The organism is Streptococcus parasanguinis, from assembly GCF_015556095.1.
Classification (GTDB): domain Bacteria; phylum Bacillota; class Bacilli; order Lactobacillales; family Streptococcaceae; genus Streptococcus; species Streptococcus parasanguinis_Q.
In genome coordinates, this window is sequence record NZ_JADNLT010000006.1 from 75754 (window position 1) to 132744 (window position 56991).

A 56991-nucleotide genomic window follows, 5' to 3' on the forward strand; every position below is an offset into this window, starting at 1 on the left:
TTCTCACTCCCATAGAAAAAGCCACCGGTTTTGGTGGCTCTTATAGGGAGATTATTATGAAAAAGTTTAGGATTTTCTATCAAACAAAGTTAGGAGGTCTTTATTTGATGGTTTTATTATAAGGCGGTTTGCTTAAAGAAATCTTAAGAAAAGGTTGTGTTTAAAAAATAGGTCTTAAGTCTGACAAAATGCATTAATCATCATTCCAAACAGTAAAATTACTTATTCCATTCTAAGGAACGTAGTTCTCACTGCCGTTCGAACTGCATCCATGTACCTAAGCTCGTCTAAGCCCCTATTGGACTTGACTCACTAAGAATAGGTTAGTAATAATTGTATAACGCAGTGGTTGATTGGTATCTTTGTTCGCTCTTATAGCTCCAAAGATAACCTAATCAACTGTGCGGGGGTGAGACAACGAACAATTTTAAATAATTGTTCTGTCTCACTCCCATAGAAAAAGCCACCGGTTTTGGTGGCTCTTATAGGGAGATTATTATGAAAAAGTTTAGGATTTTCTATCAAACAAAGTTAGGAGGTCTTCATTTGATGGTTTTATTATAAGGTTGATTTCTTAAAGAAAACTTAAGAAAAGACGCTGTTTATAAGAATCGGTCTTAGGTCTGATATTTTTTTACAACAGAAACTATTTAGAATTTTTTCTAAATAGAGTTGACAAACCCATCCGAAAGTACTAGAATCTATTTAGAAAGATTTCTAAATAGATTAGAGGAGATAGAGAATGAATTTTGCGCAAACATTTAAAGCTTTATCGAATCCGATAAGAAGAAGTATCTTAGAACTGCTAAAGGCGGGGAAATTATCTGCTGGAGATATCGCTGGTCACTTTGATGTGGCAGGAGCGACCATTTCCCATCATTTAAGCCTCCTCAAGCAGGCAGATTTAATTCGAGAGGAAAAAGAGAAGAATTTTATCTACTATGAACTCAATACTTCTGTCTTGGAGGATTTAATGGTCTGGCTCGTTGATTTGAAAGGAGACTCTACTGATGAAAACGAATAAAAAACTATTGCTATTAACTTCTATGGTGATCCTTTTCCCCATGCTTTGGGGGCTGATGATTTGGTCGCAATTACCTAACCAAATCCCGATTCACTTCAATTTTGCTGGCCAGCCCAATAACTTCCAATCGAAACCCCTGGTTGTGTTTGGTCTTCCTATTTTCGATCTCATGGTGCATCTGTTTATGATCTTTATGATCGGTCGCGATTCTAAGAATAGCGCTATGAATGAAAAAATGATCAGAGCGATTTACTGGTTGACCCCAATCGTTTCCTTAAGTATCTCCTATCTCATCTATAGCAAGGCGCTTGGATCTACTACCAATCCATCTGTTTTTGTTTCGGTGTTGCTGGGTCTTATCTTTGTGATCATGGGCAATTACATGCCTAAGTTGAAAGTGAATCACACGGTTGGAATCCGTCTGCCTTGGACTTTACAGAGTGAAGATAACTGGCACAAAACCCATCGCTTGGCAGGGAAATTGTGGGTCCTCGGAGGGTTGATCCTTCTACTTGAAGCAGGCCTTCAATTCGCGCTATCTTATGTATTGGTGCTGGTCATCCTCGCCATTGTGTTTATCCCTATGATGTACTCTTATCAATTAAGTCGGAAAAATCGTTAGTATAAAAAACAACCAGAGAAGAAGCAGTCGTGAACTGTTTCTTTTCCGGTTGTTTTTGTTTGTTCATCGTTTCAAATTCAAAACATTCAGGAAAATACTTATTTTTCGGAAAGTCAAAGGTCTATCCTTTGTATGAGGAAGGTTTTATGTCTTTGGATAAGTAGACTGGATGACTAGGGGTTCCATTTTTATTTCTCTTTAAGCAATGTAAGTTAGGTATCAATGAAATAACTTCTTTATCACGACTAAAAAGGATTTTTCCTTTGGCTTCAATTCCTAATTAATCAATGAACTTAATACTAGGTCTCGAAAAGAATTATGCTTCCTCTTTCTGTCTGAGTTCAAAGAGGTCTTCTATTTTCAGATTAAAAACTTGAGCAATTTTAAGAGCCATTTCTAGCGAAGGATTGTAACGGTTATTTTCTAGGTGCAGAATTGTCTCGCGTCGCATGCCGATGAGGTCGGCTAACTCCTGCTGGGTCATGCCTGTGGACTCACGAACAGATTTGAGATTAGTAATAATCTTGCTTTCTTTGGCCATGCTTATCCTCTCCGTTCCAAGATAAGATAGACAACCGCAAAGATGAAAATCAAGGCAGATATGCTAATAAAGATCTGGCCCATGTGAAGAGTGAGAGACCCTATATACCCAATGATAACTGCTAGAATCATCAGTGCGCCTAGTATAAAAACAAACATCAAGCTAGCTGCCTTGGCTAAATTAGCATAAAAGCGTTCGTCCGGAGTTTCCTTGACATTTTTCAAACAGAAAAAACCAAATACAATCACTTCAATAACGAGACCAATTCCCAAAATCCATTCTTTAATACCAGAACTTTCGCTTGGGGTCGCAACCCAAATCCCTACTGTATAAAAAATGCTTGCTGCAAAAAAAAGTATCGTGTAAAGCTTAGCAGACAAGTCAAAAATAGTCTTCCCCTTACCTTTCTGAATCTTATGAGGCCGTGGTTTCATATGTAGCCAGCTCCATATAGCTATAATTTGACCTGACACTGAAATACCAGTAATAACTAACTTTGATCCCCAACTAAGATTAGAACCAAATAAAACAATAAAATCAATAAAGAGAGCTACGGCAATCATGGCAATGAGGCCACGCATTTTTTGACTTTTTTTCATGATAGACTCCTTTTTTATGTTATAAATATATAACACTTAAAATTTATGTTATAAATATATCACATTTAAATTTGGAAAGCAAGAATTTATGTGTCAAGGTGGCAATTATTTTAAAAATTTTTTAATTAAAGACCTCGCTAGTCAAACAACTAAAGAATTCTTTGAAGCAATGTATCGGATTTGGTTTGGATAGTTTTGAATAATATTTGATGATAAAGAATTTTTGGAAAATCTAAATACTATATGAATCTTTACTTTTTTCTTAGACAGTTATAAAGTCGATCAGAATGAACCTTGTAAATGTATAAGTTAATTCTTACAGACCTAAACTATTCCCCTGTTTAAAAAATACTGATTCAAATTTTATGAAATTAATCAGTAGATTCCGTTCTGAAAAGCCTTGATATGACGCTATTTTTAGTCCAACTGAAACCCATACTTTCCAAACCAGGTCTTAAGAAAGCTCGTAAAGCATCACAATTATCAAAACGTTAATCAACACGCTTATATCAACGTTTACAGACATTTAAGAAATTTCTCTTGGATGTCTTTTTTTGTCTAGCTAAATTTTACAAATTGGGCAATTTAGGTTACTCAATAATATAAAAAAGATAAAAATTTAAAGTTCGAATTTTAATTTTAAAAAAAGTAATTATTATTGAATATCTGTTCAAACATTTTTTCTTTTCTAAGGTTAATATAAGTATATATACTTTAAAAAAAGGAAGTCAAACATCTTGCTCATAGATTTTTGCGTTTTTAAAAAATACATTTTGTCATATAATAATGTGGAAAATTGACGGATTCCTTAAATAATCATATAATCTGAATATGTAAACCCTTACATACTATTCTACTTATACTTGATAAAATGCAAGTTCTTGAGGATCTATAAATATATAGACACTCTTCTATTTATAAAGTGAAATAAAGAATCACGGAGAAAGTTTATGGATATTAAAGAGACATTCAACCAGCTAGACAATACAAAATTTAATGATTTCAATAATCGCCTTGAAGGTTTTGAGAAACTTTTTAAAGACAAATATTATTTTACCCATCCCGAAGATTTTAGCTCAATCTTTAGCATTTTGGTAAAGTATGGAAAAAGTACAAGTAAATATATTTTATCGAAAGGAGAGATATATGAGTGAAATAGTTATTAATGCTCAGAATTTATCTAAAAATTTTTATAGTTTTGATTCAAGACTCCCATTTATCAAGAGATTTTTGAAACGTAATCAAATAACGATTCGAGCTGTTCAAGATATTAGTTTTACGATTAAGAGAGGGAGTATAGTTGGCTTTATTGGGAGTAATGGAGCTGGTAAATCCACAACGATTAAAATGTTGACTGGGACTCTTTATCCTAGTTCCGGAAAATTAGAAGTGAATGGAGAAATTCCATTTAAAAGAAGTATAAATTTTAGAAAAAAAATTTCAATAGTAGTAGGAAATAAATTACAGTTATTTCAAGATGTTTCGGCTATGGATTATTTTCAATTGATTGGTACTTTATATGAGGTAGAACCGGCGATTTTACAAGAACGAATTCAGGAATTAAGCAATTTGTTGAATGTAAAAGATCAGCTTTACCAGCAGGTCCGGACCCTCTCTCTTGGACAAAAAATGAAAATGGAGTTTATCGCGGCATCTTTAACAAGTCCGGAAATATTATTTTTAGACGAGCCTACTATAGGGTTAGATATACAGTCTAAAAAAGATATCAGAACATTTTTAAAGAAAATGAATGAAGAATGTCATACTACTATTATTTTAACGAGTCATGATATGGATGATATTTCGTCTGTTTGTGACGAATTAATCGTCATTGACAAAGGAAAAATTATTTTGCAGGAGTCAATGGATGTTATTTTATCTAAATTTTCTGATTTTAAATATTTAAAGATAAAAATGACATTAGATTTGGTACCAGAGTTATGCTCTGTTAAAGGAGTAGTAGTCATTTCTCAAACAAAATCGGAATGTATACTAAAAATACCTAGAGATTTTGTCTTTGAGACATTAGAATCAATCAATAAGCTTGTAGATATAGAAGATTTTGAAATATCAAATCTTTCTTTAGAAGAAATTATTTTACAAAACTATTTTACAAAAAAGGAGCACAATTGAAAAAAGAAATGTCTATTATTCTGATATCATTTCGATCTATTTTGAACTATAAATCAAGTGTACTATTGTTAATGTTACAGGCAAGTATACAAATTATGATATCAGTATTTTTATGGACGTATATATATCAGAGTAACCAGATAAATATAGCAGGATATGATTTTACCTCAATGGTTCAATACTATTTGGGGACTATAATTTTTTCATATTTTGTTTTTTATCCAGTTGATTGGGAAATCAATGACGATGTTCATTCAGGAAATTTTTTTAGCATATTAATAAAACCTGTTACTTTTTATAAGTATTATTTTTGTAAAATGCTTGGAGATAGGCTTGCTCATTTATTATTTATCATCATTCCTGTCATTTTATTCTCCAGTGTTTATTACAAGAATGAGTTATTAACCATTGAAATTCTTATTTTAGGAAGTATTGCAATTATTCTATCTATGGTTCTATGGTTTTTAATATCATGTTGTGTAGGTATGCTTTCTTTTTGGTTAGAAAATATATTTTTTGTCCTTACTGTTAAAGAAATAGTAATTCAGTTTTTATCAGGAATATTATTGCCTTTAAGTTTTTTTTCAAATAATTTTCGTCTGTTTTTAGATGTATTACCTTTTAAATACTTAGTATATGAACCGCTTCAGATGTTTAGTAATGATACATATAAATTAATAGATTATTTGAGAATTATTTGTATTCAATTGATTTGGTGCATCATTTTTTATATTATATCAAGATTCATATTGAGAAAAGGAGTGGAGCACTTCTCAAATGTGGGAGGATAAAATGTTTAGAATAAAAGTAATTTTTAGGCTACTTCATTTTGGTTTTAAATCTGATATGAATTTTCATTTTGACTTCTTTTGTGGTCTATTTTCGTCGATACTGTGGATTGGTTTACCTATTGTATTTTTTAGATTGATTTTCTTAAACATAGACTCTTTTAATGGTTGGGACTATTATCAAATTTTATTTTTGGTAGGTTCCTACACTATTGTAGATGGAGTTATGATGGGATTGTTAATTAGAAGTATGGGAATTTTAGAATCAGATATTTTGAGTGGTAACTTGGATCAAATTTTATTGAGGCCGTTTGATACACAGTTGTTCTATATTTTTAGATCATTTAATTTAGTTCAATTCGTGAATACTTTTTTTGGTCTTGCGATCATTTTTATAAGTTATGGAAATTTAAATGTACATTTAAATTCATTAAAAATATTATTTTATATCCTTTCTTTAATGTGTGGTTGTATTATATATTATTCAATTTGGTTTCTAATAACGATTAGTTCATTTTGGTTCCCAACTAAATTTTCAAAAGTAGATGTATTTTTGAATTATATTGGAATTTCTAAGTATCCATATAATATTTTTACAGGTATTAACAGATTGATCACTATGTTATTTGTTCCCAATTTATTAATTGCCAATCCTGCAGTATTAATATTTTTAGGGAAAGATACATTGAACCTATTTTTCTATCAAATAGTTTTTACAGTTTTTTTGATTATTATCAGTCGTACAATTTTTAGAAAAGGATTGAAAAAATATGAAAGTGCAGGAAGATAAACAATGTTGTTCAGTTATATGTTTGACTAAAGGAAGTGATTCGCTGTACTTTGTTTTGTGGTCATTGAAACATCAGATAATTATAAACTATAATTTAAAGAATAGTATTATTAACTTATAGGTGCTAAGAAAAAATTTAAAGAAATTCCCTCATTCAATCAAACTTATTCATATTTTTTAAAATAAGAAAATAGTTGGATTTTGATGATGGTTGATATAAAGCTAAACTGAAAGTACCTGAAATCCAACTGTGTCAAACCAGGTCATACGATCTGTGAGAAAAAGAACACATAACAAAAAGAGGAGCTTCACAATAAAGTTCCTCTTCTTTTATATATCCGAATCATTATTCTTATTTCAAAAAAGGTAGTGAAAAAGGTAGTGATTCGGTTGATTTATATTGCAATGTAGTGAAATTTAGAATTTCAAGAATCGCTTAAAATCAAGGTTTCTAACATCTATTGACGTGTAGTGAACCCCTATTTCACCTCTGTAAAGGTTAAATAATCAATCTGTAATCCTTGTCAAATCAAGGAGTGCAGGCTTTTGAAGTAAAAAGGTAGTGATAAAGGTAGTGATTGTATTAATCCGTGAGTTCTTGTAATTTATCCAGAAAAATATCAACTGCTTCGAATTTTTTCTTTGGTGCTAGTTCAGCATATGTATCCATAGTTGTGGTAATAGACTTATGTCCCATCCTATGTTGTAGCTCTTTCCAGTTAGTTCCGGCATTGAGCATCATAGAGGCATGTGTATGTCGGAATAGGTGAAACCCATAATTTGGTAGTCCCAATTCGATCAGTCGTTTTTTTAGAGTTGCACGCTCATTTCTATCACACATATAATTTCCATAAATCGTAGGAAATATCAATTTGGATCTTGGTAAATGATGTTCTTTAAAATAGAGATTCATTTCTTGATGAAATTCCCTTAGTCCTTCTAAAGTTGATATCGGAACAGCAACTCTACGATTACCGGCATCAGTTTTAGGAGAATTCTTACAAATAATCCCTCCTTTTTGGTTCAATTTTTTATTAGCACTTTTCCACATTAAAGTTTTATTGACAATGATTTCATTAGTTTCAAAATCAAGATCAGTAATTTCTAAAGCTAATAGTTCATTGATTCGTAGTGCTGAAGCCAGTAATGTATTACAAATGATTTTAAACCGCCGATTTGCTCTCGTGTTTGGTAGTGTGTCAAGGTAAGCTAGCCAAAGTTTTAAATCCTCATCATGAAGGACCATGATACGTTCTTTAATGGCTTTGGGTTTTGGTGGTATCTTGATTGTCTTTGCAGGATTGGTTTTCAAACCGCAATTTGTTATTCCAAAATCAAAAATATCACTCATTTTATGTGCCATTGCACCAAAATCTTTTGCACTGCCTTTCGGGGCACGTTTTTTTCCAGATTCAATTGCTTGTTTGGCTTTTTTTACTAATCGATTTAGCCATAATTGAATATCTGATGCTTCGATCTGCTCAGGTTTATAATTGCCAAATTGTGGAATGATGTAAGTATCTAAGTACCCTCGAACACGGTTTATTGTGTTTTGCGAAGATACCCAAGTTTTAAAATGGCTAAACCAAAATTCAGCTAAACTTTCAAAATTACCAATTTGGATAGTTTCTTTAATAGTTGACCCAGATTTTTCAAATTGAATTTTGGATTCAACAATTTTTCTATCTAAAGCTTTTAATGTTTTAGCAGTGATTGTTCTTGTAATTCGCTTACCAGTCTTAATATCTGTTCCGATATAAACACCTTTGATTGAATAGCTTATTTCACCGTTCTGCTTGGTAGTTTTTATAACTTTTTTATTGTTGTGTTGAATGGTTTCTTTATTCATATTGCCTCTTAATTCGGATATTTAAAAGACTAAAATAAGACCCTCACCTTCTTTTAAGATGATTTTATTTTAGCATATTCCTGAGTTGTTTGTTGCATTCCTGCTTTACTATTAAGTTGATAGAAATTTAATGATGTCTTGCCGTTTATAGTAGACTGTTCTCGTTCCTTCAATAGGTGGTTCCAGACGAGCTAGTCCTTTTCTTTCCCAACTCTTCAGCGTGTTAGGTGATATATTCAATTCTTTTAGAACTTCTTTTTGAGTTATAATTTCCAAGTGATTGGAGTTGCTTTTTTTGTCAAGAAGGTTCACCAATACTTGAAGAAGATTTTCAATTTTATCTAGTTTTACTTGTTGTAGTGCATCCATATAATTATCCTTTCTAATGTCCAATAACATAGGTAAATTGTTTGGCAGTTTCTGCATCAAATGTGCGGTAACTAATTATTCCTAACCCTTTTACATTACATTCTGAGACGAGAATTGAACCATCTGATTTGACCTGTTCCACAAATGAAATGTGTCCGTATATTGGATCAGCTCCAGCTTGTCCAGGGCTAAATGATAGAGCAGAGTGCTCTGTTGGTGTGTGGGTTGTTGTAAAGCCTGGTTTATTCATCCATTGTCCACCATTTCCCATAAATGGATCAAAGTTGACTCCGACTTGTTTTCCACGGTTGAAGACATACCAGGTACATTGTCCCCATGGATAAGTGCTTGTGATATAGCCAGTAGTGTCAATAGCTGTTGTTAGACTGTAGCCAACAGGGATATCGTTTGAAGTTACTCCTCCACCATCTCTAGTTTTTCCTGTAGTTTGTTCAGGAGCTTTTGGAGTTCCTCCATGTTCATCAATGAAGGCATCCAGTTTTTGCATGGTTTCTGCACGTCTTTTTCCGGATCCTGTAGTATCTGTGAAATAAACACCACCATCGGTAGAAGGATTTAGAGTACCATTCGCAAACTTTTTAGCCTTGTCATCTTGAATTTTGAAGGTTTGGTTTTTATTTCCAATGATGGTTTGTTGGGTTAGTCCGACAACCGCAACCTCGTCATTAAAGTTATTGGCATATTCTGGATTGGAATCATAAGCCCCAAAACCAAACATATTGGCTCCGGGATTAGTGGCTACCCCAGCAGTTCCAAGGGAACTTTCATTCAGTGCGATCGCAACGATTCCACGGACATCAAGATTAGATTTAGCTTCCCATTCGAGGAGCTTTTTTCCATTAATTCGGTTCTTATCATAGGAGATTCCTAACGTATCTAAAAAGCCGTCTAATTGCTCTGCTGTAATACCGAAGCGATGAACCAGTAGGTTGTGAGTATAGGGATCTCCATCTGACCAGTGATCCGCATAAGTCACTCCATTTTGGGATTGAGGTGAGCCATTCGTTCCACCACCTCCGACAGCCCCCATAAGGATAATGATGATGAGGACCGGTAGAAAGAGAGGAATGAGACCGGCTAATAGAAACCATTTTAGTTTTTTCATCGAATCTCCTTTCTAGTTAATGTCTTATATAAGCAGTGAACAGAACAGTCCCAAAACGCCATTTTGCATCTAAAACGACTGAATAGGACTTAGCCTGTAAGATGATTTTGTCTCTTTCTTGTTCTGATACTGGAAACAAAAGAAGGAAATCGACTGAGCGTTTTCCTTCTTGGTAGGCTTGATAAAGAGTTTCTTCAAGAACTCTTGGAAAAGCAGTTCTTGAGCGTATCTTGGTATTCATATCATTCTCCTCTAAGTTGTCTTAAGCGTTCTGTTAATCGGTCTCTTCGTTCAATATTGGTTCTCAATTTATCATCTCGTGTCATGGTTTTCCTATAAGCACGAGTGAAGGCATTCGATCCTTGAGCTTTGTACATGGCTTGAGGATCTTTATATTCCTCTAATTTGTGCTCAATACTATTAATGCGGAGCTGTTTAAATGGAGAAATCCACTCTTCTTTAAGAGTTTGAAATTCCTCGTTTGAACTTGGTGTTGGCTCTACTGTGATTGCAGATTCCATTGAAGGAGTTGGTGGTATTTTTTCTTCAACTGGTTTAATCCCTTCTAGCGTTTGCTTTGTTTTCGGAATGCTTGGTTCTGGAGCATCTGGACTTATCGGAGTCTCAAGTGTTTCTGCTGGGAGCACTTCATCAGGTTGGTGCTCTGATCCCTTATTGGTAAAGAAAGATCCGACATTTTGGAAGTGACTTTTGGCATTCATCACCATTCCGGCTCCGAAACCAGCACCTGCTAAGGCAAAATTCCCAAGATGTTGAGCAGATGAAAGACTTCTCGATGGTACTTGTGAAGCTACCTCTCTGGTCTTTGTGACCCCTTTTTCAACTTTGTTTCCAATATCATTCGCAACCATTCGAGCTTTGGATCCAAGAATGAATTGGATCAGTTCAGCTTTGTATTTCCATAGAAAGAAATATACGAGTCCCTTTGAGACGACTGAAATGAGTAGTTTAAAAACAAGGCCAAAGATAATCAAGGATGGGAGTGTTTTAAGAATGCCATCAAAGCCTGTAATGATAATGTTTTCGATCATTTTCTCAATATAGAAAACTAATAGAGTTAATAGACTTGTGATAGCTGGGAAAAGTAACCCACCAAACATGACTTTTAGAACTCCAAAAATCAAATCTTGCATTCTTGGCACAAAAGACATTAATAGCACAATTGGAAAGAGCAGGATCATCATCAGAACGAGTGTCTGAGCAATGACGTTTAACATTTGAATCAAAATAACTGGTATTGCTAATACAAAAGCTTCACAGATTTTGAAGATGACATAAAACATACGAGTAAAGATGAAATCTGGCATAGCTGAAACCCAACGGTTCTTTTCACCATCATCATTGGCTCCATTTCCAAGTTCATCTAGATATTTATTGCGATCTTTAGACTTAACTGCTTTAAAGTTTCCATTCTTATCGCCTGTTCCTAGTACCTTACTATCGTCAAAAGTTTCTTGTTTCCCATCTTGGCTGTTCTTATATTTCCCATTTTCTTGACCTGTATTGACAAAGACATAAGCTTTATAAGAGGTTTCTGCAATATAGCTATCTGCCATGGAATCACCGATTTTGATCGTCTTATTTTTTCCATATTCTACTTTAATATGAGTGATATTTTTAGTGACCTCTTTAGAGACATTATTGATTGTATCAAGCAGATAAAGACCACCAGAGGTCCCTGCAACTGTTCCAAAGTAACCAAAGCCAAGGATGAGAACTAGAAAAACATGAAGGAGTGTTCTTGAAAAGGATCCTTTGGAAAAGAAATATTGGTAAAAAAGGTAGAAAGCTAAGATCAGAAGCAACATTGAAACAAGTGAGTTCTTGGCAACTCCACTTCCATTTGAACCGATAAATCCTTTCCAGATATTCATTGCTCCATTAAATACATAGTTCTTATAGCTAGAGTAGAGATCAATTTTTTCAAGAATTCGAATCAGCAAAGAAAAGAAGCCTACCACTGCGTTTAGAATGAAAAAGAAGAAGTTGACGAAAAGCTCATTAATCAGTACCCAAGCCCCGTTAAAGGAAGCGAACCCAGTCGGCTCCATGTAGGACTTAAGAGAAAATATATCGACTCCCCTTAGTTTGTCAAAAGCTTCTTGCATGGATTCACCTCCTAACTAGCGTATTTATTTTCAAGGCTTGATGATACCGTAGCTTTCATTGGTTTTAGAAGCATATCAATATCTTCAAAGATGTTGTGTACGGAAATCATATTGAGATTGCCATACACGTCATAGTACAGGCATTGGCCAGAGATCATATTATCAATCCATTCGAGATTGCTTTCAGTGACTTCTAGATTGACATGTTTTAGGATATCTTCTCTTTCTGACTTTTCATAGAAAGCAAAGATAGTCCCAAATCCCGTTGTATCATCGTCATTTTCTGCATCATGTACAGATTGAGTAATCAGTGCCAAGGTATTATTTTTGGAGCGTCCAATCCGACGCATATTTTTGATAACGGCTTTTCCTTCTGCGGACTTCATAAGAATCCATGCTTCATCAAAGAACTCAATGGTATCTTCATTTTCATTTCGTTCTCCAAAGTGGGTACAGAAGGCACCAAGCGCAAACATGAGGGCAATAGAATTGCGTTCATGATCTGAAATTTTTGTGGAATCGTCTTTTGGTAGTTTGAGGTTATTGACCTCTAGGATAGTCACTCGTGACTCGTAGTTAAGTCCTTGAGTGGTTCCATCTGAAAAGGCTAACTCCAAGATAGAGTTTGTGACAATTGAGGTCAGGTAACGACCAACCGAAGCAATTTCAGAGGAAGTGGATTCTCTCAGCACTTTCAATACGTGTTTAAAGCCGACTTTCTCACCAGCGACCCGTTTTTCCACAATCGCATTAATAGCTTCTGTGATCGCTGTTTTCTGGTCCATTGTGACATCATCTACTGCTTGTAGTAGAAACTCAAGCATGTTTTTTGCGACCTCTACAGCTTGTTCTTTATCTAGAACGACAATAGGATCTAAGACACCGTGGTTTGATGGAAGCGAGCTATCCAGTGTCACAAAGTTAAAGTTCTCAATCTGTCTCTTTCGTTCAGGATAGAGACGTGCGAATTCAGGTGAGTTGATCACTTCTTGGTAGTGATTTCTAAGTTCACGTTTAGGGTCGATATAAAGGGTTTTAACATTTTGTAAGGCCACACTTAAAAAGATGATCTGTGCAAGGAAAGATTTTCCTTGCCCTGTTGCACCCGTGATGATGATATGCGGGTTCTTGGTAATCTTTCCAGCGATATCTTCTTTATTTCCCACTGTCGCATTGTAGAGGACAATGTTCTTTGAGGAATCAATAGCTTTAGCGATATTGTCCCAACGGCCTGTCCAGTTATCTACTCGACCGATATACCAACCAATACGGTTTCCAGAAGAGGTATTGGTGAAGGGCATGAGTTCTGAGAATCCGCGAGCTGTGACCATATGCGTCCAGGTGCGAGTTTTCTTTTGAAGATTTTCTCCATAGAGTAGAGCTTGAAAGAGATAAGGTCCGTCTTGAGAAGCTTCACTGATTTCAACGCCCATATCATCAAAATAGTTTAAAACCACTTGTCGTCTTTGTCGGAGTTGGTTCACACTAGAAGCAGAGACGATAAGATAGGCTCCGTATTCGATGATATCTTCCTTGTTTCCGACTTTCTTCATTAAGTCCTTTAGGGAGATAGAACCCATGATGATCTCGTCTTGTTGGACAGTATCGGTATTTTCTGCCTCTTCCATAATGTTTCTGTAACGTGTATTCGATCGTCCCATTCGACCTTTGATCTTACCGGTATCAATGAATTCTGCCTTGATTCGTAGTTCAACGGGGAAGTTCAAACGTTGGATAAATTCGCCAAGATGAAAACCGTTGAATTGAACAGGAAATTTACCAACCGGAAGAATCGTCACAAAAGAAGATCCATAAGGGCTTTCTAGCTTGAGAAAGCCACCTTTTAGGACTTTGATCAAGGTATCTGTGATATTGAATTGAGCACGATTGGCGAGCACCTCCTTCTTGTAATGAGGAATATAGCGGAGATATTGCATCCGCTGGTAATAAAAGAGTTCTTCATTAGATAAACGTTTTGCCCGAAGGACAGAGAAGGCTTGAAAAATAGTGAATTCATCACTTTTATAGTCTTCATACCATGTGGGACTTAATTCATATTCATAGCCAAGGCCCTTAGCTATTTTTTCGGTGAACTCATTAAAGCTCTCATAAGCCAAGTCTTTGACGGTAGCTCCATGATTTTGTTTGCGTAAGGTCACTCCCACGACCCAGTCAAACTGATAAGGAATCTCCATTTCATCTGTTAGGCGATCTACCGTGTAAAGAAGTAGTTCTTCTCCTAGTTCACGACTGTCATCTGCTAGAGCGTCTGAGAAGTCCCGCATTTTCTCTTCTAAGAGATAGTCTTTAGGGATCAGAGATATTTCAAAGAACTTGTTTTTCTGGAGCTTCTTCATCATTTGAGCAACAGCGATTTTATGTTTGCCTTTTTTTTCATCATCTGTAATCGTGATGGGAGTGTTTGGAATACGATAATAAGCAATGACTGTTTGATCTTTTTTGAGAGCTAGATTTTCATGTGTTTCCCTAATAGGATAGGTTAAAGTAATACTCATAGGTCCTCCTTTTCTATAGATTTGTTTTTTCAAAGACAATTTCTTCTACAGGTTCTATTCGATCTTCATGGTAGATAGGTTTTTTGTTTAGCTTAAAATACCAGAAGTAAATCAGGTAATCTCCAATAAAGACGTGCATCTTTTTACCGTGAGGCTCGTATTCAGTATAGAATTTAGCCAATTTGTAAGGGAGATACCAATAGAGTAAGAGAGAAATTGAGTGAGTGATTTTTGCGAGTGGCACAAAGATAAATCCTCCAAAGAGTAACATGGCCACAAAGACGATGATAAAGACAATGAAAAAGGACAACTGCATCGGTGTCGCAAAGTACCATAGTCGAGTGCCCTTTTTTGTCTTGATTTCTTGGATCCAATAAGGAGCATTTAGGCCCTTACTGTAATCATAAAGTCTTTCTTCATTCATACTTAAAGTCCTGATTCAATACCGAAGAGTCGTAGGAACCAGCCGACTGCTTTTAGGATATCTTGTCCTTTCGCAATTGAAACAATAACGGCATAGAAACCAACGACAGAGAAGAGTTGAAGCCAAGAGCTGTTCCGCCAAGCCTTGATCGCTAAGAGCACGGCAATAGCTGTCAGGATCCAAATTCCATCACCCTGAAGGAAGGTTCGTAGATTGTTTGTATTCATAGAGTTCTCCTATTCTTTATCATTTGCATAATTCAGTGGAATGGTGTGTTCTAGTTTTGAGACATAGTAGGTCTTTTCTTTTTCTGAGAGAGTAAAGGTGAAGTTTTCCGAGTGAGTGGTACCTCCAACTTCAAAGGTAGCTTGGACATAAGCGATTAAATCATCACCGTCCTGTTTGAGATAAGTGTAGTCGATCGTTTTGAAAGTGCTATTTGCGATGATATCCACATTTTTAGCGATCAGATTAAGATTATCTTGGTTTGTGGTGTAGTTTGTAAAGAAGATCTTGAGGAATTTTTCTACCTTCTTACGCTCGCTATCTGAAAAATGATCATTGGCAGTTAGTTGGAGCTTATCATCTTCGCTAAAGTGGCCAGCTTGTGAAGATTCAATAGCAGAGAACCAAGGAAGGCCGGAGATATAGTATTTCCCATCTTTTTCATCAAATGGAATATTGAAACCTGTCACAATTTCTTTTTCTTCTGTGTTATTATCCCGATGGATGCTTTCCTTGTATTTAATCTTATAGGTCGCAACTTTCCCTTCTACAGTCACTAACTGAGAATAGAGAAGTGTGCTGGAATTTCGAACTTGCCCTTGAGATTTTACATCAGGGATGTAGTTGTAAAATTTATTTAAGTATTCTACTTGCGCCTTTTGTTTTTCACCTTCATTAGAAAGTGTGAAATAAGCATAGACATAGTCATTCAAGTAATACTGGAGTTTATAGTCATATTTTCTACTCGACTCCGTAGGCTGTGTCTGTTGCTTTTGAGTGGCCTCTACTTGTGCTTGTAGTGTACCTACCTTATTTGAGAGTGTGATAGCACGGATAGATCCCAAGAAACCAACAAAAAGGAGGAAAGAAATTCCTCCTATGACGGCGATATTGACTGTCTTTTTATTGGTGACTTTTAGCTTTGGTGGGCCTCCTTTTTTCTCCACCTTTTTAAAGTGTGAGAGATATTCTTTTGCTTGAAGCAAGTAGCGTTTAGCTTTATCCATAGGTCCTCCTTTAGAGACCAGCAAGCTCAATGAGCTTGGATCCTTTTGCATAGAGGCGCTTATTGGCTTTTTCGATTTCGCCATTAATGTAATAGTAGCCTCGCAACTCAGTTTGGAGTTGTTCGATCAGGTCAGGTTTTAGATCCTTGGCTTCTTCTTTTTTAAGGAGACTATTTAATTCTCCAGCCTTGGTCCAAGCCTCTCTGTGATCTTTCTTTTTAAGTAATTCTCCCAGTTCATTCGTGACTTGAGAGACTTTCTTTTCAAAAATAGTTTTAGTGGCCATTTCAATTTCCTTTCTAAATGTTTCTTGATTGTCTTTGATGGTCTTTTGGATATAAGTAATGAGTGAGGGACGCATTTTTTTATTTACGCTCAACACTTGACCATCTAGCATGAAACAGGCATGTTCATAGTTATAGAACCCTCTACTATCTGGAAGATCTTCTGTACATCTGCCTGCACATTCATAGTAGAAGTCCTTGCCTTTTCGTAAGAGAATGTACAAATGCCAGAATTCTTGTTCTGGAAGAAGCAGAAAGTCTGCTTGATAAATCTTCTTCAGCATCTCAAGAAGCCTCAAGTAGGTCATCGTAGCCTAGAGCTTGGTAGATAAAATCTGAATCAAACCAGAGCCAGTCATTGATTTGTACTTCGGTTGGCGTGTCACCAGAGAAGATATCCTCACAAATGACGGTTAGAGTATCTACTCCACCACGTTCACGGACAGTGTTCAAGGTGGTTAGTCCACCAGACCAAGCTTTAAAGTTTTCTAGTGAATTGATTTGAACTTTGTATTCCATATAGTTTTTCCTTTCTAGTGTTCATAGTGTTTATTGGCTTTGAGAAGTCGTAACATGGCTTTTCCTCGATCAGTGATCTCTCCGCTATTCTGAATCATTTTCATGTATTCTGTTTGGAGGATCTTGTCTGCTTCAGTGACTAGTGCAAGGGAGTTCGCAACTTGATAGGTCAGCCAGCGAATCGTTCGCTCAATACTGTATGGTTGTGGGTTAGTTGAAAGTTTTAAGGGTTCGACTCCTCCAAAGAAACGTTGCCATTTTTCATCGGGTTTATAGGCTCCAAATCGAGTGAGACCATCATAGACTTGGATTTCTTTGTTTATGATGCCTCGTGCGATTTCTCCGAGATCTACACCGTTGATATATTCCTCCACAATACCTTGAGCTTTCTGATCTGAAAATCGCAATTCATAGCGATTCCAGATACCAAAAATCTCCAAGGATTCGTCTAAGGAGATGTTTTCCATTCGAGCTATTTCATAGCGCTTTTCATAAAAGTTGAAGTAGAGTTGACTTTGACGGCTCCCAAAGTAAATGGACAAGCCGTGATTCGCTTCCATGTCTTCATTATCTGTGAAAGATCCACCACCCGTGATATTCCATTTCTTGATCGTATCTAGAACAATCTCTTTGGAATAGAGTTTATCAATCAATTTAGGAATTTGAATTTGTTCGTCCTCGTGACCATAACCCTTATAAAGTTCATCCAGAGCAATATCGAGACGCTTCACCCGAACATCTTCATAGGAATAAAGAATATTTTGAAGAAATATCTGCCAAGTGATTCCCTTGTCTTCTAGAAGCAATTCCAACTCACGGCATCCTTGACCGGATAGTTGAAGACAAGTTTGGTAGTCATTGGTCACAGACTTATCAAAGAAATCAAAAATCCAGATGTTTCCTCGTTGCCATAAGTGGGTATAATTCATGAGACGGGTTTCTTGGTCTGTAAATTCGCTAAGGTGGCAGTGAAGAAAGTTTTCACAAAAAGCATCTAAATCTTTTAATCGAGGAAAGGTCAATCGGAGATAGTCGATCTGAGCCCGAAGACTGTTTTTATCGCAGTCTTGATAGTAACCGAGTCTTTCTTTTAGTTCTCTAAACTTATCAATCGTCAGTCCTCTTTCGCCTGTTTCATAAGAGCGGTAGGTTCTTGTAGGTAGATCAACAGCTTGTGCAAATGCTTTTTGACTCAGTCCTGTTTGTTTTCTGAAATTCTTAATATGAAAAGGACTAATTTTGTCCATTCATCGCAACACCTCTTTCTAACAAAGTGACACACTTTTTTGATGAAAGTGACACACTTCATAAAATTTGAAAACCCAACTCCCATAAGGAATGAGGAGGGGTGGACTTGGCGTTTTTGCCAAATGTAACCCCCCTATTAGAAAACGGGGGTTGAAGTTTCATCATGGCCTAGAAACTTCGGGCTACGGTCTGCGCCTGACCTGCGGTCAGGCTTGCCCTTGCCCTTGTCCTAGCCCATGATGAACAATCGTCGCTTCAACTGCTTTTGGATAAGACCTGCGTCCTCCCTCTTCAAATTGAGCGAGGATTTCAAGAAGAAGTTTTTCTTGAAAAGGATCCACTAGAATAGCGGATACAGTCCGTTCAAAGATGATCCCTTGTTCTGTTAATAGATAGATAATCTTGCGTAAGGTTGGCATTTTAAGATTTTGTTCGTCTGCGAATTCTTTGAGTGGTCTCTTGTTTGATTCGTTTTCTATAGCCTCCTCTTCCTCTATAGGATCAATTGTTTCAACTGGTGGTTTATATTCTTCAAATACTGAGAATTCTTCTCCTTCAAACTCCATAATCGGAATGTTAGAGTAGGCATCGTAGAAGGAAAAGCCTTGATCAAGCGGTACATAAGGAGAAAAAAATTCCCCAGCCAGCTCACCATTATTTGCGATATAGCCCCGTCCTTTGACCTTGACTCCATTGATTTCATCCAGCTTTTTGAACTCTTTGGTTTTATTAGCATCTCCAAACATCATGTCATATCCTGTTGATTCTAAATGACCGACGGAGAGACGCTTCATAAAGTTATCCCGAAGAGCTGTTTTGATAAATTCACCATCAGGCCGTTGCATAGCAAAGATGATGAAGACACCAGCTTGACGACCTTCTAGAACTAATTGTGAGAGATATTCCATCAGTTCTGACTGTTGGCTATAATCTCGATCGATCTTTGCCATAAGCGCTGCCCACTCATCCACTAGAATGAATTTGGGTTTCATGTCATAGTGAGTAAAGTTCTTCCCAGCTTGGAATTTTGGCGAAGTAGACATTAGTTCATAGCGTTTTTCCATGAACTCTACATTCTCTTTAAAACAGTTGATGATACCTTCCTTACTAGTGTAAACCCGACCATGAAAGACTGTAATTTTCTTTAATCCAGCAAGGTCCGAATTCTTTGGATCACAGATATCAACAAAGCCAATTTTAGCTAGTGCATAGATTATGGTCATGAGAACAACTGTTTTTCCTCCACCTGTTCCACCGCCAATGAGAAGATGAGGTTCTTCAATATAATCCCAAGATACATCTTTCATGAGCTGGAGTTTGGATCCCTTGACTTTTACTTCATCGATGGTGATTCGGCTATCAATTCGGTTAATAGCAATTTCATATTTGATAAAGCGGTTATCAAAGGTTTTATTACGAAAGTCCCCGTTAAACATGACTTCAAGCGTAGCTCCAAGGTTGAGGAAGCGATCTTGAAATTTATTACCTTCTAGAATGAAACTCACTTCAATCTTGTAGCGAGACTGTTTGATATACACTTGAGGCAAGGTGATTTTTTCAATGATCTTGTTTTCACGTCTAACCTTTTTAACCAAATAGAGGTTATTCTCGAGTAAGAAACGAGAGAGTATTCGAAGACTATTGAGCTTTTGAAAGAAGAGTACCTTCCTGTAGCAAACCCGATTGATAAACCAAGAGAAGATTAAAGAAAAGAGAAGCCCAGCTCCTAGAAAATATCCTTGAGGTAAGGGATGGACTTTTAATTCTTCTAGATGTAAGTAGCTGTAGTAACTAATAGCCAACAAAAAAGGAAACCACCAGATAAACCATGTGATTCCCTTTAGTTTACGATGAAAAACTCGAACTCTTTTTCCCCGATAGGTAAAGAGTTTCATCCTGCATCACCTCCTAGTTTTCTTTCTTATTTTCTACGGGTTTGTTTTCTTTAGTCGGTGCGACTCCAGTTTTTTTCTTGATTTTAGAAGCAAAGAGCTTATAGATATCATTACGATTGACGTGAGTATGTGTGATAACAATATCTTCTAGTTCAACCTCTTCTCGGTATTTAATGCCTAGGTCTTCAATTTCAGACTCAGACATATCTGCGATAGTGAAAAAGAGGGTTTCGTGCTGGACAGAAGAATGAATTCCTACAACAATTCCACGGATCTCACCTGTATTGACTTGGACAAATGATCCATCAGGATTTCGTTGTGAGCGATCCACTTCAAAGATGATATCAGGGCCTTCAATGCCTCGGAAAGTCAGTTTTCCAAGGACTGCCGGGACATCTAGCCCGTCTGTAATGACACGATAAGTCTTGTCAGCAATTTGTAGTTTTTCTCCGTAGTTTAATCCAATTTTAGCCATGTGATTTTCTCCTTTACTTTCTTATTTTTTAATGACCAATTTTTCCGCAAAGACATTGAGATAAGGTGCAACAGTATTGCCATTTAAAGCAGTGTCTGGGAAAAAGATTGGGTTAACCACTTCTACTAGAGAATCTTCTGGAAAGACCGTTGTAGAAGCTGGTGTGATGACATGAAAAGCGCCGTGCTCTGCGCTGTTTAAAATGTGACGTTGGTATTTGCCTTCTTTTCTAAAAATAGATTTAGGAGCATCTCCTAAACGTTCATAGTAAGCAGGGCCAATAAATTCTGGTTTCATTTTAAGTGTTTCTGAGATCATAAGATTTTCCTTTCTGAGTGTAAAATAAAAAGAGTTAAGCTAGTTGCTTCACTCTTGAGTAATAGTGTGTAAAAATTTTGCGTTTATACATGCGACTATAGAATTGAATATCCCCATGAGCATAGCCATTTCTACGAGCATCTTGAGCCAGATGATCTAGATCCAGTTGAGCTTGAGCATAGAGTTTAGCCTGTAGTTTATCTGATTCACTAAACATACCATAGGTGAATTCATAGTTATCATAGAGTCGTTTACATTGTAGTGCGAAAAAAGTTTGTCATATTTTTCTCCTTTATTGTAATAAGTAAAAAAGCTACTAAGTGAAAAAAGGAAAGAACTTAGTAGCTTGAGAGTAGGTCTATCTTAGTAGATAGACAGCAGTAAAGAAAAGTTATTTGGTTGGAAAGATCCCTCTTTCCACGGTGGCAACGTTTAGCAAGGTGCTTTGCATCAATTACCATCGCTTTCCCAGCCAATCTCATTGGGGAGTCATTATCATACCCTTAAGATTCTCTTACGCCCTTTGGCGAAGCTAGTTCACTTTACTATTCGGAAAAGTGCGAAAGTCCGAAATGCGTGGAAGCCCACAAGAATGGAATCTTGTTTTCTATCTTCACTTCAACCATAAAACGGACTTGACTTTTCTTATCAAAACATTTACAATAAAGGTACGAAGTTTATGTGTTGTTCTGATGATCAGTCCTCTGGTTGTCAGACGCACTTTTTATTTAATTGTCAATGATCATAATGCCGATAGTTAGGCGTTATTATTTTTAAAACCAATATAACTTCCGGCTATATTTTATATTATATAACCATTGGTTATATTTGTCAAGAGATTATTTGAAATTAATACAAAAAAATTTTAGAGGTTTAAAATGGAATTTTCGGAACGATTAAAAAACCTTAGAAAACAAGCACATCTTACACAAGTCGATGTAGCTGAAAAACTAGGAATTTCGCAACCAGCTTATGCTTCATGGGAACGTGGAGCTAAAAAACCAACACAAGATAATTTAGTCAAGATTGCACAAGTTTTAAATGTATCAATTGATTATTTAGTTGGTAATTCGGATGAACATCTAAAAGAAGACGAGTTAGATAATGTAGAACTTCTTTTCCGTATGAATTCAAATGGTCTAACCGAAGAAGAAAAGGCTATTTTCAAGAAAGAGTTGATCGAGTTTATGGAAAAGAGAAAAAAAGCATTTGAAAAAAATAAGTAAACAAAAAATTAGCTTTTTTGTTCGATAACTTCATTGATTAAAAGGAGTGTTTTATAAATGGATGTAAAAAAAGAATTTTTGAAAATAATGTCAGAACAAAAAGAAATTGCCTTAGCGACATCTGTAAACAATATTCCAAATGTAAGAATAGTAAATTTTGTTTTTGATTCAACCAATAATATACTCTACTTCTCATCTTTCAAAGGTAATGATAAGATTAAGGAAATGGAATCAAACTCTCATATTGCATTTACTACAATTCCACACTCTGGAAATGAACACGTAAAAGCTAAGGGCTTAGTTCAAAAAAGTACCAAAACTATTTTTGAAGTAGCGGACCAGTTTATTGCTAAAGTACCAGGTTACAAAAATACTATTGAATTTGCAGGGGAATCTTTAGTTTTATTTGAAATACGATTTGATACTGCGATCGTTACCAAAGATCTAGAAACAATACAAACTATAGAACTTTAAATTAAAGTTCCAAAAATGGGGATTAAAGTATGGAGAGTTTTGAAATTGAAATACCAAAAATGGAGCATTTTGAAGTTGATGTCAGAAAAAAGGAATTATACAACTATGATTTCCAATCATATTCATTAACTCCACTGCAAAAAGAAGCCTCTTTAGTAGTTGCTAATAAGATTAGAAATAATTTATTTGCTCATATTCCCGAAGCTAAATTATTAAAAAAGCTTGTTGAAAAGAATGATAATGACAATGTAGAATACGTTGCAAAATTATCTGAAGTTGCAAAAGAAAAGTTAAAATCGGGAGAATGGAGTTATGGTATACGAAAAAAGACAGGCGAGACCTATGCAGTATTAAAAGATACTGAATCTGGAAAAATTAAAAGTAGTGTAACCTTAGAGAAAAGGACTGTCAAAGAGTTAGGGAATCTACCTGAGCTTTCTGCAATACAAGGGCAACTAGCATCTATTTCAGAACAAATTGAAAGCTTAAATGAACTAGTTATCCGCGTGGAACAAGGGCAATACAATGATAGATTTTCAGGCTTTTTCAGTGCTCGCCAACTAATTGTAGAGGCCTTAGCAACCAGAAATGAGCAAATAAAAAAAGAATTACTACTTTCAGCGATTAAAGAAAATAATAATACCATTGCAAAACTAATGATGTCAATTTACACAGATGGTTTAGACTTTATCAACATTAAAACCAATTCAAAAGATGCAAAAAGAATAAATACTCTGCTTCAACAATCAATTAGTTACCTGTCATCTGCAATGCAATTAAATGTTGTTGCGTATACAGTATTAGAGGAACATGAGTCTGTTATAGCTGTATTAAGCAATTACAAAGCTTTTACTGAGCAAACTTTACTTGAGCCTAAATATGATGGAAAAAGTTTAGCTTGGAAAATTGATAATTTTACAAAAGGAAATAGCAGCTCTTTTATAAATTTGACACAGAGTATTTCAGAAAATATCAATGCATTGGTTAACCATTCAGAAACATTATTAGTAGAGGAAGATACGAATGAAAGAAGAGAAAATTAAAACATGTAAATACTTTAGATGTAATAAAGAAGTATACTCTCCAAAAGCAAAATTCTGTGGAGAGCACGAAAGATTTTATAGAGAACACAGGAATAAAATTGGAGGGGCGTTGCTGACTTTTGGAGGAATAGCACTTTCAGCTTTGGTAAAAAAAAGAAATAATTAGACTATGTTTATATATTTAACGTAATATAAAAAAAGTGGACACACATCCACTTTTTTTATATAATAAACTCAACTAAATTGGTTTAGTTTTGTATTTTATACTTAAAGGAGGTATCATTCTTTGGATGAATTGTATACAAGAATAAGTAAGTCTACAAAACATGTGTTATACCAGTATATGAAAGATCATGACATTTCATTACTAAATTATAATTTCAACTACTTCTTTCAATATTGTATTCAAAAATATCAAATTCAAGTAATTAGTCACCACTTCTCAAATCACAAGATTGAAGGATTAACTGTTATTGATGAATTAGGTATTAGTTTTTCTTATGAAAAGGATAATCCCATTGTGAAGCAAAATTTCACTCTGTGTCACGAGCTAGGACATTTTATACTAGAGCATGAAGGTAATTATTTTGCAGAATCTATTGATAATCAGGAGAACCTACTAGAGCGAGAAGCGAATATTTTCTCTGCTGTAGTATTAATGCCTGACATTGTTTTGTTGTCAAAGATTTATTATAGTTGCGACACCTTTCAAAAGATTCAAAATAGTCTGGATGTTTCAAAACAGGCATTGTTTTATCGCCTTTTAGATCTTCTTAGAGAATATTATCCTGGAAAAGAAAGTACCATTAAGCAGGCTATCGATGCTTATATTGATGGACAAAATGCCACACTACTCCTTTTGTTTCACGGTGTCAAAGATCAGATTATAAAGGAATTCAACAACTATCAGACTTCTCTAATCAATAAGATTGAGCAATCAGTAATCAAAAAAGGCTTCGTGACTAGTCAAGAATATCCAGAACTTCTAGATCAAGAGAATTGGAAAACAATAAAGACTTACTGTAATAATTTAAGAGTATGGCTCATTTATGACAAAGGAAAATCTATAGCTTATGTTTGGGATAAAAATAAGCTAACGGACAAAGAGGCAAAACAAAAAGCTGAATTGAAATTACTATTAATGTGAGGGAAACGATGTACCAACCAGAAAAACTAAAGGCTCGCAGAAAAGAGCTAAAAATGACTCAAAAAGATATTGCAGATCAATTGGGTATTACCTACCAAGCCTATTCTGCATGGGAACGCGGAATAAAACAACCATCTAGAGAAAAAATAAAGCTTTTGGAGCAGATTCTAAATGTTCCAAAAGGTTATTTTACAGAGGTCGAAATCGTCCGACTATATAATACTTTATCGGATGAAGGTAAGAATAATGCACTTAGTTATGTCAGAGGCCTAGTTCAAAAAGAAAAATGTAAGAACATTGTTTCAATGTCAGAAAAACTATACGAATACCATGTTTACGAACAAATGTCTGCTGGTATCGGTTCATCGGTGTATAACGATCAAAACTATGATACTGTCTATTTTGATGAAGAACTAGCCCACGATTTCGCCTCATGGATTTCTGGTGACTCAATGGAACCCAAATATCAAAATGGTTCTGTGGCTCTCATCCGTGAAACAGGGTTTGATTATGATGGTGCAGTATATGCAGTAGTCTGTAATAATCAGACATACATTAAAAGAGTTTACCAGGAAGAACAGGGTTTACGGTTAGTTTCTATCAATCCAAAATATCGAGATATTTTTCTTTCGTATGATGAAGATCCTAGAATTGTAGGGATTATTGTAGGGAATTTCTTACCTGTTGAACAGTGATATTGTTAATGTAAAATAATAATAGTGTATTATTTTTTCTAGACAGGGTATAAGTGGAAGATAAGATGAATAAAATGGAGAAAACTCTAATGGTTCTTCTCCATTTTTTGGCTAATTGGTAATGTTGAAAATTGGAAGTGAAATGATACTTTCAAAGAATTCATTTTGGATACTAGCAAACGAAATAGAACCCTGATGCAAATCAACAATTTGTTTTGAAATTTTTAGCCCAATTCCAGTCGTTCTAATTTTAGAAATATCAATGTTTTTAAAAGATAATTCATTAAGTTCAGCAATTTTTTCTGGTGAAGCTCCCTGTCCATTATCTTTGATTTCGACAATTACATTTGTATCTTTTTTATATAAGTGGATTCTTATTGTGCAACCCTTTTCGTTATGTAAAACAGAGTTGTAGATGATATTATGGATAACTCTTGTGATTAAAAATTGCTCAATCATGATAGATTGATTAACAAGTGAATAATCGTAATCAAATTCAAATTCAAATTCATTCCAGATTTCTTGATTTAAAATATGGATGAGAATGTCTTTGAAGAAGGGGATAATTTTTGTTTCAGTCTGATTTAATTGAAGATGACCGGATGAAAGGCGAGCTACTATATTTAAGTCATTTAAAACATTTTGGATGTAATAGGATTCCGTCAATATTGGACGAATATGTTTTTTAGACTGTGTATCTAGTTCAGAATCATTTAACAAGGACGCGTTAGAAATGATGACAGAAAGAGGTGTTTTGATATCGTGTGCAATACCTGAAATCCATTGCTCTTTAAAGACTTCATTCTCTTTGAGTAGAGTATCGGTTTGATTAATTGCAGTTGTAAGATATTCTAGTTCTGATATAGAATTTATTGGATTTTTTAAACCATATGGGAGATTCTGAATAGCAGTTACAAGAGGCACAATTTTACGATTGATATGCGTCACGCCATAGTAGTAAAGAAAAGCGAAATAAAGGCAGTTGAAAAGCAATACTCCAAATGCTATTAGTGGAAACAGGCGAATACTATCTATATCTAAGTAATTAAAACTATAACGAGCAATTTTATCTTTTGGAAAACCAACAACAATGATGTATCCACCTTTTATCTGACTAAAAACAGGATAATCTGAAAGATAATAGCGAGAAAACTGTAAAATGTCCCCGTAGTCAAATTGTGAAGGAACTTCTGTAGGTTTATACTGTTCGTACACTTGTTTTCCAGTCTGCTTATCCAATACCATGAGCCATAACTTTTGTTCTTTTAGACTAGAAATATCATTTTCAGGTATGTGGACGTTATTATTTGTGATGGTAATGTGTTCAGAAATTATTTTCACAGTCTCAGTAGCAGTTTGCTTTTTACTAATGTAGAAAACAAAACTGGCAATTAGAATAATATTGGTAATAAAGATAATGATGGAAGAAAAGATAAATTTCTTTAGTGAATACCTTAAAATTTTGGTTTGATTCATAATCATGATAACAATTTATATCCTAGCCCTTTAGCTGTCTTTAAATATTGAGGTTTTGAAGGATTTTCTTCTATTTTTTCTCGAATTTTCCGAATATGTACAGTCAAAGAGTTTTCATAACCAAAGCTATCCACTCCCCAAATCGTATCACAGAGAGATTCGGTTGAAACGATGTAATTTTTATTATCGTAAAGTTTTTTCAAAATCTGAATTTCAATTGGCGTAATAGAAATTTCTGCTCCATTTTTTTGTACTGTTGCATTCCGAAAACTCACCAAAGTCTGTCCAATCTGTATTGTTTCCTGTTCTGATTTATAACTTCTACGGAGCAGAGCCATAATACGATAGATAAGATTTTTTGGAATGAAGGGTTTCATGATATAATCATCACCACCAGCATTGAAACCAGCTATCTCATCTTCAGGATTATTTTTGGCAGTCAGAAAGAGGATAGGAGTATCGCCTTTTTTTCGGATATGTTTTGCTAATGTGTAGCCATCCCCATCGGGTAGCATAATGTCCAAAAGGAAAAGGTCGAACTGCTCTATTTCAATCATGTCCAAACTAGATTCTATATCATAGGCTGATGTTAGATTGGAAAATCCGTAGGCAGTGAGAATATCTCTTATGGAAGAGTTTAAAATTTTATCGTCATCAATAATAAGGATGTGCTTATTCAGGAGTTGTTGTTCGAAACTCATAATCTTACCTCGCTTATTTAAATTATACCATTTAAAAGAGTGAAAAAAAGAAAAATACTTTAATCTTAATGTAAAATTAAGGTTAGCTTAGTTTAAAATTAATCTAGCATGTCTATAATAAAGACATAACCTAGATAGAGATACTTCTCAAATTAATTTTAATCAGTGAGGTATTTCCAAATGGTTAAACAACAAATGAATCTCGTTGAGATTGAAGCAATGAATTCTCTTCAAGAATTGACTCTTGAAGAACTTGATAACGTTCTTGGTGCTGGTGATGGAGTAATCCAAATCCATTTTATTCAGACAAAACAATGGTAATAGTGACTCACCAATTAGATATTGTGAATTATGTTGATTCTATCATTTTTGTTGATAAGAGTAGTAGAGATGTTATCAAAGATACTCATGATAATTTGATTCATGGAAATCAAAATTATAGAAAATTTTTTAGTTTAATGGAGGAAGTTCATAATGATTAGTAATGTTTTACAGATAAAAAACTTACAAAAGGAATTTAAGGACACTCAGGTAGTTAACCTTAGTTCCTTATCAGTTCAACAAGGTGAGATTTATGGTTTTCTAGGTCCAAATGGAGCTGGGAAAACAACCACCATGAAGATGATTTTGTCTTTGATTTCTCGTACAGCTGGGGATATTGAAGTGTTCGGTCAATCCATAGGTACGGACAAGCAGTATCTTAATCAGATTGGCTCTATGATTGAAGAACCGTCTTATTATCCTAATTTGACAGGCTATGAAAATCTCTTGGTTTTCCAAAAAATCCTTGGATTTGATAAGAAAAATATTCAGGAAACCTTGAAAATTGTTGGGTTAGATCAACCTAAAAACAAGAAAAAATTGGTTAAAGATTATTCTCTGGGTATGAAACAGCGTTTGGCTTTAGCCTTTGCCTTAGTCAAGAAACCGCGTTTGTTGATACTGGATGAACCAACTAACGGGCTAGACCCAGCAGGGATTCATGAAATTCGGGAACTGATTATCAAGTTGGCAAAAGAACAGGGCATTACTGTCTTCATCTCTACCCATATCCTTTCTGAAGTAGAGCATATCGCTGACCGTGTAGGGATTATCAATCATGGTCAACTCGTTTACGAGGGAGAAATTCGTAAAATTCAGTCCAATAAATGGCTGGAAGTGCGTGGGGATTTTAGAGGTCGACGTGAAGCCATTAGCCAAGTGTTATTTGGTTATCCGTGCAAGATGTTAGAAATACATGAGGATAAACTCAAGCTGACTAACCTTGCCGACCAGCAGATTTCTAGTTTGTTACGAGATTTAATAGTCGAGGAAGTTCCAATTTATGAAGTGAAGCAAGAACAAGAAACCTTGGAATCTATCTTCCTCAACTTAACCAAGGAGTGAGTCTTATGTTGAATAATTTGTCTATTGAATTGCTCAAGGCAAAACGAACCAAATCCTTCTTCATTATCATACTAGTTATGGGAGTCGGATTTGCTTGGGCAATTGCAGCCGCTACACGTTACCTAAGTAATCCAGACATGCACCAGATTAACCTAATTTTCTATATGATAAAAGAAGTAAATGGCTTGATTCTCCCTATCGTGATTGCTCTCTTTGTATCCCGGATTGTCAAGAACGAGAAGGAGGGCAACACTTTCAAACTGCTTTTGGCAAATGGTGAAAATGTACGGCATATCTTTCTGAGTAAGCTTGGCCTGACTATGTTCGTTTTGACCTTTCTCGCTATTTTGGAGGGAGTAGTAGTCCAGTTGATTGCAAACTTTTCTGGTCTAGAAATGCCTGTTAGCCTAATCCTCTGGCAAATCGTCATTTTCTTGCTAGCATCTTTTGTCTTAACCTGTCTGTTTTTGACTTTGCAGTTTTTACTGAAAAAGCAGGCATTGATAATGGCATTAGGGATTTTCGGAGGATTTCTTGGAGTTGGATTTGGTCATGCAACAGCTTTTCTACAGCTGATTTTCCCATTTGGTGGTATAGCATATCTGTCTTTGGTGGATTACCAGAAAGTCGCCAGTCAAGTGAGTTATGTTTTGGCGACAAACCTAGGATTTAAACTCTTTACATATTTGCCAATAGCCCTAATCTATCTCTTCTTATCTCTCTATCTAGTTGAAAAGAAAGGAGGCAAGCTATGATGTCTTATCTATCAGTAGAATGGCGGAAAACCCAAAAATTTTCCATGTTGATGATTGGTATTTTCTTCTTAGCTTTTTGTAGCCTGATTGGTCTTGGTATTTACTTAGGTGCAGCTTATTCTATGGTTGCAGAAAGTGAAAAAGTGCCTGTTTTATGGGGACAATTGACCTTCTATTATAGCCAGCTTTTCTTTCCGATTTTGGTCAGCATTTATGTAGCCATGATGTTAGGAAAAGAGTTTGATAGGAAAAATATTGAATTTCTCAGAGCTAATAATGTCAGTCTTGGGAAATTATTGTTGGCAAAAGAAATAGTAATTATCTTGTTTATTGCTGTTTTACAGTTGTTCTTGTTTGGTATTTTTTATGTCAGTGCTCACCTAATTCATTTAGAAATTTCTAATTTGTTCACCTACCTCAAGTGGGATTTATTGGGGATTTTTGGAACAATTAGTATGATGGCAGTACAGTTTTTTGTGACAGCTAAAACTCGTGTTTTCAGTAAATCTGTGGGAATTGGTGCTATTGGTACCTTCGTAGGATTTATGATGATTTTTGTATCAGATAAATTATCTTTAATCTATCCCTACTCCCAAGCTATGGTGGCAATGCGGTCACGGAATTTGATAGACTTTAATTTAGTGGAAATTTTGCTGTTTATCATTGTAAATATTCTTCTGTGGGGTATTTTTCATACATTGAGTAATAAAGAATTGCATAAGTAATGCGAAGACTCTCCGGAGTCTTTTTTATTTGAAAAAAACACCTATTCAGGAAAATAGGTGTGAATAATGTTATTTATATCCATATTGTTTTAGAGCGTTTTTATATGCTTCGCTACCTTTAAGATAGTAGTCGTGCTTAACTCCGCTAATATCAACAGAAAAGACCCCATCTTTAAATGAATAATCTTCTGATCGACTCGTAATATTTTGTCCAGTTAATTCGATCGTATTCTTTTGTTTGTTAATGGTAAAGCTGTCGGCTTCTCCATGCTCAATGGAAGCATTTTCTCCTTTAATAGTAAACGCCAACTCGTTTCTTTCACTTGAGATCCAATAATACTCACCATCTAAAGATTGGTAGTTGTTTTTTGAGCAAGCAATTAACGTAATTATTGATAATGACAACAATAATATGCTAACAATTTTTCTCATGTTTCTCGCCTCCTTTTATAATATTACTATACCAAAATAATATTACAAAACTGTATTAATGTCTGTTATAATGGAAATTTCAAATAATGTCCATTATAACAGACATTAGTAAATTATAGAAAAAGATCTATATTTGGCTATAGTTTTACTAAATCTCTACGACTATAGATTAAAAATGTATACACTTCTATTTTACAAGTTCAACTTAAGAAAATCCCAATTACAACCATTTAACAAGTAATATAAAAAGAGTTCAATTGTCAATCCCTTTTTTAGATAAAGAAAATAATAATGGTGCTAATTAGGATTAATACCTAAATAAGTTTTAATTTTCTTTTCAAGAAAATCAATATGTTGGTTAATTTCAGTTTGTTGCTTATGAAGTTCATCAAGTTGAAAAAATAGTAGTCTAAGTCGTTGAGGAATTGTGGAGTCTCCTTTATATCTTAGGTCAGCGTATTCTTGCATATTTTTAATAGACATTCCCGTCTTTTTTAATCTAATAATGAATTGAGCCCACGCTATATCAGAGTCATCATAGTATCTACGATTATTTTCTTCTCTGTGTGAGTAAATCAATTTTTCTTGCTCATAGTATCGAAGTGTGGGAATAGGAAGTCCAGTTTTTTTAGCAAATTCTCCAATAGAATAGTAAGCCATAATATTTCCCCCCTTTATTTTTTATTATTTTAGCATAATTTTTAAAAAATTAAAAAATTTTCAGTTTTCTCTTGACATAAAGTGCGCTTTACTATGTAAAATACATAGTATCAAAGGAATTTGATATAAAGCTAGGAGAGGAGGTAATACCATATAGACGAAAAATTGGTTTGAAGGAATAGAGAGCTCCAAAGGGGCTTAGTGATAAGGCTGTCAAGAACCTTGATGGGAGCAGCGACTCTTATAAAAAATGCAAATAGCAATCTGTAAAGGAGAAAATAGTATGGAACAAACGAAGAATTATACTTGTATTACTGGAGCCAGTGCTGGTATAGGAGCGGAGACAGCAAGACAATTTGCAAAATTAGGAACGAATCTTATTTTAATTGCTCGGCGTCAAGAACGACTAGAAAAATTGAAGCAAGATATTTTGAACCATTATCCGGATTTAGATGTTGTTATTAAAGTTGTTGATTTATCGAAGTCCAGTAATGTTTTTGCTCTTTATGAAAGCTTGAAAAAATATCACATTACTACGCTAATAAATAATGCTGGTTTTGGAAATTATGATAAGGTTGAATCTCAAGATTTAGAAAAGATAATAACATTAATCCATCTAAACATTGAAGCTTTAACAATTCTATCAACTCTATATGTGAGAGATTATAAAGATTGTAAAGGCGCTCAATTGATTAACTTATCATCTAGAGGCGGATACATGATGGTTCCAAATGCAGTTACATACTGTGCAAGTAAATTTTATGTCAGTGCTTTTACAGAAGGCTTGGCATTGGAACTAGAGGCAAATCAACATCAATTAAAAGCTAAGGTTTTAGCTCCAGCTGCCACAAAAACGGAATTCGGTCAAGTTGCTACAGATTCTAAAGAATATGATTATGATGAGCATTTTGCTAAATATCACACAAGTGAAGAGATGGCACAATTTTTGATGGAATTATATCAAAGTGACAAAGTTGTTGGTTTAGTTGATGTTACAAATTTTGAATTTCATCTTAGCGGACCACTACTTAATTATTAATTATTTTAATAAATAGATATAATATGTATTGAATAATAATAGTTGTAGCCATTTTATGACAAGAAAAAAGCTTCTGAAATGTTAGATTTCAGAAGCTTTTTGTCTATCTATTATGATTTAAACCTTGGTAAGTTATAATTTTCTGTGATATTTAGGATATTTAAAAATATAGAAGTATTTTTGTAGACTAATTTACAATTTTTCCAGTATTTTACCAAGTAGTTCTTCTAACTTTCTTAAATCTCCATAGACTGTTCCGTCCATATAAAGATTGTAAACCTCGTCATCTTGCTCCACACGTATTTGTGCAGAATATCCTTTTGACAGTGCTAAGGAACGAATAACTTCTCGTTGAGTTCGTCCATTACCTTCTCGGAAGGGATGGAAATAATTAAGATTATCAAGAATTTTTGCTAATTGTTTAATAATCCCATCTTTTGAATTAGCAGTTTGATAATAGGTATGAATAAGGCGGTTTATATATACTTGGGCAGTACTGAAAGATTGTATTGACATAAAAGGATTCCCATTTTTTGAGATATTCACCTTGCGAAATTGCCCCGCCCAAGCATAGACATCTTGAAATAAATATTTATGAATGGCTAAAATATCACTAATGGAATATACTTCAATGGTTTTCAAGCGCAAGTCTGCAAGCCTTTTAGTAACGAATAAATGCTCATTCCGATAGGCTTCTTCAATATTTGTAATATTTTGTTTGTTGATTAAGACTGTAGAATTTGGATAGGTATATTGGTGATTGGGGTCAATGTACTCATAGCCTTCGTATTGATTTTTAACCAATATTCAATTCCTTTCGTTTGTTGATAACATAAGTTTTTAAATCAATCACATCTTGAACAGTAGGTTCATAATTTTCAATCATTGATGACCCAATAGCATACCAGACAGTATCAAAATCTGAAAAGTTATCAAAGGGAATTCCTAAAATTGTTAATTCTTCTTTATTCACATCAAGAGTCATGGCACACCTCCTTATATAGAGTTATCCTTATTATACCATAAAATCGGTATTTTCACCTAAAGGATAGAGAGCAAAAGATATATGTAAGCGTATAGATTAATACTTACAGAACTAAAAATATTCCCCTGTTTTTAACCCAACTGAAAACCCATACTTTCCAAACCAAATGTTACTATTTGTAAGTAAAAGAACAAATAACAAAAAGAGGAGCTTCACACTAAAGTTCCTCTTCTTTTAAATATCCGAATCATTATTTTTATTTCAAAAAAGGTAGTGAAAAAGGTAGTGATTCGATTGATTTATATTGCAATGTAGTGAAATTTGAAATTTCAAAAATTGCTTAAAATCAAGGTTTTTAACGTCTATTGACGTGTAGTGAACCCCTATTTCACTTCAGTAAATACAACGTGTTTGCGAAGTTTTGGTGAGTATTTCTTCAATTGAAGACGGTCTGGAGTGTTACGTTTGTTTTTAGAAGTAAGGTACAAGCGTTCACCAGATTCTTTGTGTTCAAGTGTAATATTTACGCGCATGGTATCTCCCTTCTATTATTCAGCTGATGCAGCTTTAGCGATCTTACGTCCTTTGTAGTATCCTTTAAGTGATACACGGTGTGAACGTGAGTAATCTCCAGTTGCTTCGTCAAAGTTTACAGATGGAGCTGTTACTTTGTAGTGCGTACGACGTTTGTTTTTCTTCGCTTTTGATGTGCGACGTGCAGGTACTGCCATTTCGTTTTTCTCCTTTTAAGATATAAATTCAATTAGGTTTGATTTTCATCAACTTTAACAGTATAACAAAACTTTTTTGTAAAGTAAAGTTACTTGACAAAAAAATTGAAATTTTTGGGAAAAGTTTCTTCTCCCTAGTTGATCTCAAAGTTTGGATCTGTCTTTGGGCCTTCTTTTATGCTATAATGGTAAAAAATGGAACGAGAGGAATGACATGACAGAATTAGACAAACGCCATCGTAGTAGTGTCTACGATAGCATGGTAAAATCTCCCAACCGTGCCATGCTTCGCGCGACGGGAATGACCGATGAAAGCTTTGAGAAACCGATTGTCGGAGTGATTTCGACATGGGCGGAAAATACCCCTTGTAACATCCACCTCCACGATTTTGGAAAATTGGCCAAAGAAGGTGTGAAAGATGCAGGTGCTTGGCCGGTCCAATTTGGCACCATTACGGTTGCGGACGGGATCGCTATGGGGACGCCTGGGATGCGCTTCTCCCTGACGTCACGTGATATCATTGCGGATTCTATCGAAGCGGCTATGGGCGGTCACAACGTGGATGCCTTTGTGGCCATCGGGGGCTGTGATAAGAACATGCCTGGTTCGATGATTGCCATTGCCAATATGGATATCCCAGCGATCTTTGCTTATGGTGGGACCATTGCTCCAGGGAATCTCGATGGAAAAGATATCGACTTGGTTTCTGTTTTCGAAGGAATCGGGAAATGGAACCACGGTGATATGACCGCTGAAGAAGTGAAGCAACTAGAATGTAACGCCTGCCCTGGCCCTGGTGGCTGTGGTGGGATGTATACGGCCAACACCATGGCGACAGCGATTGAGGTCCTTGGGATGAGTCTTCCTGGTTCCTCTTCTCACCCTGCTGAATCGGCTGATAAAAAAGCCGATATCGAAGAAGCAGGTCGTGCTGTTGTCAAGATGTTGGAAATGGGACTCAAACCATCGGATATCTTGACCCGTGAAGCCTTTGAAGATGCCATTACTGTCACCATGGCGCTGGGTGGTTCTACCAATGCGACCCTTCACTTGCTTGCGATCGCTCACGCGGCTAACGTGGACTTGACCCTTGAAGACTTCAACGATTTCCAAGAGCGTGTGCCTCACTTGGCGGACTTGAAACCTTCAGGGAAATATGTCTTCCAAGACCTTTATAATGTTGGTGGTGTGCCAGCCGTCATGAAATACCTTCTTAAGAATGGTTTCCTTCATGGGGATCGTATCACTTGTACTGGTAAAACTGTTGCTGAGAACTTGGAAGCCTTCGCTGATTTGACACCAGGTCAAAAAGTTATCATGCCACTTGAAAATCCAAAACGTGCGGATGGTCCATTGATCATCTTGAAAGGGAACTTGGCTCCAGAAGGGGCGGTTGCCAAAGTATCAGGTGTGAAAGTTCGTAACATCACGGGTCCTGCTAAGGTCTTTGACTCAGAAGAAGCTGCCATTGAAGCCGTTCTTTCGGATGAAATTGTGGATGGCGACGTTGTCGTTGTCCGTTTCGTAGGTCCTAAGGGTGGTCCTGGTATGCCAGAAATGCTGTCCTTGTCATCCATGATCGTTGGGAAAGGCCAAGGAGACAAGGTAGCCCTCTTAACAGACGGCCGCTTCTCAGGTGGTACTTACGGTCTCGTTGTTGGACACATCGCGCCTGAAGCTCAGGTCGGCGGTCCAATCGCCTACCTCCACACAGGGGATTTGGTAACGGTTGACCAAGATACCAAAGAAATCACTATGCACGTTTCAGACGAAGAGTTAGCGAAACGCAAGGCAGAAACAACCTTGCCACCACTGTATAGCCGTGGGGTTCTGGGTAAATACGCCCACATCGTTTCTTCAGCATCACGTGGTGCTGTAACCGACTTCTGGAATATGGAACAGTCTGGTAAACAGTAATTGCCAGGACGACTTTGTCCAAAGAGAGAGTGGGACAGAAATCGGAAATTCATTAGAATTCGATTTCGTCGTCCCACCTCCACTCAACCACTGCGTCTTGCTCGACAATCCAAAAATAATTGAGAGGCTGGGACTTTTGTCCAGCCTCTTTTTTGGCTCAAAGTGGCTATTTTCGACCCTGTCGCTGAAACGTATGAATATTACTTTTTGGTGGATTTGAGTGTATCATCTGTCATTTTTTCTTGTAAATCAGTCTATAATTTGCTATAATTGTGACTAATCGAATCAATCCTTTAATACTGTCCAGAGAGTCAGGCAAGGAGCTATGGAAATGAAAGGCCTGGGAAGACCAGCCTATATTTTGTGTATCTCCTTGTTGTGGGGGATTTTTTTGTATATTGAAAAGTGGTTTGATAAAAAAGAAATCGCCGATGATGGAGCATGAAGCGCTCGCTTACAATTTGCTCATCGAAGGTAGATATTTTTGTCCAGCTACAAGCCGTTGCATCTGAATTTTAGGAGGTTTTTACGATCGTGAATGACGTTAAATATGATGTGAATGATATGCCAAAACCTGGTTTATTGATTGGTTTATCTTTCCAGCATTTGTTTGCCATGTTTGGGGCGACAGTACTGGTGCCGATTTTGGTTGGAATTGATCCTGCCATTGCTCTCTTCTCATCTGGTTTGGGAACCTTGGCTCACTTAACCGTGACCAAGTATAAGATTCCTGCTTATATGGGGTCTAGTTTTGCTTATATTGCTGCTATGCAGATGTTGATGAAGACAGATGGAATCGCAGCAGTTGCCCAGGGTGCCATGGCGGGTGGTTTGGTCTACTTGTTTGTAGCTCTAATTGTTAAGCATGCGGGTAAAGATTGGATTAATAAGGTCCTTCCACCAATCGTGGTTGGTCCCATTATCATGGTAATTGGTTTGAGTCTTGCGAAGAATGCCGTCACTGATGCGACAACCTTAAATAATAGCTACAGTGGCTATGCTCTATTGATTTCGATGGTGACCCTCTTTGCGGTTATCCTATTTAACATGTATGGCAAGAAGATTGTCGGTGTCGTCCCAATTTTACTTGGATTAATTGTGGGCTATATTTTCTCATTGGCTCTTGGTTTGCTGACAGGACATAGTTTTGTCAATTTCTCAGAGGTAAGTGCAGCGCATTGGATTCAAGTTCCAAACTTTGACATTCCATTTGTAGATTATAGCTTTAAGCTCTATCCAAGTGCGATTTTGACCATGGCTCCAATTGCTTTTGTGACGATGACAGAGCACTTTGGTCATCTCATGGTTTTAAATAGTTTGACTGAGCGTGATTATTTCAAGGATCCAGGGCTTGACCATACGCTTACTGGTGATGGCTTGGCACAGATTATTGCTGGATTCTTTGGAGCTCCTCCGGTAACTTCTTATGGGGAAAACATTGGGGTTATGGCCCTTAGTAAGGTCTACTCAGTTTACGTTATTTCAGGCGCAGCAGTGATTGCGGTTGTCATGAGCTTTATTGGGAAGCTATCAGCACTCTTGCACTCTATTCCAACTCCTGTATTGGGAGGGTTGTCTATTGCCCTCTTTGGGGTTATCGCTGCTAGCGGTTTGAAAATTTTAGTTGAACATAAGATTGATTTTGATAATAAAAAGAATCTCTTGATTGCAAGTGTGATCTTGGTATCAGGGATCGGTGGTTTGATGATTGACCTCGGTGGCCTTCAAATCACTGGTGTCGCAACATCAACCATTCTTGGGATTGTGCTGTATCAAATCCTTCCAGAACCAAAAGCTGACGAGGCTTAGTTTGTTCTGGTGTTGAAAAAGTTTTAATGGATTCAATCATCATAAAAAACGAGGAACAGACTCTGATGGTAGAGTTGGTGTCCCTCGTTTTTTTATTGTGGATCGGATTTCCGAAGAAGGCATTCTTTCATTAGTTGAATACATTTTTTACAAGGTAATGATTGTTATCGTGGTGGAAGGCCAAGGGCGATGCGCCCGTATCGGCTGATCCGTGTAATTTTCCAAGCGGGTGACCAGGTCACTTCGACCTTGACATCTTCGATCCCCTCAATTTCTTTTAGGCGAGTGACGATTTCGATCGGAAGGCTCTCAGCACAGCTACAAGCCGTATCGGTAAAGGTCATAACCACCTTGCAAGTACCGGCTTCATCTAGATGGATCTCGTAGATCAGTCCTAGGTTATAGACATCTAACTCAACATCGGTATCAAATACAAGCTCCAATTTTTCGATTAATGACTTCTCTAGTGCCAGGGCGCGGTCATTGATTTTGATATCCTCTCTCATCGCAAGATCCTTTCAGTGTAGTATGGCTTCCATTTTCTCATAATTCGGCTGATAAGGCAAGAAGAGAAAGAGGTTTTGAACGTGTCGAACGAAGGAAATTCGGTCCAGTCTCCATTTCTCTTCGAATTTGTGGTAAAATAGAGGCAAAAGTAAGACAAAGGATGAAGGCTATGAAATTACAAAAACCAAAAGGGACCCAGGATATCCTTCCTGGCGATTCAGCGAAATGGCAATATGTAGAAGGCTTTGCACGCAAGGTCTTTGCGCGATACAATTATGATGAAATCCGCACACCGATCTTCGAACATTATGAAGTCATCAGCCGTTCAGTAGGGGATACGACGGATATCGTTACCAAAGAAATGTATGACTTCTATGACAAGGGAGACCGTCATATCACGCTTCGTCCAGAAGGAACAGCTCCTGTTGTCCGCTCGTATGTAGAAAATAAACTCTTTGCGCCTGAGGTACAAAAACCAAGTAAGTTCTATTACATAGGCCCAATGTTCCGCTATGAACGTCCTCAAGCAGGTCGTTTGCGTCAATTCCACCAGATTGGGGTAGAATGTTTTGGATCGAGCAATCCTGCAACGGATGTCGAAACCATTGCCATGGCAGCGCAATTCCTGAAAGAACTAGGAATTGACAATGTGACCTTGCACTTGAACACCTTGGGAAGCCCTGCTAGTCGTCAAGCTTATCGTCAAGCCTTGATTGATTATCTCTTGCCAATGAAGGATCAATTGTCTAAGGACAGCCAACGTCGCTTAGAAGAAAATCCACTTCGTGTCTTGGATTCAAAAGAAAAAGAAGACAAGGCCGCGGTTGAACAGGCTCCTTCCATCCTAGACTATCTAGATGAAGAAAGCCAAGCGCATTTTGATGCGGTTCGTCGGATGTTGGAAGACTTGGGGGTAGCCTATGTCATCGATACCAATATGGTGCGTGGCTTAGATTACTACAACCACACGATTTTTGAGTTCATTACAGAAATTGAAGGCAATGAATTGACAGTTTGTGCGGGTGGTCGTTATGATGGGTTGGTTGAATACTTCGGTGGCCCTGCGACAGCTGGTTTTGGATTCGGTATCGGTGTGGAACGGATCCTTCTTGTTCTTGAAAAGAAAGGCATTGAATTACCGATCGAAACAGGCTTAGATGCCTATATCGCTGTCCTAGGAGATGAGGTCAATGAAGCAGCGCTTAGCTTGGTTCAGGCCCTTCGAATCCAAGGTTTCAAGGCAGAACGTGATTACCTTGGACGCAAGCTCAAGGCACAATTTAAGTCAGCAGATGTCTTTGCGGCCAAAGCCTTGATTACCTTAGGAAGTAGTGAAGTTGAGAGCGGTCAAGTTACTGTGAAAAATAACCAAACTCGTCAAGAAGTAACGGTAGCTCTTGAAAGCTTGAAGAAAGACTTCCCATCTGTTTTAGCAGAGTTGGGATTGGCTTGATCAAGTCTTGCAGACACCTGAAAAACAGATTCGCATGGGAGTAGGAGCAAAGTCGTTGCGCCTGCTCTCTTTTATCTAGCTTCTGTTTGCCGTCCTTTGCCAAGATTTGGCGAAAAGCCGTTAAATTTTCTGACATTTATGATATAATGAGAAGACTACTAGTAAAGGAATGAAACAGTCATGACATTAGTTTACCAATCAACACGAGATGAAAAAAATACTGTAACAGCTAGTCAAGCTATCCTTCAAGGGTTGGCGACAGATGGCGGTTTGTTTACTCCAGTCTCTTATCCTCAAGTAGAGCTGGATTTTGATACCCTCAAAGACGCTTCTTACCAAGAAGTGGCCAAGCTTGTTTTGTCAGCCTTTTTGGACGACTTTACGGCAGAAGAGTTGGACTACTGTATTTCTCATGCTTATGACAGCAAGTTTGATACTCCAGCTATTGCTCCTCTTGTCAAACTCGATGGGCAATACAATTTGGAGCTTTTCCATGGTTCAACCATTGCCTTTAAAGATATGGCTTTGTCGATCTTGCCTTATTTCATGACAACAGCAGCTAAAAAGCACGGTCTGGAAAATAAAATCGTCATCTTGACAGCGACATCAGGGGACACTGGTAAAGCTGCCATGGCAGGTTTTGCCGATGTTCCAGGTACTGAAATTATTGTCTTTTATCCAAAAGACGGTGTCAGCAAGGTACAAGAGTTGCAAATGACGACTCAGACTGGGGACAATACCCATGTCATCGCCATTGATGGAAACTTTGACGATGCCCAAACCAATGTGAAACATATGTTCAACGATGTTGAACTACGTGAAAAATTGGCAGCCAACAAGATGCAATTCTCATCAGCCAACTCCATGAACATTGGCCGTTTGGTTCCTCAGGTTGTCTATTACGTATACGCCTATGCGCAATTGGTGAAAACAGGTCAAATCACAGCTGGAGAAAAAGTCAACTTCACCGTCCCAACAGGAAACTTTGGAAATATCTTGGCAGCTTTCTATGCCAAACAAATCGGTCTTCCAGTTGGGAAATTGATCTGTGCCTCAAACGAGAACAATGTCTTGACAGACTTCTTTAAAACACGTGTCTATGATAAGAAACGCAGCTTCAAGGTGACCACTAGTCCATCGATGGATATCTTAGTCTCTTCAAACTTGGAACGCTTGATCTTCCACTTGGTAGGCAATGATGCCACAAAGACCAAAGAGTTGATGGAAAGCCTCGTTGCAACAGGTCAATACCAATTGTCCGACTTTGATGCAGATATCTTAGATTTGTTTGCGGCTGCATACGCAGATGAAGCAGAAACTGCTGCAGAGATCAAGCGGGTCTATGAAGCGTCTGATTACATCGAAGACCCTCATACAGCCGTAGCATCAGCCGTTTACCAAAAATACCGGACCCAAACAGGGGATGCTGCTAAAACAGTCATTGCCTCTACAGCAAGTCCTTATAAATTCCCAGTTGTAGCAGTAGAAGCGGTGACAGGCGAGACAGGTCTAGGCGATTTCGAAGCCTTGGCCAAATTACACACCCTCTCAGGTGTTCCTGTGCCACCGGCCGTAGATGGACTTGAAACTGCGCCGGTTCGCCATCGTACAAGCGTAGCTGCTAAAGACATGCAAGCAGCCGTAGAAGACTACTTGGGACTTTAATTCTTCCTATTAGAAAGATCAAAAGAGCCGTTTGGCTCTTTTATATACTCATGAATTCATACAAAAAAATCTTAAACATTGCCCTCCCTGCCATGGGTGAAAATTTCTTACAAATGCTGATGGGTATGGTGGACTCTTATTTAGTGGCTCACCTGGGCTTGATTGCCATTTCAGGTGTTTCCGTCGCAGGGAATATCATCACCATCTATCAAGCCATCTTTTTGGCACTGGGTGCGGCAGTTGCCAGTGTTATGTCCAAAAGCTTGGGTGAAAAAAATCAAGCCAACATTGCCTACCATGCGACAGAGTCACTGAAGGTGACCTTGTTGTTGAGTGCTCTCTTAGGAGGGGCTTCGCTGTTATTTGGACGCCAGATGATTTCGCTGTTGGGGACTGAAGCTGCAGTAGCCGAAAGCGGGGGGATTTACCTTTCCTTGGTCGGCGGGACCATAGTTCTCTTAGGCTTGATGACGACCTTGGGCTCCTTGGTTCGGGTGGCCAACAATCCACGTCTTCCTATGTATGTGAGCCTGTTGACCAATGTTTTGAATGCTCTATTCTCCTCTGTGGCCATTTTCCTTTTTGGTTGGGGAATTGTCGGAGCAGCCTTGGGGACTGTGCTGGCCCGTCTGGTTGGGGTTGTCCTCTTGTGGCAAAAGGTCCGGCTACCCTTTGCCCCCCTTCGTTGGGGATTGGATCGTAAGCTCTTGAACTTAGCACTTCCAGCTGCCGGAGAGCGGCTGATGATGCGGGCTGGAGATGTGGTGATCATTGCGATCGTGGTTGCTTTTGGGACCGAGGCAGTCGCAGGAAATGCCATCGGAGAGACCCTGACCCAGTTCAACTACATGCCTGTGTTTGGAGTGGCCACGGCGACGGTCATGCTCGTAGCACGGAGCCTAGGCGAAGGGGATCTTGAGCAGATTGACCGCCTTCGAAAGCAGTCTTACTGCTTGTCCTTTGTGTTGATGTTGCCCATTGCTCTGAGTATCTTTTTTGGGGGCACCCTTCTGACCCATCTCTACACACAAGATACAAAAGCGGTAGAAGCTAGTCTATCGGTTGTCCTCTTTTCTTTGTTGGGAACGCCGTTTACAGCAGGAACGGTCATCTATACAGCTGTTTGGCAAGGCTTGGGAAATGGGAAACTTCCATTTTATGCAACGACGATTGGTATGTGGGTCATTCGAATTGGAGCCGGTTATCTGCTTGGAGTAACCCTTGGCTTTGGCCTTCCAGGGGTCTGGACGGGGACACTGCTCGACAATGGCTTTCGTTGGCTATTTTTGAGTCAGCTATATAGACGAAAAGTAGGAGAGAAGAAAAAATGACAAAACAAGCCTTTATTTGGGATTTGGATGGGACCTTGCTAGATTCCTATGATGCTATTCTGGCAGGTCTTGAGGAGACCTATGCAACTTATCAGCTTCCATTTGACCGAGCCAGCATTAAAGACTACATCTTGAAGCATTCGGTTCAAGATCTTTTAGTAGCCGTGGCGGAAGAGTATCATCTGGATGTGACGGACTTAAATCAGCGTCGAGCAGAAAGTCTAGCAGAGAAAAATGCCCAGGTCCTTCTGATGGATGGGGCGCGTGATGTCCTATCCTGGGGACAAGAAGCTGGAATTGAGCAGTTTGTCTATACCCATAAGGGAGAGAATGCCTTTGTCATCCTACGGGATTTGGGTTTGGAATCTTTTTTTACAGAGATTTTGACCAGTCAAAGTGGTTTTGCCCGCAAGCCTGACCCAGAAGCTGCCATGTATCTGATGGAGAAGTACGGCTTGGAGCCAGAAAATACCTACTATATTGGGGATCGGAGTCTGGATATTGACTTTGCAAGAAATAGCCAGATTCAGAGTATCAATTTCTTGACGTCTGACTATCAAGGCAATCATCAGATGGAAAGTTTATTAGATATTCCAGCTATATTAAACGCTGAAAAGAATCTGTAAAGAATTTGTTTTCATTTTGAAATAAAGTCGTAAGCTTTCTTTAAGAAATGTCCGCTATAATAGAAGCATAAACAAAGACCTCCTAACTTTGTTTAGAAAAATCCTAAAACTTTTCTTTTTCATAATAATCTCCCTAAGAGTCGCCCAATCAGGCGGCTTTTTTTGTGCGCAAGAATAGTGTAAGCTCTTTTTCTTGCCAGGAGATGAGAAATGGTTTATAATTGACAAGTCAATTATTGATTTATCAAAAAGAAATTGGAGAAGGAATATGGCAGAAATAAATGATTTGCTCTACCAACTACGCTTGGCAGATCAAACAACTACGCAACTCTTTGAAAAGCGCCTAGGGATTAGCTTAACACGTTATCAAATTTTGCAGGATTTATTAGAACAAGCACCTTGCAATCAGATCGCGGTTCAGGAGCGCTTGCAGATTGATCCAGCGGCTTTAACCCGGCATTTCAAAATATTGGAAAAGGAAGGATTTGTCCATCGGAGTCGAAATCCAAAGAATCAGCGGGAAATCTTAATTCATTTGACGGATACGGCCTATAATCGTTTGGTCAAACATCCCCCTCGCCATCATGTGGCGGTGAAAGAACAGATGAGTCGGATTTTAACTGCTCAAGAACAAGAGCAATTTTCTTACCTGCTGGACAAATTAGTATCTGGCATTGAACAAATAACAGTTGAATAAAAAGGAGAATCTACGATGTCATTACTGACGATTATTTTAGCAAGTCTTGCTGCACTGGAGCATTTATATATTTTTTATTTGGAGAGCATCAGAACCACATCTGATACCACAAGTCGGGTTTTCAACATGGATAAAGAAGAACTCGCTCGCCCATCTGTGACCTCTTTATTTAAGAATCAAGGGATATACAATGCCTTGATTGGTGTGTTTCTCTTGTATGGATTGTTTGTCTCTAAAAATAGTGAAGTTGTTACGATTTTTGTGCTTTTTATTATTGGAGCTGCGGCCTACGGTGCGATGACAGCCAATAAAAAGATTATCTTGACCCAAGGTGGTCCTGCAATTTTAGCTTTATTGAGTATCCTATGTTTTGGATGAAAAGGACGTGCCGCTAGGAATCTTTGAGCTGATTTTATTAAATTAGTGTAGAAAAAAGTATAAAAAAAGACTAAAAATTTTATTGACTTTCGAAGAAAAAGGGTTATAATGGTAGCAACAGAAAAGTAATGAGTCGGCTATTTTCAGGGAGCTTGTGGGAATTGTGAACAAGCAATAGCGACTGATGAAAATTGGACTGTTATGATCAATGAATTCTAACCCATGTGAATTCGGTTGGCACCCCTTACCGTGCAACTCCTTGATAGAGGAGATAGAGATGTAGGGAAAGACCAGCTATTTTTCCCTATAAAAGAGGTGGCACCGCGGACACTACGCCCTCACACAGTTTTTGTGTGAGGGCTTTTCTATATGCCTTAGCAAGCGAAGCGAGCTTAGGCACATTGATCCCAAAACGAGAATTGAGCGATGGGATACCCTTGATCGCCTTAGCAAGCGAAGTAGGGTACGGTTGAATTCCTTAGAATAAAAGAGTTCTAGAAGAGAGGTTTCTGATATGAAAAAAGTTTTATCTGCTGATGTGTTGAGTCCAATTTTGGCTTATATGCGTTTGGATGCGCCCCATAAAATGATCTTGGAGTCGATCCCTCGTGAAAAAGAGAATGCGCGTTTTTCAATTGTAGCCTATCGGCCAGTCAGTGAAGTCAAGTTTGAAAATGGCATTCTCTATTACAATGATCAAATTGTTGAAGAGGATCCTTTGGACTTTTTGAACCGCATCACGGTCAAAACGAAAACTTCCGAAGAGCTTCCTTTTAACGGTGGGACGATTGGATTTGTCGGTTATGACTTGATTGGCCTCTATGAGAACATCGGTTCTATTCCGGAAGATACGATCGGCACCCCAGATCTCCACTTTTTCTTATATGAGAGCTATGTGATTTTTGATCACAAAAAGGAAAAGGTCTATGTGGTGGAAGAGAACCTCTATAGTGGACGGAGTGAAGCAGAGCAAGCGTCGAGCTTGGAGCAAGTGTTAGCACAATTGGCAAGACCTGCAAAAGAAGAGTTTCAGGACAAGGACCTGCATGCGCTTCATTTCCACAATCATTTGGAGCAAAAAGAGTTTGAGGAAATGGTGGCCCTAGCCCGGGACTATATTCGAAAGGGAGATATGTTCCAATGCGTGCTCAGTCAACGTTTTTCAGCTGATTTTTCAGGCAAACCATTGGATTATTACCGCAATTTGCGCGTGACCAACCCTTCGAATTATCTCTACTTTTATGATTTTGGGGAGTACCAAATTATCGGTGCCAGTCCAGAAAGTCTAGTGTCTGTCAAGGATCGAGTGGTGACAACCAATCCCATTGCTGGCACGCGTCCAAGAGGGATCGATGAAGAGTCTGATCGGCAATTGGCAGCTGATTTGACAGGGGATCCCAAAGAAGTCGCAGAACACCGAATGTTGGTGGATCTAGGGCGAAACGATATTGGGCGTATCGCCCAAAATGGGTCAGTTGAAGTGACCAAATATATGGAAGTGGAATTCTTCCGTTATGTCATGCACTTGACCAGTGTGGTCAAGGGGCAACTACTTCCTGGACTAGCCTCCATTGAGGCTCTGAAGGCAACTCTTCCAGCTGGGACCGTTTCGGGTGCTCCCAAGATTCGAGCCATGAAGCGAATCTATGAGGCAGAAAAAGAGAAACGCGGGGTTTATGCGGGGGCTATTGGCTATCTCTCTGTGACGGGGGATCTCGATTTTGCTATCGCGATTCGAACCATGATCCTCAAAAATAAGAAGGCTTATGTGCAGGCCGGAGCAGGAATCGTTTATGATTCGATTGCTGAAAATGAATACCAAGAAACCGTCAATAAGGCAAAATCGATGACAAGGATTGGAGAAGAAGGATGATTTTATTAGTCGATAATTACGATTCATTTACCTACAATTTAGCGCAGTATATCGGGAAATTTGATGAGGTTCAGGTGCTTCGAAATGATGATGTGAACTTGTACCAAGTTGCCCAAGAAGCCGACGCTTTAGTCTTTTCTCCAGGTCCGGGTTGGCCAAAGGATGCGGGCAAGATGGAGGAGATGATCCGAGATTTCGCGGGGATCAAACCAATCTTAGGGATCTGCTTGGGACATCAAGCGATTGCAGAAGTTTTTGGAGGACGCTTAGGATTGGCCCCTCAGGTCATGCATGGCAAACAAAGCCAGATCCAGCTAGAAGCTCCCTCTCCTCTATACGCGGGTGTCGCAAAAGAAGTCCCAGTCATGCGCTATCATTCGCTGACGATTGAAGACATGCCAGAGGATTTTGTCATTACCTCTCGGACGACGGATGATCAAGCCATTATGGGAATTCAACACCGCAGCTTACCGATTTATGGTTTTCAATACCATCCAGAAAGTATCGGGACGCCAGATGGGCTCAAGACCATCGAAAATTTTGTCAAACTAGTCAAGGAGCGGAAGATGAAACAAGTGCTTGCAAAAGTGGCGGAAGGAATGGATCTAACCAGTGCAGAGTTAGAAGCTGCTATGGAGGAAGTCGTTGCTGGTCGTGCTTCAGAAGCCCAGGTGACGGCCCTTCTTCTAGGTCTCAAAATGAAGGGAGAAACGGTTGAAGAGCGGACGGCTATTGCAAAAGTGATGCAGGCTTATGCAGTCGCTATTCCTACAGAAGTTCAAGGAGCGATGGACAATTGTGGAACTGGGGGCGATCGTTCTTATAGTTTCAACATTTCAACAACAGCTGCCTTCGTCCTTGCTGGTGGTGGCATCAAGATGGCGAAACACGGAAATCGTTCGATCTCTTCTAAATCCGGTTCTGCGGATGTACTAGAAGCTCTAGGAATTAACCTTGATTTGGGTCCAGAAGACTTGGGACGAGTGTTTGAAAAGGCGGGAATTGTCTTCCTATTTGCCAAAAATCTGCATCCTGGCATGCGCTATATTATGCCCGCTCGCTTGGCGCTAGGGGTTCCAACGGTGATGAACTTAACCGGTCCTCTTATCAATCCGATTCCTCTAGAAACCCAGCTATTGGGAACCAGTCGTCCAGATATGCTAGAAAGTACGGCGGAGATTCTAAAGAATTTGGGTCGAAAACGCGCAGTGGTGGTAAGTGGCCCGCAAGGTTTGGATGAGGCAGGCCTTGATGGGGAAACCCAGCTCGCTATTCTGGAAGATGGACAGGTTACCTTATCCAGTTTTCAACCAGAAGATATCGGAATGGAGCGCATCGAAATTGATCAAGTACGTGGTGGAGACGCCAAACGCAATGCGGAAATATTGCTCAGCGTCTTGAAGAATGAAGCGAGTCCCTTCTTAGAGGTGACTGTCTTGAATGCTGGCCTTGGTTTTTATGCCAACGGCAAGGTAGATTCTATCAAGGAAGGAATTGCCTTGGCACGTGAAGTGATTGCCAGTGGGGCTGCCCTTGAGAAATTGAGATTATTACAGGAGTATCAAAAATGAGTCAAGAATTCTTGCCAAAGATTCTAAAGGAAAAGGCGCGTGAAGTGGCTGCGATGAAAGAAGAGGAACTCCAACCTTTGCGTGAGACCTACCGCTTGTATGATTACCTAAAGAGTCATCCAGAAAAGCTTCAGGTCATTGCGGAAGTGAAAAAGGCCAGCCCGAGTCTGGGAGATATTCATGTTGATGTGGATATCGTCGCGCAGGCTAAGACTTACGAAGAAAATGAGGCCGTGATGATTTCTGTCTTGACCGATCAAGTTTTTTTCAAGGGCAGTATCGAGTATCTCCGGGAAATATCTAGTCAAGTGCGTATTCCCACCCTCAATAAAGATTTTATTGTGGATGAAAAGCAAATAATTCGGGCACGAAACGCAGGGGCGACCGTGATCTTGTTGATTGTTGCAGCCTTATCAGAGACTCGTCTGCAAGAGCTCTATGAGTTTGCGACCCATCTTGGCCTGGAGGTCTTGGTGGAGACCCATAATCTGACAGAACTAGAGGTAGCTCACCGGATTGGTGCTCAGATCATCGGGGTCAATAATCGCAACTTGGTGACCTTTGAGACTGATCTTCATACTAGCCTGGAATTGGCGACCAATTTTGAACAAGAACCGGTTTACATCTCTGAGTCTGCTATTTTCGCAGCAGCAGACGCGCGCATGCTGGCTCCTTATTTTAATGGCATTCTCGTTGGGACAGCCCTCATGAAGGCAGACAATGTGGCTGAAAAAGTAAAGGAGTTGCAGATTGACAAAGATTAAAATTTGCGGATTGTCCACTCCGGAAGCTGTCCAGACAGCTGTTGAGGCCGGTGCGGACTACATTGGTTTTGTCTTTGCACCAAGCAAACGGCAAGTGACGCTGGAGCAAGCTCGGCAGTTGGCTACAGATATTCCAAAGGGGGTTCAAAAAGTCGGTGTTTTTGTATCACCACAAAGAGAAGAAGTGGAGCAAGCTTGCCAAGTTGTAGGGTTGGATCTGATACAAGTGCATGGGCCGATAGATGATACCATCTTGCAAGAGCTTCCCCAACAGACGATTCGTGCTGTTCAAGTGGGGAAAGATGCAGCTCTTCCGGAGACCAGTGCCGATTATCTGCTCTTTGATGCTCCTGTAGCAGGAAGTGGAGAGACTTTTAACTGGCAAGAACTCGAAAGTCAAAACGTTACAAAGCCCTTCTTTATTGCAGGAGGCTTGACGGTAGATAATGTAGCAGATGCTATTCGCTTCTTTCATCCTTATGCGGTGGATGTATCCAGTGGGGTCGAGACAAATGGAATAAAAGATCAAGAAAAGATAAAACGATTTATAGAAAGGGTCAAGCATGGCATATAAACAACCAGATAAAAACGGATTTTACGGGCGGTTCGGGGGACGATTTGTCCCTGAAACCTTGATGACAGCAGTTTTAGAATTAGAAGAAGCCTACAGAGAAAGTCAAAAAGATCCTTCTTTTCAAGCCGAATTGGATCAGCTTCTGAAACAATATGTCGGTCGGGAAACACCGCTCTATTACGCTAAAAATCTTACCAAGTACGTCGGTGGAGCCAAGATCTTTCTTAAAAGAGAAGACCTCAACCATACAGGGGCTCATAAAATTAATAATGCCCTAGGACAAGTTTTATTGGCACATCGGATGGGCAAAAAGAAGATCATCGCAGAAACAGGGGCCGGACAGCACGGTGTTGCAACGGCAACGGCGGCTGCTTTATTTGATATGGAATGTACGATCTACATGGGGGAAGAAGATGTCAAACGCCAAGCCCTCAATGTCTTTCGGATGGAATTGTTGGGCGCCAAGGTTCAATCAGTAACAGATGGGTCACGGGTTCTCAAGGATGCGGTCAATGCTGCCCTTAGAGCCTGGGTAGCAAATGTGGAGGATACCCACTATATCATGGGTTCTGCTCTAGGGCCTCATCCATTCCCAGAAATTGTCCGTGATTTTCAAAGTGTCATCGGTCGAGAAGCCAAACGCCAATTTGCAGAGCAAAATGATGGTGCGCTACCAGATGCAGTCCTAGCCTGTGTAGGAGGCGGATCGAACGCTATTGGGCTCTTTTATCCTTTTGTTGAGGATACCTCTGTTGCCATGTATGGGGCAGAAGCTGCTGGGCTTGGAGTAGATACAGATCAGCATGCAGCAACCTTGACCAAGGGACGTCCGGGAGTCCTTCACGGAGCCTTGATGGATGTGTTACAGGATGTGCATGGACAGATTTTAGAAGCCTTCTCGATTTCAGCAGGTCTCGATTATCCAGGGATTGGGCCAGAGCATTCTTATTTCCATGAAATCAAGCGGGCAACCTATGTGCCTGTGACAGACCAAGAAGCCCTAGAAGCTTTTCAATTGCTTTCAAAAGTAGAAGGAATCATTCCAGCTCTGGAATCGAGCCATGCTATCGCCTATGCGGTGAAATTGGCCAAGGAGATGGGGCCTGAAAAATCCATGATCGTTTGCTTATCAGGTCGTGGGGATAAAGATGTGGTACAAGTCAAAGACCGCCTAGAACAAGAGAGAGGAGAGTAAGATGGGAAAGACCTTAACAGAGCATTTACAAAAGTTGAAAGACCAGCAGCAAGGGATCTTTGTTCCTTATATTATGGCAGGAGATCATGAAAAAGGCTTGGCAGGTTTGCAGGAAACCATCCAATTTTTGGAAGATCTTGGTGTCTCAGCCATTGAAGTTGGTATTCCTTTTTCGGATCCGGTGGCAGATGGCCCTGTGATTGAAGAGGCAGGACTACGAAGTTTAGGCCGTGGGACGACGACAGAGGGTCTGGTGCAAACGATCCAGCGCTTGAAGACTACTGTTCCTTTGGTCATCATGACCTATTTCAACCCCTTGTTCCAATATGGGCTTGAAAACTTCTTTAGAGATGTAGAAGGAACAGCGGTCAAGGGAGTGATTATTCCTGATCTTCCTCATGAGCACGCGGATCTGGTAGAGCCCCTATTAGTGGATAAAGACATCGCTTTGGTGCCACTGGTGAGTTTAACTACAGGAATCGAGCGTCAGAAGAAATTGATCCAAGATGCAGAAGGTTTTATCTATGCTGTAGCGGTTAATGGAGTGACGGGGAAAGCTGGTAGCTATCGAGACGATCTGGACCACCACTTGGCCCAATTACACGAAATAGCTTCGATTCCTGTTTTAACAGGTTTTGGAGTTTCCAGCATGGAGGATGTTCACCGTTTCAACAAGGTCTCAGATGGCGTTATTGTGGGATCTAAAATCGTTAAGGCTCTCCACCAAGGGGAGACAGAAGCCGTCGCTCATTTTATTTCTCAAGCAGTGAAGGGCTAACAGGTCTATTCTATTTGTAATTGGCTTGATTCTCCTAGATCAAGCTCTTTGTCTACTATTTTAAACATTGCCCTCGTTTATCTTTACAAACGAGGGTTTCTCGATACAATAGAGATAGTAATAAGAAAAGAGGAGAAGAGAATGATAAGCCTTGAAGAGATTAATCAAGTCGTCCAGTCAGGCCCTTTTGAACCAAGCTGGGACTCTCTTAGCTATCAAGTATGTCCAGACTGGTATCGGGATTCTAAATTTGGAATATTTATCCACTGGGGCGTCTACAGTGTACCTGCCTTCGGTTCGGAGTGGTATTCACGAAATATGTATATCCAAGGGAATCCTTGCTATGACTACCATCGAGAGTATTTCGGAGATCAGGCTAGCTTTGGTTACAAGGAGCTCATTCCTCTTTTTACAGCGGATCGATTTGATCCGGCATCTTGGCTGGATCTCTTTCAAAAAGCAGGCGCTCAGTATCTTTTTCCAGTTGCAGAGCACCACGATGGTTTTCAGATGTATGCCTCTACTCTCTCGCCTTATAATAGCCTAGAAATGGGGCCGAGACGAGATGTCTTGGGGGAACTGAGGGCGGAAGCAGAAAAACGTGGTCTGCACTTCTGTACGTCCTCTCACCGGGCAGAGCACCAGTTTTTCTTTTCACATGGCAAGGAATTCACTAGTGACATTCCGCAAGAAATCCCAAGAGACAGCCTTTATTGGCCTGCCGAGCCAGAGCCAAAGGATCATTTTGATCTGACTTCCAAGCCTTATCCAAGCAAAGAATTCTTGGAAGATTGGCTGTTGCGAACCTGTGAACTGGTGCGGGACTACCAACCAGAGCTCCTATATTTTGACTGGTGGATCCAGCATGAGAGTTTCCGTCCCTACTTGATGCGCTTTTTGGCTTATTATTACAATCTAGCAGCACAAGAGGATCGCAAGGTGGCTGTTTGTTACAAACAGGATGCCCTCCCTTTCGGTTCAGGAATCGTTGAGATGGAGCGGGGAGGATACGGAGAGACGCAAGCCTTTCCGTGGCAAATGGATACCGCGATCGCCCGTAATTCTTGGTGCTATACCCAGGATCTAGCCTACAAGACCAGTAAGGAATTGCTGCAAAATTTAGTTGATGTTGTGGCAAAAAATGGCAATCTTCTGCTCAATATTGGACCCAAGGCAGATGGCACGATCCCTGAGCAAGACCAAGACATCCTCACAGAGATCGGGGACTGGCTGGTGGTAAATGGAGAAGCTATTTATCAGAGTCGGCCTTGGCGGGTGTCATCAGACGGACCGACCGAGGCCCAGGAAGGTTCCTTCTCAGATGGGCAAGCGCCACTCTATACCAGCCAAGATTTCCGCTATACCATGCGTGATGGTTTTCTTTATGCTATCCAGCTGGAACCAAGTGGAAGGATAGAAGAGCTGACCTTACCGTCTCTCGCCTATGATCTCAAGCAACCGAGAATCCTTCATGCGCGCATTCAAAAGGTGGAACTCCTTGGAGAAAGTCAGCTCCTTTCTTGGAGCCAAGATGAGACAGGGCTCCATCTTCAGTTACCAGCTTGCAGCAAAAAACAACCGCGTGTTTTTCGCCTCAGCTTTTAGTTTTCTTGAAGCTTTCTATAAGGAATCGTTTAGGTTTCTCTTGTATACTGTACTCATCCAATAAGAAATGAGGTACAGAAAATGAAAATCTCAGTTAATTATCCAAAACGCTTTAAGAAATTGCCACAACAAGGTTCTTGTTACGGCGAATAAACACTTCTCTTCATTTTTCATAAGAAACTCCTAAAGAAGGCTCTACCCGAAAGGGTAGAGTTTTTATGTACCAGAGACCTTGTGATTCGTGGTATAATAGGCCTATGGAAAAAAAGAACAAATTACTACTCATCGACGGGTCTTCCGTCGCTTTTCGTGCCTTTTTCGCACTCTATAATCAAATTGATCGCTTCAAAAATGCCAATGGTCTGCATACCAATGCGGTTTATGGCTTTAACCTCATGTTGAGCCATCTCTTGGAGCGCATCCAACCAACCCATGTCCTCGTTGCTTTTGATGCAGGAAAGACGACTTTTCGGACGGAGATGTATGCCGACTACAAAGGGGGCCGTGCAAAAACTCCAGATGAGTTCCGCGAGCAGTTTCCTTTCATTCGTGAGCAACTGGATCATTTGGGAATCCGCCATTATGAGCTGGCCCAGTATGAAGCGGATGATATTATTGGAACACTAGATAAGATGGCAGAAACTACTTCGGTGCCATTTGAAGTCACCATTGTCTCTGGGGATAAGGATTTGATCCAGCTGACAGATGACAATACGGTGGTTGAGATTTCCAAAAAAGGGGTAGCGGAGTTTGAGGAATTCACTCCGGCCTATCTCAAAGAAAAGATGGGGCTGACACCAGAGCAATTTATCGACCTCAAGGCCTTGATGGGAGATAAATCGGATAATATCCCAGGTGTGACTAAGATCGGAGAAAAGACAGGGATCAAACTACTCCTAGAGTACGGCTCTCTCGATGGTATTTACGAGCATATCGACGAGATGAAGGCTTCTAAGATGAAGGAAAACCTCATCAACGACAAGGAGCAGGCCTATCTGTCTAAGACTCTTGCAACCATTGATACCAATGCACCCATTGAGATTGGCCTGGACGATATCACCTATACGGGCCCTCATCTAGAAAATCTCGCCAAGTTTTATGAGGAGATGGGCTTCAAGCAACTCCGTCAGGCCTTGGATCTCAGTGGAGAAGAAGCAGCTCCTGTAGCCATTGACTATACAGAAGTCGAGCAAGTCACTTCAGATATGCTCACGGAAGATAGTTTCTTCCATTTTGAGATTTTTGGGGACAATTACCATACGGAACCCATCATCGGTTTCGCATGGGGGACCAAAAGTCAGCTTTACGCAAGTACAGATACTGGTCTTTTACAAACACCGATTTTCAAAGAATTTCTCGAAAAAACGCCCCTCAAGGTCTATGACTTCAAACGGGCCAAAGTCTTGCTCAGCCATTTGGGTATTACCCTTCAAAATCCCGCATTTGACAGTCGATTGGCCAAGTATCTCTTGTCGACCGTAGAGGACAATGAAATTTCCACCATTGCGAGTCTCTATAGTCAGATTGCGCTGCCGCTGGACGAAGTCGTTTATGGTAAGGGAGCCAAAAAAGCTATTCCAGAAAAGGCGGTCCTATTAGAGCATTTGGCACGAAAAGTCGCTGTTTTACTAGACACGGAAGAGCCCATGGTGGAGCAGTTACAAGCCCATGACCAACTAGATTTGCTCTATGATATGGAGCAACCACTAGCAGCTGTTTTGGCCAAGATGGAAATTGCAGGGATCAAGGTGGAACGCCAGACCCTCCAAGATATGCAGGTGGAAAACGAAGCAGTCTTGGAGCGCTTGACTCAAGAAATCTACGAGTTGGCAGGAGAAGAATTTAACATCAATTCTCCAAAACAATTGGGTGTCATCCTCTTTGAAAAATTGGAACTCCCTCTTGAATATACTAAGAAGACTAAAACCGGCTATTCCACAGCCGTTGATGTCTTGGAACGCCTGGCTCCTATCGCACCGATCGTGTCTAAGATTCTTGAATACCGCCAAATTGCTAAGATTCAGTCGACCTATGTCATCGGTCTTCAAGACTGGATTTTGGAAGATGGAAAAATCCATACCCGCTATGTGCAGGATTTGACGCAGACAGGTCGCTTGTCCAGCGTGGATCCCAACCTACAAAATATTCCTGTCCGTTTGGAGCAAGGTCGCCTTATTCGAAAGGCCTTTGTCCCAGAAGAGGAAAACAGTGTCTTGTTGAGTTCGGACTATTCACAGATCGAATTGCGCGTCTTGGCCCATATTTCAAGAGATGAGCATTTGATCAATGCCTTTCAGCATGGGGCAGATATCCATACATCGACCGCTATGCGGGTCTTCAATATTGGAAAACCAGAAGATGTGACGCCGAATGACCGCCGCAATGCTAAAGCAGTAAACTTCGGTGTGGTTTATGGAATTTCCGACTTTGGACTGTCTAACAACCTAGGGATCAGTCGAAAAGAAGCCAAGGCTTACATTGAAACTTACTTCGAACGCTACCCTGGCATCAAGGACTATATGGAGAGAGTGGTACGGGAAGCGCGTGACAAAGGCTACGTCGAGACCCTCTTCAAGCGTCGTCGGGAGATTCCAGATATCAATTCTCGTAACTTCAATGTTCGAGGCTTTGCGGAGCGGACGGCTATCAACTCACCGATTCAAGGATCGGCGGCAGACATCTTGAAAATTGCCATGATCCACTTGGACCAAGCGCTAGAAGCAGGAGCATACAAGACCAAGATGCTTCTTCAGGTGCACGATGAAATTGTTCTGCAAGTACCAAGTGATGAACTTGCAGCGATCAAAGCACTTGTCAAAGAGACCATGGAATCTGCTATTGAACTTGCGGTACCACTGGAAGCCGATGAGAATGAAGGCAAAACATGGTATGAAGCCAAATAAGATTGAGTTTGTTCAAAACAGAAAGCGGTGGGAGACTTTTCAGTTTCCTACCGCTTTTAACGACAAACACTTGCAATGCTCTCCGTATTGTTATACTATTTAAAGAAAGGAAACGCATACAAAAGGAGATTCATATGGCCTATTCATTTCGCAATCCTAGTGATGGTGTTATCAAACATTACTTAGAAACAAGCAAAATCATTGCTGTAGTTGGATTATCTGACCGTGAAGACACGACCAGTCATCGTGTCAGCAAGGAGATGCAAGAGCGGGGCTATCGGATTATTCCCGTCAACCCCCGTGCAGCTGGTGGCCAGATCCTTGGAGAAACGGTGTACGCTAGCTTACAGGAGATCCCTTTCCCAGTAGATATCGTTGATGTATACCGTCGCAGTGAGTTTTTACCAGATGTGGCGCGTGATTTTATTGAGACGGATGCGAAGATTTTCTGGGCACAATTGGAACTGGAGAATCAAGAAGCAGAAGAAATCCTTCGAGGAGCAGGTCGAGAAGATATTGTCATGAACCGCTGTATCAAACGGGAACACACCCGACTGATCCTCGGGGACTCCCTATACGGTTTATAAATGATAAACAATTGATCATAGAAGAAAACCCCAGCTTGCTGGGGTTTTCTTCTTACTCTTATTCAGTTTCATGGCTTGAATGGCCTGTAAAATGGCGCGGCCCTTGTTTGATCTGCTTGATTTGATCATAAAAGGCAATTTGGCAGTTGATAAAGTAAGGCATGGTATAAAAGCCGATGACATCGCGCGTGAAGTAATTCAAGAAGTACCAACCAATCAAGGTTAGATCGAGTACCAAGCGATTGCTGCGGAACCCTTTCATGGTTTCACGACTTTGGCGAAGGACTCCAAAGGCTCCCTTGTAGTCGCCGTCTCGTAATTGCTCATAGAGGATCAATTCGACCAAGCTGAGACTGTAGTATTGTGGCAGGTAAAAGAGGAGGCCAATCAGGCCAAGTATG

General features: G+C 39.0%; 62 protein-coding genes and 1 pseudogene (1 of these 63 only partly in view). 35 read left to right on the top strand and 28 right to left on the bottom strand.

The features are described from left to right. The first annotated feature begins 742 nt into the window (after window positions 1–742). Together I2E70_RS07430 and I2E70_RS07435 are read left to right on the top strand one after the other, a co-directional pair. The gene (locus tag I2E70_RS07430; RefSeq protein ID WP_003009465.1) at window positions 743–1024 is read left to right on the top strand and encodes an autorepressor SdpR family transcription factor; all 282 of its coding nucleotides are present in this window, start codon (window positions 743–745) and stop codon (window positions 1022–1024) included. Further along, the gene (locus I2E70_RS07435) at window positions 1011–1646 is read left to right on the top strand and encodes an SdpI family protein (protein ID WP_195424266.1); all 636 of its coding nucleotides are present in this window, start codon (window positions 1011–1013) and stop codon (window positions 1644–1646) included. Before I2E70_RS07430 ends, I2E70_RS07435 begins: the two co-directional genes overlap by 14 nt. Window positions 1647–1962: 316 nt before the next feature. Here the strand turns inward: I2E70_RS07435 and I2E70_RS07440 are convergent, their stop codons facing one another. Both I2E70_RS07440 and I2E70_RS07445 read right to left on the bottom strand, forming a co-directional pair. Then, on the bottom strand, window positions 1963–2187 hold the full coding sequence (locus I2E70_RS07440; protein WP_009732004.1) for a helix-turn-helix transcriptional regulator: 225 nt from the start codon (window positions 2185–2187) through the stop codon (window positions 1963–1965). A gap of 2 nt (window positions 2188–2189) precedes the next feature. Beyond that, the gene (locus I2E70_RS07445) at window positions 2190–2786 is read right to left on the bottom strand and encodes a DUF3796 domain-containing protein (RefSeq protein ID WP_195424268.1); all 597 of its coding nucleotides are present in this window, start codon (window positions 2784–2786) and stop codon (window positions 2190–2192) included. A 950-nt stretch (window positions 2787–3736) separates the two neighbouring features. Here I2E70_RS07445 and I2E70_RS07450 point away from each other — a divergent pair. The 4 genes from I2E70_RS07450 to I2E70_RS07465 are packed head-to-tail and all read left to right on the top strand — an operon-like array spanning window position 3737 to window position 6497. Then, window positions 3737–3940: a hypothetical protein gene (locus I2E70_RS07450; protein WP_003010127.1), complete on the top strand. Its 204-nt coding sequence runs from the start codon at window positions 3737–3739 to the stop codon at window positions 3938–3940. Further along, window positions 3933–4919, top strand: coding sequence for an ABC transporter ATP-binding protein (locus tag I2E70_RS07455; protein ID WP_195424270.1), 987 nt, complete (start codon window positions 3933–3935; stop codon window positions 4917–4919). The genes I2E70_RS07450 and I2E70_RS07455 overlap by 8 nt, the downstream gene beginning before the upstream one ends. Beyond that, a complete protein-coding gene (locus I2E70_RS07460) occupies window positions 4916–5710 on the top strand; it encodes an ABC transporter permease (RefSeq protein WP_003013825.1) in 795 nt (264 codons plus the stop codon). The genes I2E70_RS07455 and I2E70_RS07460 overlap by 4 nt, the downstream gene beginning before the upstream one ends. Before the next feature lies 1 nt (window position 5711). Then, on the top strand, window positions 5712–6497 hold the full coding sequence (locus tag I2E70_RS07465) for an ABC transporter permease (protein ID WP_003013947.1): 786 nt from the start codon (window positions 5712–5714) through the stop codon (window positions 6495–6497). A 583-nt stretch (window positions 6498–7080) separates the two neighbouring features. Here the strand turns inward: I2E70_RS07465 and I2E70_RS07470 are convergent. The 16 genes from I2E70_RS07470 to I2E70_RS07545 form a co-directional block, all read right to left on the bottom strand. Beyond that, window positions 7081–8346 carry a tyrosine-type recombinase/integrase gene (locus tag I2E70_RS07470; RefSeq protein WP_001031496.1) on the bottom strand — a complete coding sequence of 422 codons (1266 nt, stop codon included), beginning with the start codon at window positions 8344–8346 and terminating at the stop codon, window positions 7081–7083. Window positions 8347–8457: 111 nt separating this feature from the next. Then, window positions 8458–8715, bottom strand: a complete 258-nt coding sequence (locus I2E70_RS07475) for a MerR family transcriptional regulator (RefSeq protein WP_000339502.1) — start codon at window positions 8713–8715, stop codon at window positions 8458–8460. Between the two features lie 13 nt (window positions 8716–8728). Further along, the gene (locus I2E70_RS07480; RefSeq protein ID WP_000734464.1) at window positions 8729–9841 is read right to left on the bottom strand and encodes a CHAP domain-containing protein; all 1113 of its coding nucleotides are present in this window, start codon (window positions 9839–9841) and stop codon (window positions 8729–8731) included. A gap of 16 nt (window positions 9842–9857) precedes the next feature. Beyond that, window positions 9858–10082: a hypothetical protein gene (locus tag I2E70_RS07485; RefSeq protein ID WP_001092961.1), complete on the bottom strand. Its 225-nt coding sequence runs from the start codon at window positions 10080–10082 to the stop codon at window positions 9858–9860. A 1-nt stretch (window position 10083) separates the two neighbouring features. Then, window positions 10084–11970 carry a conjugal transfer protein gene (locus tag I2E70_RS07490; RefSeq protein ID WP_195424273.1) on the bottom strand — a complete coding sequence of 629 codons (1887 nt, stop codon included), beginning with the start codon at window positions 11968–11970 and terminating at the stop codon, window positions 10084–10086. A gap of 11 nt (window positions 11971–11981) precedes the next feature. Then, window positions 11982–14486, bottom strand: a complete 2505-nt coding sequence (locus I2E70_RS07495) for an ATP-binding protein (RefSeq protein ID WP_195424276.1) — start codon at window positions 14484–14486, stop codon at window positions 11982–11984. A gap of 13 nt (window positions 14487–14499) precedes the next feature. Then, a complete protein-coding gene (locus I2E70_RS07500; RefSeq protein ID WP_195424279.1) occupies window positions 14500–14910 on the bottom strand; it encodes a conjugal transfer protein in 411 nt (136 codons plus the stop codon). A 2-nt stretch (window positions 14911–14912) separates the two neighbouring features. Next, window positions 14913–15137 carry a TcpD family membrane protein gene (locus I2E70_RS07505; RefSeq protein ID WP_001095596.1) on the bottom strand — a complete coding sequence of 75 codons (225 nt, stop codon included), beginning with the start codon at window positions 15135–15137 and terminating at the stop codon, window positions 14913–14915. 9 nt (window positions 15138–15146) lie between these two features. After that, complete coding sequence (locus I2E70_RS07510; RefSeq protein WP_195424282.1) at window positions 15147–16142, bottom strand: conjugal transfer protein; 996 nt, start codon at window positions 16140–16142, stop codon at window positions 15147–15149. A gap of 10 nt (window positions 16143–16152) precedes the next feature. Further along, window positions 16153–16710 (bottom strand): conjugal transfer protein, encoded by a 558-nt coding sequence (locus I2E70_RS07515; RefSeq protein ID WP_195424285.1) that lies wholly within the window; start codon window positions 16708–16710, stop codon window positions 16153–16155. 1 nt (window position 16711) lies between these two features. Continuing rightward, the gene (locus tag I2E70_RS07520; protein ID WP_006152920.1) at window positions 16712–16945 is read right to left on the bottom strand and encodes a hypothetical protein; all 234 of its coding nucleotides are present in this window, start codon (window positions 16943–16945) and stop codon (window positions 16712–16714) included. 14 nt (window positions 16946–16959) lie between these two features. Next, a complete protein-coding gene (locus tag I2E70_RS07525) occupies window positions 16960–18192 on the bottom strand; it encodes a replication initiation factor domain-containing protein (RefSeq protein ID WP_195424288.1) in 1233 nt (410 codons plus the stop codon). Window positions 18193–18399: 207 nt separating this feature from the next. Beyond that, the gene (locus I2E70_RS07530) at window positions 18400–20088 is read right to left on the bottom strand and encodes an FtsK/SpoIIIE domain-containing protein (protein WP_195424291.1); all 1689 of its coding nucleotides are present in this window, start codon (window positions 20086–20088) and stop codon (window positions 18400–18402) included. A 13-nt stretch (window positions 20089–20101) separates the two neighbouring features. Next, entirely contained in the window at window positions 20102–20563 is a 462-nt protein-coding gene (locus tag I2E70_RS07535; RefSeq protein WP_195424294.1) for a conjugal transfer protein, read from the bottom strand. 21 nt (window positions 20564–20584) lie between these two features. Then, on the bottom strand, window positions 20585–20881 hold the full coding sequence (locus I2E70_RS07540) for a cytoplasmic protein (RefSeq protein WP_195424296.1): 297 nt from the start codon (window positions 20879–20881) through the stop codon (window positions 20585–20587). A 34-nt stretch (window positions 20882–20915) separates the two neighbouring features. After that, entirely contained in the window at window positions 20916–21098 is a 183-nt protein-coding gene (locus I2E70_RS07545) for a hypothetical protein (RefSeq protein WP_195424299.1), read from the bottom strand. Window positions 21099–21759: 661 nt separating this feature from the next. Between I2E70_RS07545 and I2E70_RS07550 the strand changes: the two genes are divergently transcribed. The 6 genes from I2E70_RS07550 (at window position 21760) to I2E70_RS07575 (ending at window position 25466) form a co-directional block, all read left to right on the top strand. After that, entirely contained in the window at window positions 21760–22107 is a 348-nt protein-coding gene (locus tag I2E70_RS07550; protein ID WP_049502657.1) for a helix-turn-helix domain-containing protein, read from the top strand. 57 nt (window positions 22108–22164) lie between these two features. Then, complete coding sequence (locus I2E70_RS07555) at window positions 22165–22581, top strand: pyridoxamine 5'-phosphate oxidase family protein (RefSeq protein WP_049502658.1); 417 nt, start codon at window positions 22165–22167, stop codon at window positions 22579–22581. 29 nt (window positions 22582–22610) lie between these two features. After that, window positions 22611–23624: a hypothetical protein gene (locus I2E70_RS07560; RefSeq protein ID WP_195424301.1), complete on the top strand. Its 1014-nt coding sequence runs from the start codon at window positions 22611–22613 to the stop codon at window positions 23622–23624. After that, the gene (locus I2E70_RS07565) at window positions 23605–23790 is read left to right on the top strand and encodes a hypothetical protein (RefSeq protein WP_006595229.1); all 186 of its coding nucleotides are present in this window, start codon (window positions 23605–23607) and stop codon (window positions 23788–23790) included. Before I2E70_RS07560 ends, I2E70_RS07565 begins: the two co-directional genes overlap by 20 nt. Window positions 23791–23910: 120 nt before the next feature. Then, complete coding sequence (locus I2E70_RS07570) at window positions 23911–24771, top strand: ImmA/IrrE family metallo-endopeptidase (RefSeq protein WP_195424303.1); 861 nt, start codon at window positions 23911–23913, stop codon at window positions 24769–24771. Between the two features lie 8 nt (window positions 24772–24779). Then, entirely contained in the window at window positions 24780–25466 is a 687-nt protein-coding gene (locus tag I2E70_RS07575; RefSeq protein WP_070458752.1) for a LexA family transcriptional regulator, read from the top strand. A 111-nt stretch (window positions 25467–25577) separates the two neighbouring features. Here I2E70_RS07575 and I2E70_RS07580 read toward each other — a convergent pair whose 3' ends face one another. Together I2E70_RS07580 and I2E70_RS07585 are read right to left on the bottom strand one after the other, a co-directional pair. Continuing rightward, the gene (locus I2E70_RS07580) at window positions 25578–26948 is read right to left on the bottom strand and encodes a sensor histidine kinase (RefSeq protein WP_195424304.1); all 1371 of its coding nucleotides are present in this window, start codon (window positions 26946–26948) and stop codon (window positions 25578–25580) included. Then, window positions 26945–27643 carry a response regulator transcription factor gene (locus I2E70_RS07585; RefSeq protein ID WP_006149379.1) on the bottom strand — a complete coding sequence of 233 codons (699 nt, stop codon included), beginning with the start codon at window positions 27641–27643 and terminating at the stop codon, window positions 26945–26947. Before I2E70_RS07585 ends, I2E70_RS07580 begins: the two co-directional genes overlap by 4 nt. Before the next feature lie 180 nt (window positions 27644–27823). Between I2E70_RS07585 and I2E70_RS07590 the strand changes: the two genes are divergently transcribed. The 4 genes from I2E70_RS07590 to I2E70_RS07605 all read left to right on the top strand — a co-directional run bounded on the left by I2E70_RS07590 (window position 27824) and on the right by I2E70_RS07605 (window position 30509). Beyond that, window positions 27824–27964, top strand: coding sequence for a type A2 lanthipeptide (locus I2E70_RS07590; RefSeq protein ID WP_229060286.1), 141 nt, complete (start codon window positions 27824–27826; stop codon window positions 27962–27964). Between the two features lie 153 nt (window positions 27965–28117). Continuing rightward, window positions 28118–29029, top strand: coding sequence for an ABC transporter ATP-binding protein (locus tag I2E70_RS07595; RefSeq protein WP_006149382.1), 912 nt, complete (start codon window positions 28118–28120; stop codon window positions 29027–29029). Between the two features lie 5 nt (window positions 29030–29034). After that, complete coding sequence (locus I2E70_RS07600) at window positions 29035–29784, top strand: ABC transporter permease (protein WP_029689695.1); 750 nt, start codon at window positions 29035–29037, stop codon at window positions 29782–29784. Next, window positions 29781–30509 carry an ABC transporter permease gene (locus I2E70_RS07605; protein ID WP_195424308.1) on the top strand — a complete coding sequence of 243 codons (729 nt, stop codon included), beginning with the start codon at window positions 29781–29783 and terminating at the stop codon, window positions 30507–30509. The genes I2E70_RS07600 and I2E70_RS07605 overlap by 4 nt, the downstream gene beginning before the upstream one ends. 69 nt (window positions 30510–30578) lie before the next feature. On the opposite strand, the gene I2E70_RS07610 is transcribed toward I2E70_RS07605, so the two are convergent. Both I2E70_RS07610 and I2E70_RS07615 read right to left on the bottom strand, forming a co-directional pair. Further along, the gene (locus I2E70_RS07610; protein WP_070458760.1) at window positions 30579–30941 is read right to left on the bottom strand and encodes a hypothetical protein; all 363 of its coding nucleotides are present in this window, start codon (window positions 30939–30941) and stop codon (window positions 30579–30581) included. A gap of 297 nt (window positions 30942–31238) precedes the next feature. Continuing rightward, entirely contained in the window at window positions 31239–31601 is a 363-nt protein-coding gene (locus tag I2E70_RS07615; protein WP_000332322.1) for a MerR family transcriptional regulator, read from the bottom strand. A gap of 283 nt (window positions 31602–31884) precedes the next feature. Here I2E70_RS07615 and I2E70_RS07620 point away from each other — a divergent pair, with 283 nt between their 5' ends. Beyond that, window positions 31885–32640, top strand: a complete 756-nt coding sequence (locus tag I2E70_RS07620; protein WP_070458762.1) for an SDR family NAD(P)-dependent oxidoreductase — start codon at window positions 31885–31887, stop codon at window positions 32638–32640. Window positions 32641–32832: 192 nt separating this feature from the next. Here I2E70_RS07620 and I2E70_RS07625 read toward each other — a convergent pair whose 3' ends face one another. From I2E70_RS07625 to rpmF, 4 genes are all read right to left on the bottom strand, one after another. Continuing rightward, window positions 32833–33444 carry a Fic/DOC family protein gene (locus I2E70_RS07625; protein WP_000240414.1) on the bottom strand — a complete coding sequence of 204 codons (612 nt, stop codon included), beginning with the start codon at window positions 33442–33444 and terminating at the stop codon, window positions 32833–32835. Beyond that, a complete protein-coding gene (locus tag I2E70_RS07630) occupies window positions 33437–33625 on the bottom strand; it encodes a hypothetical protein (RefSeq protein WP_000171299.1) in 189 nt (62 codons plus the stop codon). The genes I2E70_RS07625 and I2E70_RS07630 overlap by 8 nt, the downstream gene beginning before the upstream one ends. Window positions 33626–34008: 383 nt before the next feature. Continuing rightward, window positions 34009–34158, bottom strand: coding sequence for a 50S ribosomal protein L33 (gene rpmG / locus I2E70_RS07635; protein WP_001265622.1), 150 nt, complete (start codon window positions 34156–34158; stop codon window positions 34009–34011). 15 nt (window positions 34159–34173) lie between these two features. Beyond that, a complete protein-coding gene (gene rpmF, locus I2E70_RS07640) occupies window positions 34174–34356 on the bottom strand; it encodes a 50S ribosomal protein L32 (protein ID WP_003009516.1) in 183 nt (60 codons plus the stop codon). A gap of 214 nt (window positions 34357–34570) precedes the next feature. Here rpmF and ilvD point away from each other — a divergent pair, with 214 nt between their 5' ends. Together ilvD and I2E70_RS07650 are read left to right on the top strand one after the other, a co-directional pair. Then, window positions 34571–36274 carry a dihydroxy-acid dehydratase gene (ilvD, locus tag I2E70_RS07645; RefSeq protein ID WP_023920149.1) on the top strand — a complete coding sequence of 568 codons (1704 nt, stop codon included), beginning with the start codon at window positions 34571–34573 and terminating at the stop codon, window positions 36272–36274. 534 nt (window positions 36275–36808) lie between these two features. Next, window positions 36809–38083: a uracil-xanthine permease family protein gene (locus tag I2E70_RS07650; protein WP_151191235.1), complete on the top strand. Its 1275-nt coding sequence runs from the start codon at window positions 36809–36811 to the stop codon at window positions 38081–38083. Between the two features lie 164 nt (window positions 38084–38247). Here I2E70_RS07650 and I2E70_RS07655 read toward each other — a convergent pair whose 3' ends face one another. Further along, window positions 38248–38589, bottom strand: coding sequence for a metal-sulfur cluster assembly factor (locus tag I2E70_RS07655; protein ID WP_195424310.1), 342 nt, complete (start codon window positions 38587–38589; stop codon window positions 38248–38250). 170 nt (window positions 38590–38759) lie between these two features. Here I2E70_RS07655 and hisS point away from each other — a divergent pair, with 170 nt between their 5' ends. From hisS to I2E70_RS07730, 16 genes and pseudogenes are all read left to right on the top strand, one after another. Further along, entirely contained in the window at window positions 38760–40043 is a 1284-nt protein-coding gene (gene hisS / locus I2E70_RS07660) for a histidine--tRNA ligase (RefSeq protein WP_003010893.1), read from the top strand. A gap of 180 nt (window positions 40044–40223) precedes the next feature. After that, entirely contained in the window at window positions 40224–41708 is a 1485-nt protein-coding gene (thrC, locus tag I2E70_RS07665) for a threonine synthase (protein ID WP_195424312.1), read from the top strand. A 50-nt stretch (window positions 41709–41758) separates the two neighbouring features. Beyond that, window positions 41759–43039: an MATE family efflux transporter gene (locus I2E70_RS07670; RefSeq protein ID WP_070464639.1), complete on the top strand. Its 1281-nt coding sequence runs from the start codon at window positions 41759–41761 to the stop codon at window positions 43037–43039. Continuing rightward, on the top strand, window positions 43036–43665 hold the full coding sequence (locus I2E70_RS07675; RefSeq protein ID WP_195424313.1) for an HAD-IA family hydrolase: 630 nt from the start codon (window positions 43036–43038) through the stop codon (window positions 43663–43665). Before I2E70_RS07670 ends, I2E70_RS07675 begins: the two co-directional genes overlap by 4 nt. A gap of 268 nt (window positions 43666–43933) precedes the next feature. Beyond that, entirely contained in the window at window positions 43934–44362 is a 429-nt protein-coding gene (locus I2E70_RS07680; RefSeq protein WP_049506831.1) for a MarR family winged helix-turn-helix transcriptional regulator, read from the top strand. A gap of 15 nt (window positions 44363–44377) precedes the next feature. After that, complete coding sequence (locus I2E70_RS07685) at window positions 44378–44740, top strand: DUF1304 domain-containing protein (protein WP_175742565.1); 363 nt, start codon at window positions 44378–44380, stop codon at window positions 44738–44740. A 514-nt stretch (window positions 44741–45254) separates the two neighbouring features. Then, on the top strand, window positions 45255–46613 hold the full coding sequence (gene trpE / locus I2E70_RS07690) for an anthranilate synthase component I (RefSeq protein ID WP_195424315.1): 1359 nt from the start codon (window positions 45255–45257) through the stop codon (window positions 46611–46613). Then, window positions 46610–47170, top strand: a pseudogene (locus I2E70_RS10575) (aminodeoxychorismate/anthranilate synthase component II); the annotation flags it as partial. The gene trpE and the pseudogene I2E70_RS10575, both read left to right, overlap by 4 nt. A 9-nt stretch (window positions 47171–47179) precedes the next feature. Next, on the top strand, window positions 47180–48184 hold the full coding sequence (trpD, locus tag I2E70_RS10580; protein WP_229060287.1) for an anthranilate phosphoribosyltransferase: 1005 nt from the start codon (window positions 47180–47182) through the stop codon (window positions 48182–48184). Then, window positions 48181–48948 (top strand): indole-3-glycerol phosphate synthase TrpC, encoded by a 768-nt coding sequence (gene trpC, locus I2E70_RS07700; protein WP_195424320.1) that lies wholly within the window; start codon window positions 48181–48183, stop codon window positions 48946–48948. The genes trpD and trpC overlap by 4 nt, the downstream gene beginning before the upstream one ends. Then, window positions 48935–49522 (top strand): phosphoribosylanthranilate isomerase, encoded by a 588-nt coding sequence (locus I2E70_RS07705; RefSeq protein WP_195424322.1) that lies wholly within the window; start codon window positions 48935–48937, stop codon window positions 49520–49522. Before trpC ends, I2E70_RS07705 begins: the two co-directional genes overlap by 14 nt. Then, window positions 49512–50717, top strand: coding sequence for a tryptophan synthase subunit beta (trpB, locus tag I2E70_RS07710; RefSeq protein WP_195424326.1), 1206 nt, complete (start codon window positions 49512–49514; stop codon window positions 50715–50717). Before I2E70_RS07705 ends, trpB begins: the two co-directional genes overlap by 11 nt. Before the next feature lies 1 nt (window position 50718). Then, on the top strand, window positions 50719–51495 hold the full coding sequence (gene trpA / locus I2E70_RS07715; RefSeq protein WP_195424329.1) for a tryptophan synthase subunit alpha: 777 nt from the start codon (window positions 50719–50721) through the stop codon (window positions 51493–51495). Window positions 51496–51636: 141 nt separating this feature from the next. Then, window positions 51637–53100: an alpha-L-fucosidase gene (locus tag I2E70_RS07720; protein ID WP_195424331.1), complete on the top strand. Its 1464-nt coding sequence runs from the start codon at window positions 51637–51639 to the stop codon at window positions 53098–53100. 257 nt (window positions 53101–53357) lie between these two features. After that, window positions 53358–56003: a DNA polymerase I gene (gene polA / locus I2E70_RS07725; RefSeq protein ID WP_155169823.1), complete on the top strand. Its 2646-nt coding sequence runs from the start codon at window positions 53358–53360 to the stop codon at window positions 56001–56003. 134 nt (window positions 56004–56137) lie between these two features. Continuing rightward, window positions 56138–56590 (top strand): CoA-binding protein, encoded by a 453-nt coding sequence (locus I2E70_RS07730; protein ID WP_155169820.1) that lies wholly within the window; start codon window positions 56138–56140, stop codon window positions 56588–56590. Window positions 56591–56648: 58 nt separating this feature from the next. On the opposite strand, the gene I2E70_RS07735 is transcribed toward I2E70_RS07730, so the two are convergent. Further along, window positions 56649–56991, bottom strand: partial view of a DUF975 family protein gene (locus tag I2E70_RS07735; protein ID WP_049515054.1) — the end only. Its footprint extends 527 nt past the window's final position; the window shows 343 of its 870 coding nt (coding positions 528–870); the start codon falls outside the window, past its right edge — the gene reads right to left on this strand; its stop codon occupies window positions 56649–56651.

Coding starts and splice junctions, on each gene's coding strand:
- I2E70_RS07430 (WP_003009465.1), top strand. CDS start 743: ATGAATTTTGCGCAAACATTTAAAGCTTTATCGAATCCGATAAGAAGA.
- I2E70_RS07435 (WP_195424266.1), top strand. CDS start 1,011: ATGAAAACGAATAAAAAACTATTGCTATTAACTTCTATGGTGATCCTT.
- I2E70_RS07440 (WP_009732004.1), bottom strand. CDS start 2,187: ATGGCCAAAGAAAGCAAGATTATTACTAATCTCAAATCTGTTCGTGAG.
- I2E70_RS07445 (WP_195424268.1), bottom strand. CDS start 2,786: ATGAAAAAAAGTCAAAAAATGCGTGGCCTCATTGCCATGATTGCCGTA.
- I2E70_RS07450 (WP_003010127.1), top strand. CDS start 3,737: ATGGATATTAAAGAGACATTCAACCAGCTAGACAATACAAAATTTAAT.
- I2E70_RS07455 (WP_195424270.1), top strand. CDS start 3,933: ATGAGTGAAATAGTTATTAATGCTCAGAATTTATCTAAAAATTTTTAT.
- I2E70_RS07465 (WP_003013947.1), top strand. CDS start 5,712: ATGTTTAGAATAAAAGTAATTTTTAGGCTACTTCATTTTGGTTTTAAA.
- I2E70_RS07470 (WP_001031496.1), bottom strand. CDS start 8,346: ATGAATAAAGAAACCATTCAACACAACAATAAAAAAGTTATAAAAACT.
- I2E70_RS07475 (WP_000339502.1), bottom strand. CDS start 8,715: ATGGATGCACTACAACAAGTAAAACTAGATAAAATTGAAAATCTTCTT.
- I2E70_RS07480 (WP_000734464.1), bottom strand. CDS start 9,841: ATGAAAAAACTAAAATGGTTTCTATTAGCCGGTCTCATTCCTCTCTTT.
- I2E70_RS07485 (WP_001092961.1), bottom strand. CDS start 10,082: ATGAATACCAAGATACGCTCAAGAACTGCTTTTCCAAGAGTTCTTGAA.
- I2E70_RS07490 (WP_195424273.1), bottom strand. CDS start 11,970: ATGCAAGAAGCTTTTGACAAACTAAGGGGAGTCGATATATTTTCTCTT.
- I2E70_RS07495 (WP_195424276.1), bottom strand. CDS start 14,486: ATGAGTATTACTTTAACCTATCCTATTAGGGAAACACATGAAAATCTA.
- I2E70_RS07500 (WP_195424279.1), bottom strand. CDS start 14,910: ATGAATGAAGAAAGACTTTATGATTACAGTAAGGGCCTAAATGCTCCT.
- I2E70_RS07505 (WP_001095596.1), bottom strand. CDS start 15,137: ATGAATACAAACAATCTACGAACCTTCCTTCAGGGTGATGGAATTTGG.
- I2E70_RS07510 (WP_195424282.1), bottom strand. CDS start 16,142: ATGGATAAAGCTAAACGCTACTTGCTTCAAGCAAAAGAATATCTCTCA.
- I2E70_RS07515 (WP_195424285.1), bottom strand. CDS start 16,710: ATGCTGAAGAAGATTTATCAAGCAGACTTTCTGCTTCTTCCAGAACAA.
- I2E70_RS07520 (WP_006152920.1), bottom strand. CDS start 16,945: ATGGAATACAAAGTTCAAATCAATTCACTAGAAAACTTTAAAGCTTGG.
- I2E70_RS07525 (WP_195424288.1), bottom strand. CDS start 18,192: ATGGACAAAATTAGTCCTTTTCATATTAAGAATTTCAGAAAACAAACA.
- I2E70_RS07530 (WP_195424291.1), bottom strand. CDS start 20,088: ATGAAACTCTTTACCTATCGGGGAAAAAGAGTTCGAGTTTTTCATCGT.
- I2E70_RS07535 (WP_195424294.1), bottom strand. CDS start 20,563: ATGGCTAAAATTGGATTAAACTACGGAGAAAAACTACAAATTGCTGAC.
- I2E70_RS07540 (WP_195424296.1), bottom strand. CDS start 20,881: ATGATCTCAGAAACACTTAAAATGAAACCAGAATTTATTGGCCCTGCT.
- I2E70_RS07545 (WP_195424299.1), bottom strand. CDS start 21,098: ATGTTTAGTGAATCAGATAAACTACAGGCTAAACTCTATGCTCAAGCT.
- I2E70_RS07550 (WP_049502657.1), top strand. CDS start 21,760: ATGGAATTTTCGGAACGATTAAAAAACCTTAGAAAACAAGCACATCTT.
- I2E70_RS07555 (WP_049502658.1), top strand. CDS start 22,165: ATGGATGTAAAAAAAGAATTTTTGAAAATAATGTCAGAACAAAAAGAA.
- I2E70_RS07560 (WP_195424301.1), top strand. CDS start 22,611: ATGGAGAGTTTTGAAATTGAAATACCAAAAATGGAGCATTTTGAAGTT.
- I2E70_RS07565 (WP_006595229.1), top strand. CDS start 23,605: ATGAAAGAAGAGAAAATTAAAACATGTAAATACTTTAGATGTAATAAA.
- I2E70_RS07575 (WP_070458752.1), top strand. CDS start 24,780: ATGTACCAACCAGAAAAACTAAAGGCTCGCAGAAAAGAGCTAAAAATG.
- I2E70_RS07580 (WP_195424304.1), bottom strand. CDS start 26,948: ATGATTATGAATCAAACCAAAATTTTAAGGTATTCACTAAAGAAATTT.
- I2E70_RS07585 (WP_006149379.1), bottom strand. CDS start 27,643: ATGAGTTTCGAACAACAACTCCTGAATAAGCACATCCTTATTATTGAT.
- I2E70_RS07590 (WP_229060286.1), top strand. CDS start 27,824: ATGGTTAAACAACAAATGAATCTCGTTGAGATTGAAGCAATGAATTCT.
- I2E70_RS07595 (WP_006149382.1), top strand. CDS start 28,118: ATGATTAGTAATGTTTTACAGATAAAAAACTTACAAAAGGAATTTAAG.
- I2E70_RS07600 (WP_029689695.1), top strand. CDS start 29,035: ATGTTGAATAATTTGTCTATTGAATTGCTCAAGGCAAAACGAACCAAA.
- I2E70_RS07605 (WP_195424308.1), top strand. CDS start 29,781: ATGATGTCTTATCTATCAGTAGAATGGCGGAAAACCCAAAAATTTTCC.
- I2E70_RS07610 (WP_070458760.1), bottom strand. CDS start 30,941: ATGAGAAAAATTGTTAGCATATTATTGTTGTCATTATCAATAATTACG.
- I2E70_RS07615 (WP_000332322.1), bottom strand. CDS start 31,601: ATGGCTTACTATTCTATTGGAGAATTTGCTAAAAAAACTGGACTTCCT.
- I2E70_RS07620 (WP_070458762.1), top strand. CDS start 31,885: ATGGAACAAACGAAGAATTATACTTGTATTACTGGAGCCAGTGCTGGT.
- I2E70_RS07630 (WP_000171299.1), bottom strand. CDS start 33,625: ATGACTCTTGATGTGAATAAAGAAGAATTAACAATTTTAGGAATTCCC.
- rpmG (WP_001265622.1), bottom strand. CDS start 34,158: ATGCGCGTAAATATTACACTTGAACACAAAGAATCTGGTGAACGCTTG.
- rpmF (WP_003009516.1), bottom strand. CDS start 34,356: ATGGCAGTACCTGCACGTCGCACATCAAAAGCGAAGAAAAACAAACGT.
- ilvD (WP_023920149.1), top strand. CDS start 34,571: ATGACAGAATTAGACAAACGCCATCGTAGTAGTGTCTACGATAGCATG.
- I2E70_RS07655 (WP_195424310.1), bottom strand. CDS start 38,589: ATGAGAGAGGATATCAAAATCAATGACCGCGCCCTGGCACTAGAGAAG.
- hisS (WP_003010893.1), top strand. CDS start 38,760: ATGAAATTACAAAAACCAAAAGGGACCCAGGATATCCTTCCTGGCGAT.
- thrC (WP_195424312.1), top strand. CDS start 40,224: ATGACATTAGTTTACCAATCAACACGAGATGAAAAAAATACTGTAACA.
- I2E70_RS07670 (WP_070464639.1), top strand. CDS start 41,759: ATGAATTCATACAAAAAAATCTTAAACATTGCCCTCCCTGCCATGGGT.
- I2E70_RS07675 (WP_195424313.1), top strand. CDS start 43,036: ATGACAAAACAAGCCTTTATTTGGGATTTGGATGGGACCTTGCTAGAT.
- I2E70_RS07680 (WP_049506831.1), top strand. CDS start 43,934: ATGGCAGAAATAAATGATTTGCTCTACCAACTACGCTTGGCAGATCAA.
- I2E70_RS07685 (WP_175742565.1), top strand. CDS start 44,378: ATGTCATTACTGACGATTATTTTAGCAAGTCTTGCTGCACTGGAGCAT.
- trpE (WP_195424315.1), top strand. CDS start 45,255: ATGAAAAAAGTTTTATCTGCTGATGTGTTGAGTCCAATTTTGGCTTAT.
- trpD (WP_229060287.1), top strand. CDS start 47,180: ATGAAACAAGTGCTTGCAAAAGTGGCGGAAGGAATGGATCTAACCAGT.
- trpC (WP_195424320.1), top strand. CDS start 48,181: ATGAGTCAAGAATTCTTGCCAAAGATTCTAAAGGAAAAGGCGCGTGAA.
- trpB (WP_195424326.1), top strand. CDS start 49,512: ATGGCATATAAACAACCAGATAAAAACGGATTTTACGGGCGGTTCGGG.
- trpA (WP_195424329.1), top strand. CDS start 50,719: ATGGGAAAGACCTTAACAGAGCATTTACAAAAGTTGAAAGACCAGCAG.
- I2E70_RS07720 (WP_195424331.1), top strand. CDS start 51,637: ATGATAAGCCTTGAAGAGATTAATCAAGTCGTCCAGTCAGGCCCTTTT.
- polA (WP_155169823.1), top strand. CDS start 53,358: ATGGAAAAAAAGAACAAATTACTACTCATCGACGGGTCTTCCGTCGCT.
- I2E70_RS07730 (WP_155169820.1), top strand. CDS start 56,138: ATGGCCTATTCATTTCGCAATCCTAGTGATGGTGTTATCAAACATTAC.